Annotated in this window: 55 protein-coding genes and 2 pseudogenes (1 of these 57 running past the window's edge); 32 read left to right on the top strand and 25 right to left on the bottom strand. The window is 62.9% G+C overall.

Annotation, left to right across the window (positions count from 1 at the left end; genetic code table 11):
• Positions 1–62 precede the first annotated feature (62 nt).
• The 4 genes from NKH80_RS13075 (at position 63) to NKH80_RS13060 (ending at position 3,378) form a co-directional block, all read left to right on the top strand.
• Positions 63–1,520 carry an NAD-dependent succinate-semialdehyde dehydrogenase gene (locus NKH80_RS13075; protein ID WP_352991877.1) on the top strand — a complete coding sequence of 486 codons (1,458 nt, stop codon included), beginning with the start codon at positions 63–65 and terminating at the stop codon, positions 1,518–1,520.
• Between the two features lie 80 nt (positions 1,521–1,600).
• Positions 1,601–2,626 carry an aldose epimerase family protein gene (locus NKH80_RS13070; protein ID WP_352505780.1) on the top strand — a complete coding sequence of 342 codons (1,026 nt, stop codon included), beginning with the start codon at positions 1,601–1,603 and terminating at the stop codon, positions 2,624–2,626.
• A gap of 226 nt (positions 2,627–2,852) precedes the next feature.
• Positions 2,853–2,975, top strand: coding sequence for a hypothetical protein (locus tag NKH80_RS13065; protein WP_352505781.1), 123 nt, complete (start codon positions 2,853–2,855; stop codon positions 2,973–2,975).
• Positions 2,976–3,105: 130 nt separating this feature from the next.
• Positions 3,106–3,378 (top strand): colicin immunity domain-containing protein, encoded by a 273-nt coding sequence (locus NKH80_RS13060; RefSeq protein WP_352505782.1) that lies wholly within the window; start codon positions 3,106–3,108, stop codon positions 3,376–3,378.
• A gap of 127 nt (positions 3,379–3,505) precedes the next feature.
• On the opposite strand, the gene NKH80_RS13055 is transcribed toward NKH80_RS13060, so the two are convergent.
• From NKH80_RS13055 to NKH80_RS13035, 5 genes are all read right to left on the bottom strand, one after another.
• The gene (locus NKH80_RS13055; RefSeq protein ID WP_352505783.1) at positions 3,506–4,426 is read right to left on the bottom strand and encodes a phosphorylase family protein; all 921 of its coding nucleotides are present in this window, start codon (positions 4,424–4,426) and stop codon (positions 3,506–3,508) included.
• Between the two features lie 14 nt (positions 4,427–4,440).
• Entirely contained in the window at positions 4,441–5,232 is a 792-nt protein-coding gene (locus NKH80_RS13050; protein ID WP_254818215.1) for an ABC transporter permease, read from the bottom strand.
• Positions 5,225–6,112, bottom strand: a complete 888-nt coding sequence (locus tag NKH80_RS13045; RefSeq protein WP_352991873.1) for an ABC transporter permease — start codon at positions 6,110–6,112, stop codon at positions 5,225–5,227. The genes NKH80_RS13050 and NKH80_RS13045 overlap by 8 nt, the downstream gene beginning before the upstream one ends.
• Positions 6,109–7,146, bottom strand: coding sequence for an ABC transporter ATP-binding protein (locus tag NKH80_RS13040; protein WP_352991871.1), 1,038 nt, complete (start codon positions 7,144–7,146; stop codon positions 6,109–6,111). Before NKH80_RS13040 ends, NKH80_RS13045 begins: the two co-directional genes overlap by 4 nt.
• Before the next feature lie 127 nt (positions 7,147–7,273).
• Positions 7,274–8,314: an ABC transporter substrate-binding protein gene (locus tag NKH80_RS13035; protein ID WP_023676450.1), complete on the bottom strand. Its 1,041-nt coding sequence runs from the start codon at positions 8,312–8,314 to the stop codon at positions 7,274–7,276.
• A 145-nt stretch (positions 8,315–8,459) separates the two neighbouring features.
• Between NKH80_RS13035 and NKH80_RS13030 the strand changes: the two genes are divergently transcribed.
• A complete protein-coding gene (locus NKH80_RS13030; protein WP_352991869.1) occupies positions 8,460–9,509 on the top strand; it encodes a LacI family DNA-binding transcriptional regulator in 1,050 nt (349 codons plus the stop codon).
• A 12-nt stretch (positions 9,510–9,521) separates the two neighbouring features.
• On the opposite strand, the gene NKH80_RS13025 is transcribed toward NKH80_RS13030, so the two are convergent.
• Entirely contained in the window at positions 9,522–10,106 is a 585-nt protein-coding gene (locus NKH80_RS13025) for a TetR/AcrR family transcriptional regulator (protein ID WP_352451959.1), read from the bottom strand.
• Between the two features lie 107 nt (positions 10,107–10,213).
• On the opposite strand from NKH80_RS13025, the gene NKH80_RS13020 reads away from it, so the two are divergent.
• The 3 genes from NKH80_RS13020 (at position 10,214) to NKH80_RS13010 (ending at position 13,070) form a co-directional block, all read left to right on the top strand.
• On the top strand, positions 10,214–11,029 hold the full coding sequence (locus tag NKH80_RS13020; protein ID WP_352451958.1) for an oxidoreductase: 816 nt from the start codon (positions 10,214–10,216) through the stop codon (positions 11,027–11,029).
• Between the two features lie 86 nt (positions 11,030–11,115).
• Entirely contained in the window at positions 11,116–12,063 is a 948-nt protein-coding gene (locus NKH80_RS13015) for an alpha/beta fold hydrolase (RefSeq protein WP_352991867.1), read from the top strand.
• A 5-nt stretch (positions 12,064–12,068) separates the two neighbouring features.
• Positions 12,069–13,070, top strand: coding sequence for an NADP-dependent oxidoreductase (locus NKH80_RS13010; RefSeq protein WP_352991865.1), 1,002 nt, complete (start codon positions 12,069–12,071; stop codon positions 13,068–13,070).
• Here NKH80_RS13010 and NKH80_RS13005 read toward each other — a convergent pair.
• Positions 13,063–13,992, bottom strand: a complete 930-nt coding sequence (locus NKH80_RS13005; protein WP_352505788.1) for a sugar kinase — start codon at positions 13,990–13,992, stop codon at positions 13,063–13,065. The two genes, NKH80_RS13010 and NKH80_RS13005, sit on opposite strands and share 8 nt — an antisense overlap.
• A gap of 157 nt (positions 13,993–14,149) precedes the next feature.
• On the opposite strand from NKH80_RS13005, the gene NKH80_RS13000 reads away from it, so the two are divergent.
• Together NKH80_RS13000 and NKH80_RS12995 are read left to right on the top strand one after the other, a co-directional pair.
• The gene (locus NKH80_RS13000) at positions 14,150–14,596 is read left to right on the top strand and encodes a FixH family protein (protein WP_352451991.1); all 447 of its coding nucleotides are present in this window, start codon (positions 14,150–14,152) and stop codon (positions 14,594–14,596) included.
• A gap of 7 nt (positions 14,597–14,603) precedes the next feature.
• Positions 14,604–15,803 carry a cytochrome-c peroxidase gene (locus NKH80_RS12995; protein ID WP_352991863.1) on the top strand — a complete coding sequence of 400 codons (1,200 nt, stop codon included), beginning with the start codon at positions 14,604–14,606 and terminating at the stop codon, positions 15,801–15,803.
• A 66-nt stretch (positions 15,804–15,869) separates the two neighbouring features.
• On the opposite strand, the gene NKH80_RS12990 is transcribed toward NKH80_RS12995, so the two are convergent.
• Positions 15,870–16,349 (bottom strand): Lrp/AsnC family transcriptional regulator, encoded by a 480-nt coding sequence (locus NKH80_RS12990; protein WP_502900941.1) that lies wholly within the window; start codon positions 16,347–16,349, stop codon positions 15,870–15,872.
• A 136-nt stretch (positions 16,350–16,485) separates the two neighbouring features.
• Here NKH80_RS12990 and putA point away from each other — a divergent pair, with 136 nt between their 5' ends.
• Positions 16,486–20,097, top strand: a complete 3,612-nt coding sequence (gene putA, locus NKH80_RS12985; protein WP_352991858.1) for a bifunctional proline dehydrogenase/L-glutamate gamma-semialdehyde dehydrogenase PutA — start codon at positions 16,486–16,488, stop codon at positions 20,095–20,097.
• 71 nt (positions 20,098–20,168) lie between these two features.
• Here the strand turns inward: putA and NKH80_RS12980 are convergent, their stop codons facing one another.
• From NKH80_RS12980 to NKH80_RS12970, 3 genes are read right to left on the bottom strand one after another with little or no spacing between them, the layout of a single operon-like run.
• The gene (locus NKH80_RS12980) at positions 20,169–21,467 is read right to left on the bottom strand and encodes an energy transducer TonB family protein (protein ID WP_352991856.1); all 1,299 of its coding nucleotides are present in this window, start codon (positions 21,465–21,467) and stop codon (positions 20,169–20,171) included.
• A 36-nt stretch (positions 21,468–21,503) separates the two neighbouring features.
• Positions 21,504–21,935 (bottom strand): hypothetical protein, encoded by a 432-nt coding sequence (locus NKH80_RS12975; RefSeq protein ID WP_352470344.1) that lies wholly within the window; start codon positions 21,933–21,935, stop codon positions 21,504–21,506.
• 5 nt (positions 21,936–21,940) lie between these two features.
• Positions 21,941–24,088 (bottom strand): TonB-dependent hemoglobin/transferrin/lactoferrin family receptor, encoded by a 2,148-nt coding sequence (locus tag NKH80_RS12970; protein WP_352991854.1) that lies wholly within the window; start codon positions 24,086–24,088, stop codon positions 21,941–21,943.
• A 285-nt stretch (positions 24,089–24,373) separates the two neighbouring features.
• Between NKH80_RS12970 and hemP the strand changes: the two genes are divergently transcribed.
• The 5 genes from hemP (at position 24,374) to NKH80_RS12945 (ending at position 28,622) form a co-directional block, all read left to right on the top strand.
• Positions 24,374–24,580, top strand: a complete 207-nt coding sequence (hemP, locus tag NKH80_RS12965; protein WP_254818229.1) for a hemin uptake protein HemP — start codon at positions 24,374–24,376, stop codon at positions 24,578–24,580.
• Positions 24,581–24,589: 9 nt separating this feature from the next.
• Positions 24,590–25,648, top strand: coding sequence for a hemin-degrading factor (locus NKH80_RS12960; RefSeq protein ID WP_352991852.1), 1,059 nt, complete (start codon positions 24,590–24,592; stop codon positions 25,646–25,648).
• A 10-nt stretch (positions 25,649–25,658) separates the two neighbouring features.
• Positions 25,659–26,567 carry a heme/hemin ABC transporter substrate-binding protein gene (locus NKH80_RS12955; protein WP_352991850.1) on the top strand — a complete coding sequence of 303 codons (909 nt, stop codon included), beginning with the start codon at positions 25,659–25,661 and terminating at the stop codon, positions 26,565–26,567.
• Between the two features lie 5 nt (positions 26,568–26,572).
• Positions 26,573–27,676: a FecCD family ABC transporter permease gene (locus NKH80_RS12950; protein WP_352876315.1), complete on the top strand. Its 1,104-nt coding sequence runs from the start codon at positions 26,573–26,575 to the stop codon at positions 27,674–27,676.
• Between the two features lie 157 nt (positions 27,677–27,833).
• Entirely contained in the window at positions 27,834–28,622 is a 789-nt protein-coding gene (locus tag NKH80_RS12945; protein WP_352876317.1) for a heme ABC transporter ATP-binding protein, read from the top strand.
• Positions 28,623–28,635: 13 nt separating this feature from the next.
• On the opposite strand, the gene rirA is transcribed toward NKH80_RS12945, so the two are convergent.
• Entirely contained in the window at positions 28,636–29,097 is a 462-nt protein-coding gene (gene rirA, locus NKH80_RS12940) for an iron-responsive transcriptional regulator RirA (RefSeq protein ID WP_352704616.1), read from the bottom strand.
• A 191-nt stretch (positions 29,098–29,288) separates the two neighbouring features.
• Between rirA and NKH80_RS12935 the strand changes: the two genes are divergently transcribed.
• The 3 genes from NKH80_RS12935 (at position 29,289) to NKH80_RS12925 (ending at position 31,734) form a co-directional block, all read left to right on the top strand.
• Entirely contained in the window at positions 29,289–30,587 is a 1,299-nt protein-coding gene (locus NKH80_RS12935) for a DUF445 domain-containing protein (RefSeq protein ID WP_352991847.1), read from the top strand.
• Positions 30,588–30,669: 82 nt separating this feature from the next.
• Entirely contained in the window at positions 30,670–31,098 is a 429-nt protein-coding gene (locus NKH80_RS12930; protein WP_352991845.1) for a phasin family protein, read from the top strand.
• Positions 31,099–31,236: 138 nt separating this feature from the next.
• Positions 31,237–31,734, top strand: coding sequence for a MaoC family dehydratase (locus tag NKH80_RS12925; protein ID WP_254818237.1), 498 nt, complete (start codon positions 31,237–31,239; stop codon positions 31,732–31,734).
• A gap of 38 nt (positions 31,735–31,772) precedes the next feature.
• Here NKH80_RS12925 and NKH80_RS12920 read toward each other — a convergent pair whose 3' ends face one another.
• Complete coding sequence (locus NKH80_RS12920; RefSeq protein WP_352991844.1) at positions 31,773–33,176, bottom strand: aminotransferase-like domain-containing protein; 1,404 nt, start codon at positions 33,174–33,176, stop codon at positions 31,773–31,775.
• Between the two features lie 104 nt (positions 33,177–33,280).
• Here NKH80_RS12920 and NKH80_RS12915 point away from each other — a divergent pair, with 104 nt between their 5' ends.
• Positions 33,281–34,204: a DMT family transporter gene (locus tag NKH80_RS12915; RefSeq protein ID WP_352991842.1), complete on the top strand. Its 924-nt coding sequence runs from the start codon at positions 33,281–33,283 to the stop codon at positions 34,202–34,204.
• Between the two features lie 180 nt (positions 34,205–34,384).
• Positions 34,385–35,242 (top strand): alpha/beta fold hydrolase, encoded by an 858-nt coding sequence (locus NKH80_RS12910; protein WP_352991840.1) that lies wholly within the window; start codon positions 34,385–34,387, stop codon positions 35,240–35,242.
• On the opposite strand, the gene NKH80_RS12905 is transcribed toward NKH80_RS12910, so the two are convergent.
• Positions 35,211–36,641: an MFS transporter gene (locus tag NKH80_RS12905; protein WP_502900940.1), complete on the bottom strand. Its 1,431-nt coding sequence runs from the start codon at positions 36,639–36,641 to the stop codon at positions 35,211–35,213. The two genes, NKH80_RS12910 and NKH80_RS12905, sit on opposite strands and share 32 nt — an antisense overlap.
• Before the next feature lie 139 nt (positions 36,642–36,780).
• Here NKH80_RS12905 and NKH80_RS12900 point away from each other — a divergent pair, with 139 nt between their 5' ends.
• Complete coding sequence (locus NKH80_RS12900; protein ID WP_352991838.1) at positions 36,781–37,674, top strand: LysR family transcriptional regulator; 894 nt, start codon at positions 36,781–36,783, stop codon at positions 37,672–37,674.
• Between the two features lie 19 nt (positions 37,675–37,693).
• Here the strand turns inward: NKH80_RS12900 and NKH80_RS12895 are convergent, their stop codons facing one another.
• The 3 genes from NKH80_RS12895 to NKH80_RS12885 are packed head-to-tail and all read right to left on the bottom strand — an operon-like array spanning position 37,694 to position 40,133.
• Positions 37,694–38,734, bottom strand: a complete 1,041-nt coding sequence (locus NKH80_RS12895; RefSeq protein ID WP_352991836.1) for a zinc-dependent alcohol dehydrogenase family protein — start codon at positions 38,732–38,734, stop codon at positions 37,694–37,696.
• Positions 38,735–38,767: 33 nt separating this feature from the next.
• On the bottom strand, positions 38,768–39,418 hold the full coding sequence (gene maiA / locus NKH80_RS12890; protein WP_352991834.1) for a maleylacetoacetate isomerase: 651 nt from the start codon (positions 39,416–39,418) through the stop codon (positions 38,768–38,770).
• A gap of 4 nt (positions 39,419–39,422) precedes the next feature.
• The gene (locus NKH80_RS12885) at positions 39,423–40,133 is read right to left on the bottom strand and encodes a fumarylacetoacetate hydrolase family protein (protein WP_352991832.1); all 711 of its coding nucleotides are present in this window, start codon (positions 40,131–40,133) and stop codon (positions 39,423–39,425) included.
• Positions 40,134–40,376: 243 nt separating this feature from the next.
• On the opposite strand from NKH80_RS12885, the gene NKH80_RS12880 reads away from it, so the two are divergent.
• On the top strand, positions 40,377–41,060 hold the full coding sequence (locus NKH80_RS12880) for a response regulator (protein ID WP_254818245.1): 684 nt from the start codon (positions 40,377–40,379) through the stop codon (positions 41,058–41,060).
• A 716-nt stretch (positions 41,061–41,776) separates the two neighbouring features.
• Here NKH80_RS12880 and NKH80_RS12875 read toward each other — a convergent pair.
• Together NKH80_RS12875 and NKH80_RS12870 are read right to left on the bottom strand one after the other, a co-directional pair.
• The gene (locus NKH80_RS12875; RefSeq protein ID WP_254818247.1) at positions 41,777–43,117 is read right to left on the bottom strand and encodes an ATP-binding response regulator; all 1,341 of its coding nucleotides are present in this window, start codon (positions 43,115–43,117) and stop codon (positions 41,777–41,779) included.
• 10 nt (positions 43,118–43,127) lie between these two features.
• Positions 43,128–44,372 (bottom strand): FIST N-terminal domain-containing protein, encoded by a 1,245-nt coding sequence (locus NKH80_RS12870; protein WP_352991830.1) that lies wholly within the window; start codon positions 44,370–44,372, stop codon positions 43,128–43,130.
• Positions 44,373–44,578: 206 nt separating this feature from the next.
• On the opposite strand from NKH80_RS12870, the gene NKH80_RS12865 reads away from it, so the two are divergent.
• Entirely contained in the window at positions 44,579–45,601 is a 1,023-nt protein-coding gene (locus tag NKH80_RS12865) for an acyltransferase family protein (protein WP_254818249.1), read from the top strand.
• Positions 45,602–45,621: 20 nt separating this feature from the next.
• Here NKH80_RS12865 and NKH80_RS12860 read toward each other — a convergent pair whose 3' ends face one another.
• Positions 45,622–46,119 carry a GNAT family N-acetyltransferase gene (locus tag NKH80_RS12860; RefSeq protein WP_352876348.1) on the bottom strand — a complete coding sequence of 166 codons (498 nt, stop codon included), beginning with the start codon at positions 46,117–46,119 and terminating at the stop codon, positions 45,622–45,624.
• 20 nt (positions 46,120–46,139) lie between these two features.
• Positions 46,140–46,904 carry a copper homeostasis protein CutC gene (locus NKH80_RS12855; RefSeq protein ID WP_352704589.1) on the bottom strand — a complete coding sequence of 255 codons (765 nt, stop codon included), beginning with the start codon at positions 46,902–46,904 and terminating at the stop codon, positions 46,140–46,142.
• Between the two features lie 225 nt (positions 46,905–47,129).
• On the opposite strand from NKH80_RS12855, the gene NKH80_RS12850 reads away from it, so the two are divergent.
• Together NKH80_RS12850 and NKH80_RS12845 are read left to right on the top strand one after the other, a co-directional pair.
• Positions 47,130–47,573, top strand: a complete 444-nt coding sequence (locus tag NKH80_RS12850) for an SRPBCC family protein (RefSeq protein WP_352991826.1) — start codon at positions 47,130–47,132, stop codon at positions 47,571–47,573.
• Between the two features lie 51 nt (positions 47,574–47,624).
• A pseudogene (locus NKH80_RS12845) lies at positions 47,625–48,086 on the top strand (carboxymuconolactone decarboxylase family protein).
• Between the two features lie 27 nt (positions 48,087–48,113).
• Here NKH80_RS12845 and NKH80_RS12840 read toward each other — a convergent pair.
• On the bottom strand, positions 48,114–49,016 hold the full coding sequence (locus NKH80_RS12840; protein ID WP_352777463.1) for a LysR family transcriptional regulator: 903 nt from the start codon (positions 49,014–49,016) through the stop codon (positions 48,114–48,116).
• Positions 49,017–49,144: 128 nt separating this feature from the next.
• Here NKH80_RS12840 and NKH80_RS12835 point away from each other — a divergent pair, with 128 nt between their 5' ends.
• The 3 genes from NKH80_RS12835 to NKH80_RS12825 are packed head-to-tail and all read left to right on the top strand — an operon-like array spanning position 49,145 to position 51,240.
• The gene (locus NKH80_RS12835) at positions 49,145–49,648 is read left to right on the top strand and encodes a nuclear transport factor 2 family protein (RefSeq protein ID WP_352777461.1); all 504 of its coding nucleotides are present in this window, start codon (positions 49,145–49,147) and stop codon (positions 49,646–49,648) included.
• A gap of 57 nt (positions 49,649–49,705) precedes the next feature.
• The gene (locus NKH80_RS12830; protein ID WP_352777459.1) at positions 49,706–50,689 is read left to right on the top strand and encodes an alpha/beta hydrolase; all 984 of its coding nucleotides are present in this window, start codon (positions 49,706–49,708) and stop codon (positions 50,687–50,689) included.
• Positions 50,686–51,240, top strand: a complete 555-nt coding sequence (locus NKH80_RS12825; protein ID WP_352505815.1) for a nuclear transport factor 2 family protein — start codon at positions 50,686–50,688, stop codon at positions 51,238–51,240. Before NKH80_RS12830 ends, NKH80_RS12825 begins: the two co-directional genes overlap by 4 nt.
• A 237-nt stretch (positions 51,241–51,477) precedes the next feature.
• Here the strand turns inward: NKH80_RS12825 and NKH80_RS12820 are convergent, their stop codons facing one another.
• Entirely contained in the window at positions 51,478–52,176 is a 699-nt protein-coding gene (locus NKH80_RS12820; RefSeq protein ID WP_352991823.1) for a type 1 glutamine amidotransferase domain-containing protein, read from the bottom strand.
• Positions 52,177–52,344: 168 nt separating this feature from the next.
• Here NKH80_RS12820 and NKH80_RS12815 point away from each other — a divergent pair.
• The 3 genes and pseudogenes from NKH80_RS12815 (at position 52,345) to NKH80_RS12805 (ending at position 54,326) form a co-directional block, all read left to right on the top strand.
• Positions 52,345–53,252: pseudogene (locus NKH80_RS12815) on the top strand (LysR family transcriptional regulator).
• 138 nt (positions 53,253–53,390) lie between these two features.
• A complete protein-coding gene (locus NKH80_RS12810) occupies positions 53,391–53,732 on the top strand; it encodes a nuclear transport factor 2 family protein (RefSeq protein WP_352688217.1) in 342 nt (113 codons plus the stop codon).
• Between the two features lie 147 nt (positions 53,733–53,879).
• Entirely contained in the window at positions 53,880–54,326 is a 447-nt protein-coding gene (locus tag NKH80_RS12805) for a nuclear transport factor 2 family protein (RefSeq protein WP_352505818.1), read from the top strand.
• Positions 54,327–54,381: 55 nt separating this feature from the next.
• On the opposite strand, the gene NKH80_RS12800 is transcribed toward NKH80_RS12805, so the two are convergent.
• Entirely contained in the window at positions 54,382–54,813 is a 432-nt protein-coding gene (locus NKH80_RS12800) for a cupin domain-containing protein (protein ID WP_352688219.1), read from the bottom strand.
• Between the two features lie 70 nt (positions 54,814–54,883).
• Positions 54,884–55,043 carry the end of a helix-turn-helix transcriptional regulator gene (locus NKH80_RS12795; protein ID WP_352991820.1) on the bottom strand. The gene runs 671 nt beyond the window's last position, so only the last 160 of its 831 coding nucleotides appear in the window; its start codon lies beyond the right edge, outside the window; the stop codon is at positions 54,884–54,886.

The raw sequence follows: 55,043 nt of genomic DNA, 5'->3' as shown, positions 1-55,043 counted from the left end.
TCGCGCACGTCCATTCACGAAATCAGCGACCGGCCCGCCAGGTGCCGAACGGAGGCGAGATCATGCTTCAGAAAACCAGCCATTTCATGCGGCAGGCCAATCTCATCAATGGCGAATGGGTGCAGGCCGATTCAGGCCAGACGATCGACGTCAACAATCCTGCCACCGGCCTCAAGATCGGCACAGTGCCGAAGTCGGGCAAGGCCGAGACCCGCCGCGCCATCGAAGCCGCCGACGCTGCTTTCCAGACATGGCGCAAGACCACCGCGCTCGAACGCTCGAAGCTGTTGCGCAAGCTGCACGACGCGATGATGGACAATCAGGACGTGCTGGCCGAACTGCTGACCATCGAGCAGGGCAAGTCGCTGTTCGAATCGAAGGGCGAGATCGGCTCGGCCGCGTCCTACATATTGTGGTTCGCCGAAGAGGGCCGCCGCACCTATGGCGACGTCGTTCCGTCGCCCTGGGCGGACCGCCGTATCCTGGTGACCAAGGAGCCGGTCGGCGTCATCGCCGCCATTACGCCGTGGAATTTCCCATCCTCGATGTTGGCCCGCAAGCTTGGCCCGGCGCTTGCCGCCGGCTGTACCGCCGTGGTCAAGCCCGCGTCGCAGACGCCTTATTCCGGCCTTGCCTGGGGCGCGCTTGCCGAGGAAGTCGGCTTCCCCAAAGGCGTAATCAATATCCTGACCGGCGCCGCCGGTGAGATCGGCGACGAGATCTGTGCCAACCCGCTGGTCAAGAAGATCACCTTCACCGGCTCGACGGAGGTCGGCAAGATCCTGATCCAGAAGTCGTCGGTGACCGTCAAGAAAGTGTCGATGGAGCTCGGCGGCAATGCGCCGTTCATCGTCTTCGACGACGCCGACATCGAGCGGGCCGTCGCCGGCGCCATCACCGCCAAGTACCGCAATTCCGGCCAGACCTGCGTCTGCACCAACCGCTTCCTGGCGCAGGCCGGCATCTATGACCAGTTCGTCGAAAAGCTGGCTGCTGCGAGCAACGGGATGAAGGTCGGTTCCGGCCTCGAGGAGGGTGTCCAGCAGGGACCGCTAATCGATGAGAAGGCGGTGGAGAAGGTCGAGGAGCTGATTGCCGACGCTACTGCCAAAGGCGGCAAGGTCGTCGCCGGCGGCAAGCGCCACGCGCTCGGCGGCTCGTTCTTCCAGCCGACAGTGATCGCCAATGCGACGCCGAAGATGCGCTTCATGAAGGAAGAAATCTTCGGCCCGGTAGCACCGGTATTCAAGTTCGAGACCGAGGAAGAGGCCGTAGCACTCGCCAACGACACCGAGTTCGGCCTGGCCTGCTACTTCTACACCGGCGATCTCGGCCGCGCCTTCCGGGTCATGGAAGGGCTGAAATACGGCATGGTCGGCGTCAATGAAGGGCTCATCACCACCCCTGAAGCGCCGTTCGGCGGCGTCAAGGAATCGGGCCTCGGCAAGGAAGGCGGCCATCAGGGCATCGAGGATTATCTCGACACCAAATATGTCTGCATCGGTGGACTTGGTCTCTAGAAGCCTGATGCGGTAATACCGAAAACGACCCTGGGCCGCTTCGAAAGGCCAGGCTGGCATCGAGCAGCGAACTTGCGAGCATGGCAATGAAGGACGGCGAGGTTTTCGGCACGACGCAGGCGGGCGAGGCCGTCCGCCGCTTCACCATCCGTGGTGGCGGCCTCACCGCCAACATCATCGGGCTGGGTGCGATCATCCAGGATCTGCGTCTGGCCGGGCACGACGCGCCGCTGGTGCTCGGCTATGATCGTTTCGAGCACTATGAGACTGACACCGCCTTCTTCGGCACCGTCGTCGGGCGCTATGCCAACCGTATCCGCGACGGCCGCTTCACGCTTGCCGGCAAACGCTATCAGACCGAGCGCAATTTCCTCGAAAAGCACACGCTGCATGGCGGTTCGCAAGGTTTTTCGCGCCGGGCCTGGGCGGTTTCGCTGCATGGCAGGGATTTTGTCACGCTGACCCTGCACGACCCCGACGGCACGATGGGCTTTCCCGGCGCGCTCGACGTGACCTGCACCTACCGGCTGAAGATCCCCGGCACGCTCAGCGTCGAACTGACCGCCACCTGCGAGGAGCCGACGCTCTGCAACCTCACCCAGCATTCCTATTTCAACCTGGATGACGGCGGCGCCGGCGACATTCTCGACCACCGGCTGATGCTGAATGCCGGCGCTTATCTTCCTGTCGACGCCGATCTGATCCCGACAGGCACGGTCAAGCCGGTCGACGGCACGCCTTTCGACTTTCGCCAGGCGCGGCCGCTGCGCATGGAGACCGAGGGCGAACAGCTCCCCTATGACCAGAATTTCTGCCTCGCCTCGACGCGCGGGCCGCTGAAACAGGCATCATGGGCGCAGGGCGCGAATTCCGGCGTCGAGATGGAGCTCTGGACCACGGAGCCGGGTGTCCAGCTCTATACCGGCCAGTATCTGGCGCCGTCTTCGCCTGGATTGGGTGGGCGTGAATACAAGGCCTTTTCGGGCTTCTGCCTGGAGCCGCAAATCTGGCCGGATGCGCCGAACCGGCCGTATTTCCCGCAAGCCACACTGTGGCCCGGGCAGATCTACCATCACGTGACGGAATACCGGTTCAGGCTGCCTTAGGGTTGGACTGCCGCTGCCGAAGCGTACGACTCGAGCGTCGCGAACATGCCCAACGTAGCGCCTCGGGATGATAGTGTCCTGAAGGTTCTGCAAAAGCTCTGGAGAGAGAACAGCTCTTGGCCTGAGGCAACGGGCTGCCATGGCACGCTGGTGACGTTTCGACCACCGATTCCCGTGGAAGGGGAGTGCCATGACCAGTCGAGAAATAGGCTGAGCAGAGGGCGAGTTGAAAGCGTTGCTGTCGTCGGATGAGGACGGCTTTCGCAAGGTCTTGCAGATTGTGGTGCAGGAGGCTTTGGAGGCCGAGATGACGCAGGCCATCCAGGAACTTACCAAGAGCAATCAGTAACGCACTTCGTCGACCCGCAAACCGGCTTGAATGTCATTCGCGATAGTTCAGGAAATCTCCTGTCTTGATGGAAGCTCAGTCCCAAGCAGTTAGAATATGTCTTGACGACCGGAAAACTGGGAGGCGAACTATGAGCAGCGTATCTGGCGAATACCGTGCGTTGGTTGAAACTTTTCTCGCAGGGGAAATAGATGCTCCTAAGTTGGTAGAAATTTACTTAAAGAAATTTAAGAATGAGACGCGAGCCATCCCAGAGCAGGAGTTTAAGGTGATAGATGAGATCTTTGCTGGCATTGACTCATATACTTCCGATATCAGCTTGATTAGAGAGAATCCTAGATTCTATCTTGACGAAGCGCAACTGAGAGTAAAAGTTGCGGAGGCCCTAGACCGGCTCCCATAGGCTTACCGGCTGCCCGGCGGACACGCCAACGTCATCGCTGAATGCAACGCCATTTTTGCAGAGCTTGACGCACACAACTCTCGAGATCCCTAGTCTGCGGCAGAGCTTCAGCCATCTGGCGGGTATCTCAGAACCGGCTGGAGCGTTCTTTCGGCTGAGGCGACTTCAAGCCCTGACAGGAGCATGCCGGATCAGCAGGAAGTCGCGCGGCGGTCTCCAGCGCGACCCGCGAGGCTGTCATTGAGAGATTGGGCAGCACGTCCTCCTGCAGCAATTTCTGGCGATTGCGATCCATATAGTCGTTGAAGCCCGCCGTCACGAACGCGCAAGGCACGAAACACGCGCCGATCTCGCGCGACAAGGTCGCCTCAGGGGCGATGGAATGGTTGAGTACATCCGCCCCCATGCCCCGATACGCCAAGGCTTCGGCTGGCGTTGTCAGCCGGGGCCCATAACAGTGGGCAGCCACCAACTGCTGTTCGATGCCATAAACGCGGCATTCGGCTGGCCAATGACGGCGGGCCGTTTCGACCAGAACCGCCGCACATCTTGGACACACGATTTGCTTGCCCGAACAGTCAAAGCTCTGGCGGTCAGGCAACAGTGAAAACGGGGTCTGCGTCAGTTCGATGATGTCGGCGGTCACCACCATGTCGCCCGGCTGGATCGCCTTGTTGACGGCGCCAACCGTCGAGCAGGCGAGAACTTGCCGTACACCCGCCCGCATCAATACCCAGAACGCGCGGCGATGACAGGAATGGTCAATATGGTCGCGGGGATTGCCGTGCGAATACATGCACAGAGCGCGCTTTGCTCTCCCGTCGGCAGTAATCGACGCGTCGAACTCGAGCAGCTTCCAGTTGTCGGTACGACCGAAAGGCGTTTCAAAACTCATGTCGCGCCGCAAGGTACGCACACCATCGAATTCGACATCTTCCGGGAAGGCAAGCCCCCAGTTTGCCGACCCGGTGATGATGGCCAACCCTACCTGAGGGATGTCCGTCGAATGATCCGTCAGATCGTCGGCTGCATGGTAATTGGTGGGCATGTTTCCAGTCTCGGTCAGGATTTTTGGCGAAGGGTCACAATCAGGACCACGGCCACGACGATGACGGTCCACAATGTCGAGATCGCCGCAATGGTCGGATCGATCTGATCGCGCAGCGACAGGAACATAAGCTTCGGCATCGTGCTATTGCGACCACTTGCGATGAAGATCGAAATCACAGACTCGTCGAGCGAAGTCAGGAACGCCATCAATGTCGCTGACAGCAAGCTGATCCGAAGTTGCGGAACGATTATTCCGCCAATGGCTCTGGCCCAGTTTGCACCGAGGCTGCGCGCCGCCTGAACCTGGTTCCAGTCAAAGCGGGCGAGAGCGGGTAGCAACACAATGCAGGCGACCGGAACGGCCAGCACCACATGTCCGACCAGCACACCCAACAGCGTTCCGATCAGATGTTGTGCGGCCAACACAAAGAAGAGACCGATCGCAAGCAGGATACCTGGGGTGATCGAGGGGGTCAGCAGGACGCTCTGGATGGCCGCAGCGGTCTTTCCGCCCAGCCGGTTCATTGAAATGCAGGCGAGCAGCGCGAAGGGCACCGCGATCAACGCCGTCAACGTCCCAAGGATCAAACTCGTCCTCAGCGCGGCCATCCACGTTGCCGAGCCGAAGAAGTTCTCGTACCAGCGCAACGAGTAGGCGTGCGGCGGAAACTCGAGGAGATTAGATGCCGAAAAGGAAAGCGGCACCACCACGAGCGTCGGCAGCATCAGAAATGCCATGACAAGAGCGGCAAAGCTCCAGAGCAAAATGCGGGCGAGCCTGTTTTGCGGATAGGCTTCAAGCATGGGAGGCTTCCACGGTGTTCTGGGCCACCAGCCGGCGTGCCGCCAGCAACATCACACCGATCAGCGACATAAGAACGAGGAGCAGAATGCCCAGGACGCTTGCCGACCCCCAGTCCTGAAAGGTCGATAGTGTACGCTCGATCCGGGTAGAGAGCGGATTTACCTTGCCGCCGCCAAGCACCGCCGGCGTGATGAAAAAACCTATGGCGTAGATGAGGACGATGATCGAACCCGAGAAGATGCCGCCCGCCGAAAGCGGCATAATGACTGTGCGGATGACCTGCCTGAGAGTGGCTCCCATGCTCGCAGCCGCGCGAATGAGATTTGGGTCGATATCGCGCATCGCAGCATAAACAGGCAGCAGAAAAAGTGGCAGCATGTAGTGCACCATGCCGATGAGCGTTCCCGTGAAGTTGTAGACCAGCGGCAATGGCTCCGCCGTCAGGCCTGAACCGGTCAAAGCCGCGTTGATCAGGCCGTCGCGCCGCAAGAGCACGAGCCAACCATAGGTACGCACCAGAATAGAGGTCCACAGCGGCAGCATGACGAACGCCATGAGCACGTTGGCCAGCCTTGGTCTGACGCTGGCCAGAGCCAGCGCCAGAGGAGTGCCGAGGAGAATGCAGGCCGCCACCGTACCCAAGGACAGTTCGAGGGTCGTGACGAGCGCCGACCACGTCAGTCCGCTCGAAAGGACCTTCTCGTAGTTGCCGACGGTGTACTCACCCCCGGTGGTCAGGAAGGATTGCCGGATGATCCAAAGGATGGGCAGTATCGCCGCCAGTCCAACGATGAACAGCGCCGGGAGCGAAAGTGAAAGAAAAAACCGCCGCTCGCGCCGCGCATCCGCCGCGAGCGCCGGGTCCCGGACGACGGTCACGCCATCGCTCCCGGTATCGCGTGAACCTTCGCTGCCGGTGCATATGCGGTCATCCGCTGACCGGCGGCAAGCTCGGCGCAGCCGCCGGCCAGCGCTGCCGGAATGCAGACAAGAACCTCTTGCCCGCCGTCAAGCGCCAGCGTCAAAAGCCAGTTCTCGCCGCGGAACGCTTTGGCGCACAGTATTCCTTCGAGAGCCACTCCGTCTCCCCCGACGAGCTTCGCATCAAGATGGAAGCTTTCGGCGCGGATCATCAGAGTTTCGCGTGATGCTTCGGCGCCGTCGATTCTGCGCGCTGAGCCCGGGGCCACAATGTTGGCCTCGCCCATGAACTCCGCGACGAAGCGGGTCGATGGACGATCATAAATCCGCTGCGGCGTATCTATCTGCTGGATGCGGCCAGAATTCATCACCGCAATCCGGTCAGACATAATCAGCGCTTCGCGCTGGTCGTGGGTTACATAGATCGTGGTGATCCGTAGATGATCATGCAGACGCCGGATCTCATACTGCATGGTCTCGCGCAGGTTTTTGTCGAGCGCCGACAGCGGCTCGTCCATCAACATCACGCGCGGTTCGAAGACGATAGCCCGCGCCAATGCCACCCGTTGACGTTGGCCGCCGGATAGTGCGGCAATATTGCGCTCCGCCAGACCATCCAGCTTCACGCGGGCCAAGGTATCAAGCGCCCGCTGACGCGCCTCCGCTCTCGGTACCTTGCGCAGCACCAGCGGATACGCGACGTTCGCCAGGACATTCATGTGGGGAAACAAGGCGTAATTCTGGAATACTATGCCGATGTCTCGTTTGTTGGGCGGCAGGCGGGTGATGTCTCGATCGCCCAAGAAAAGTTTACCGGAATCCGGCCGGACAAAACCGGCCAGAGCCATGAGTAACGTGGTCTTGCCCGATCCCGATGGCCCTAGCAGCGTGAGGAATTCGCCAGCCTGAATGTCGAGCGAAACATCATCCAGTGCGACGTAGGACCCATAAGCCTTGTGCACGCTTTCGATGGTGATCGCGAGCGACTTCATGATGTGCTCCAGCCTTAAAGCGCGTCGCGTTCGACCGGCTTCACGCGACGCGCTTTAGGTTCTTGTTTTCATGCATGTCGTTGTCGCGCGCTGCACATTTTTGCGCGACATGCGTCAGAGCTGAGAGTCAGCGAGCCATCATTTCATCGAAGGCTCTTTGGGCAGCCTCGCCATTCTTGACCCACCATTCTGAATTGGAAAACACCGAAGTGCCAGCATTTTCAGGCGCGGTCGCAAGGGTCTTCAGACGGTCCTCGGGAATAAGGCCACCCTCATATGCCGCAGGATTGACTGGGCCGTAGGCAATGAAATCGGTCAGCTTGGCAACCCGCGCGGGCTGCGTCATCGCTGCGATGAGCTTCATCGCGGCTTCCTTGTTCGGCGCTCCCTTCGGCACCCCAAGACAGTCCGTGCCGATGACCGAACCCTTGAACGTGTAGTCAGCCGCGCCGCCATCTGCTTTCACGGTTTGGGCGCGTCCGTTCCAGGTAATGACCAAATCCGCCTCACCGTCTTTCAGCAACTGCGCGGACTGGGCGCCCGAGGTCCACCACACGGCGACATCTGGTTTGATCGCTTCAAGCCGCTTGATGGCGCGCTCTAGCCCTTCCGGGGTGCTGAGCACGGAATAGACGTCCGCCGGTGCCACGCCATCGGAGAGAAGCGCGATCTCGATCGAGTCTTGCGCATTGGCGCGCAACGCGCGACGGCCAGAAAATTTGGCAACATCCCAGAATTCCGCCCACGTCTTCGGCGGGTTCTCGCCATAGGTCTTGGTGTTCCACGACATGACGGTGCCATAGGAGTCAAACGGATAGCAGTAGTCGGACTTCGCACCCTCCGGCACGGATTTCGGATCGATGATCTTGTAGTCGAGCGGCTCCAGCAGCGATTGTGCGGCCGCCTGGGCACCTTCCGGCGAACCCAGGTGAATGACGTCGGTCGTGACCGCACCCGAGGTGACCTGCATCTTCAAGGCGGCCAGGCCGTCGCTTAGGGTCTCCTCGCGGACATCATAGCCAAGCTCTTTTGCAGCCGGGCCCCACATGGCCTCCTTCATGGCGTTACCATAATCCCCACCTGCGGTCGTGATGGTGACCGTCTGCGCATGAACGGGCAGGGCAGCCGAGATTGCGAATGCTGTTAAGGAAATGCGTAGCCAGGACATAGGTTCTCCTCCCCAACTTTATCAAACATCGCTCAAAAGAGCCATTATTTTGTAATCGTAACGTTACGATTGCATCTCAATGCACTGGAGTCAAGCTGCTTCCTACGGGAGTTCGATTGACCGGGATGTCGAATTCGGTAACGTTATGGCGGTCAGCAAATCAGCCGGCGCTTTCGCAAATGAAGTCGGGCGAACAATGGCCAATCTAAAGCAGATCGCCGCGGAACTTTCGCTCTCGGTGACCACGGTTTCCCGCGCTCTGAAAGATGGACCGGAAGTGCAGCCCTCGACCATAGCCCGCGTCAAGGAGGCGGCTAAGCGGGTCGGCTATTTACCAAATCATCATGGTCGCGCGCTCAAAACCGGTCGAACGCAGACGCTGACGGCCGTACTCCCGATGGAAACACGAGACCATCTGTCCGATCTGTTGAAGCTTCCTTTAATCGAAGGCATGACGCTGGCGGCGCGGCAAGCCGGTTATAGTCTGTCCATCTATTCCACCACTCCCGACGACGATCCCGTTGAGAGTGTGCAGCGGCAGCTTCAGGCGCACAGCGCAGACGGCCTGATCATCACGCGCCTGGTGTCGGCTGATCCGCGCGTCAAGCTGCTGCTGGATAAACGCATGCCGTTCGTTGCGTTTGGAAGAACCGACCTGGATATCGCGTATCCTTATGTCGATGTCGATAATGAACAGATTGCCTACGAGGCGACCCGGCGGCTCATGGATAAGGGCTGTCGACGCATTGCGCTGCAACTTCTCGTTCCGGAGGACCAGACGAGTGCTATGCGTCTTGCCGGGTATGGAAGGGCAATGGCCGAGGCCGGTATTCCGATCGACCAATCGCTGATCGGTCATGGCATGTTCACCATGGAATCGAGCGCAGGCTGGTTCGATCGCTTGCTGGCGTCATCAGATCCGCCAACGGGCTTGGCGTGCGCCAACGAACTGGGCCTTCTGGGAGCGTTGCACGCTCTCGGCAAGCAGGATCTTACACCAGGCCGCGACGTCCACATCGTCACCCGTGACAGCACGCGGCTGGCACGCTTCCTGCCGGCAAAGATCGGAGTTCATTCCGTGGATATGGCGGGTGTTGGACGCAAACTTATCGAAGTCCTGGTTAGCCGGATCATCAATCCGCTTGGGCCGGTGGAGACAGTCTTGGTGCAAGGCAGATTCGAGCCGGCCGAATAATCCGGGCTGCCATCAGGAGGCCACCTCGTCTTGAACCGGCCGGATCAGCGCCTTTGCGGCAGCTGCTCCCGCCGCTAGGATACGATCCGACAATTCCGTTCCTTCCACGGCGCGCGCGAGTTGAAGCGCGCCGATGAGCGTTGCAAACATGCCCAACGCAGCGCCCTCGGGATCGTTCGTCTGCGGCAGAGCTTCAGCTATCTGGCGCACCAGGGATTGAGCGCGCTCGGCATAGAGGGCTCGCGTTTCAGGCGGCTGCCGCGCGATTTCCGGCAACAACGCGGCCGAAGCGCAACCCTTTCCAGGATTGTCCCGGTGCTCGGCCGATAGATACGTCTCTATGGCCATTTCCGGACCGCCGGCGGCCAATGCTTCCTGCACTTCATGCGACTGCGCGTCCAAGGCCGCCGCCACGCTTTCACGGACGAGCTCCGCCTTCGACTGGAAGTGCGGATAGAAGGCGCCGTTCGTCAGCCCGGCGTCGCTCATGATGGTTGCCAGCCCGGACGCCGCGATGCCGTCAGATCGAAAACGTTCGGCGGCGACCTCCATGATCCGGCTGCGTGACGCGTCTTTTCGGCCCTTTTCGTAGCGCATGGTCTTTCTTTCCTGTCCTGCTATTGCATTATGCTCATAATCTGATATTACGAACATAATTCAATTTGTGGAAATAAGCTAGACCTCTCGAACCTGGAACATCAAAAATGAATGGGAATTCTGAAAAAACCGCAATCGTGACCGGAGCCTCCTCCGGCATCGGCCGCGCCAGCGCCGAGGCCTTGGCGCGGGCGGGTTTCACTGTCTTCGGGACAAGTCGCCGCAAGACCAGTAATGGTCCGGGCGGAGTGACCATGCTGGCATGCGACGTGACCGATGATGCGGCCGTCAATGCGCTCGTTGCCACCGTGCTCGCGCAGACCGGCCGGATCGACCTCCTGGTCAACAATGCCGGTGTCGGTCTGCTAGGAGGCGCCGAGGAATCCTCGGTCGCCCAGGTACAAGCCCTGTTCGACGTCAATCTGTTCGGCGTCATGCGAATGACCAATGCGGTGTTGCCGTCGATGCGGCGGCGCGGCGAAGGGCGCATCATCAATATCGGCTCCATTCTGGGACTGGTACCCGCGCCATACTCAGCTCATTACTCGGCGGTCAAGCACGCGCTCGAAGGCTATTCGGAATCGCTCGACCACGAGGTGCGCGCCTTCAACGTCCGCGTTTCCGTCATCGAGCCGGCATTCGTCCGCACCGTCTTCGACCAGAACGGCATCGAGCCGGATTCGCTGTTGAAGGAATACGATCGGGCTCGAGCCGGGCTCAAGGCGCTGCTGGGCGATGTGATGCCCAAAGCCGATCGGCCGGAAGTGGTGGCGGATGTGGTTGTCAAGGCAGCGACCGATGCCCGCCCGCGACGGCGCTATACCGCTGGCAACGCAGCGCGCCAGGTCAGCCTGCTGCGCCGCTTTGCCCCCGCGGGGATTTTCGACAAGAGCCTGCGCAAACAGTTCCGACTGCCGGTCTGAACAACGGCGAGCCAGAGGATTTCACGCACATGCGACTAGCAACTACGACACATTTGGCCAGGCCCTACGAAACGGAGGCGCCAAGCATGACACATAGATCCAATCGGTCGCCGCGTTCACCGGCGTTGTTCCAGGACGCGCCAACGCTCTCGATCGATGTCGGCGGCACAGCCTTTGCTTACAGGGAACTCGGGCCCAGGGCGGGCGTGCCGGTGATCCTGCTCAACCATCTGGCTGCTCAGCTGGACAATTTTGATCCGCGCATCGTCGATGGCCTCGCTGCGACCCGGCGGGTAATTGCCTTCGACAATCGCGGCATCGGTGCTTCGGGTGGCAAAACTCCGTCGACCATTTCCGGCATGGCGCGGGATGCAATCGCCTTTGTCCGGGCGCTGGGGTTCGAAGAAGTCGATCTCTTCGGCTTTTCACTCGGCGGCTTCGTGGCGCAAGAGATTGTGCTGACCGAGCCCAAGCTTGTGCGCAAACTCATCCTGGCTGGCACGGGGCCGGCCGGTGGGCAAGGCATCGACAAGGTGACGCCGCTGACGATCGTGGACATGATCAAGGGCGCGCTGACTTTTCGGGATCCGAAGTACTATCTCTTCTTCACAAGAACGCCGAATGGGCGCCGCGCCGCAAACGCATTTCTGGAACGGCTGAAGGAGCGCCGGAACAACCGGGACAAGGCGATATCGCTGAGCGCGTTCGGCGCGCAACTCAAGGCGATCAAGGCCTACGGACTCCAGGCGCCACAAGACCTGAGCACCATCCGCATTCCCACTTTGGTTGCGAATGGCGACCAGGACAGGATGGTGCCGAGCAGCAATACCTACGATCTCGCCGGGCGTATCCCTGGGGCGCATCTGGTCATCTACCCGGATGCCGGGCATGGCGGGGTATTTCAGAACTACGCCGATTTTGTCCCGAAGGCGCTGTCCTTCCTCGAGGCTGAGGCCTTGCCGCAGGGCGGCCATGCAGCTGAAAACGTTCGGCTTGTTTCGTCCCGAACAGCAACAGACATTCTTAGAAAGTAACTGCCATGAAGGCATTCGTTGTCGATAAGTATAATAAAAAGGGCACCCTGCGGCTGGCCGAAATGCCGGAGCCGGAGCTCCAGGACAGCGATGTCTTGGTCGAGGTCCATGCCGCAGGGGTGAACCTGCTCGATTCCAAGGTCAAAACCGGAGAATTCAAGCTCATCCTGCCCTATCGCCGGCCCTTCATCCTGGGCCACGACGTGGCTGGGAAGGTTATCCGCGTGGGATCGAAAGTCAGCAAGTTCAAAGCCGGCGACGAGGTCTATGCGCGGCCGCGCGACGGCCGGATTGGGACATTCGCCGAATTCATTGCCGTGAATGAGGCCGACGTAGCCTTGAAGCCCGAGAATCTCAGTATGGAAGAGGCGGCGTCGATTCCCCTGGTCGGTCTCACCGCCTGGCAGACGCTAATCGAACGGGCAAACCTGAAGAAGGGGCAGAAGGTCTTCATTCAGGCTGGTTCCGGCGGCGTCGGGACATTTGCTATTCAGTTGGCCAAGCACCTCGGCGCGACCGTTGCGACAACCGCGAGCGCGGCGAGTGCCGATCTGGTCAAAAGTCTCGGCGCCGATGTCGTCGTCGACTACAGGAAAGACGACTTCGAGAAAGTTCTGTCGGGCTACGATGTCGTCTTGAACAGCCAGGACGCCAAGACACTGGAAGAATCCCTGAGCGTGCTGAAACTGGGTGGCAAGCTCATCTCCATCTCCGGTCCACTGGATGCCGAATTTGCCAGGGAAAAGGGACTGAACTTGATGCTGAGGCTGGTGCTGCGCTTCCTGAGTCGCGGAATTCGGGCCAAAGCCAAGCGCCGTGGTGTGCAGTTTTCGTTCCTTTTCATGTGGGCGCAGGGCGATCAGCTGAGCAAAATCACCGCTCTCATCGAAGCCGGCGCGATCCGCCCGGTTGTGGATCGGGTCTTTCCATTCGAAGCGACCAATGACGCCTTGGCCTATGTCGAAACAGGACGCGCCAAGGGCAAGGTCGTCATCAAGGTCAGATAGCAGTTGCCTCGAACGCAGCCTTGAGCGTCTCGAACGGCGCCAGGGCGCCGCGCACCTGCACGACGGCGGCGGCGACGCGATGGGCGCGCAGCACCGCCTCTGCCGGGGCATGGCCGGCAAGGCGGGCGGCGAGGTAGGCGCCGTTGAAGGAGTCGCCGGCGCCGGTGGTGTCGACCGGCGCGGCGACATGCACCGCCGGAACCGATTGCAAGGTTCCGTTTTGCGCGATCAGCGCCGGTTCCTCACCGTTCTTGACGACGACTTCGCCGGCCAGCTTTCGCAGCCGTTCGGCTGTTTTCTGCGGTGTCGTATCACCAAACAGCATCTGCTCGTCGGGAAAGGTCGGGAGCGCGATGTCGGCGACGGCGAGTGCCTCGAGGATCGCGGCCTGCGCGTCCTCGCGCCGGCGCCACAGCCGCGGCCGGTAATTGGGATCGAAGGCAATCAGCGAGCCGGCCGCGCGCGCCGTGGCCACGGCCGTCAGCAGTACCTTGCGTGGAGCCTCGTCGAGGATTGCCAAAGTGATTCCGGAAAAATAGACAAGCGCCTGATTTTCAAGGCTTTTCTGCAAAGCGGCTGGGTCCGAAGCCAACTGCCTTGCGGCCGCATCGGCCCGCCAATAGGTGAAAGAACGTTCGGCGCCGGTCAGCGTGATCGCATAGAGGCCGGGGCGGGCGCCCGCTATCACCGGGCTGGCGCCGATGCCGATGCCGTTCTCGGCCAGGAACTTGATCTGGTCGCGTGAGAACGGGTCGTCGCCGAAGGCCGACACATAGGTCGCCGGCCGCTCGCCGCTCAAGGCATGCAGCGCCCACAAAGTGTTGAACGTGTCGCCGGCAAAGCCCATGCGCCAGTTCGGCCCGGCCTGGCCCGAAAGCTCGAGCATGCACTCGCCGATCGAGGCGATGCCGTTTCCTGCCATGAAGCACTCCTCCATCCTGCAATTGCGGTGCTGTAGCTTTTTGCAGCCGGCAGCGCCATGCTTGGCGACGGCGGATTCTTACACTGGGCGCGATTTCCCACAGGGGCGTGGGACGCGATCTGCCCAGCGAAACGTTATCCGCAGAACAGGAATGGGTTTGGCATCGTTATGGCGTTATCTTCTTGGGGGCCTCGGCCTGGCTGCCTTGCTCGCCGGCGTGCTGGCAATCGTCTATCTGACGGCGCCGCATGCGCCGCAACCAAGCTCGGATGTCGGCCGTTCCAAGACGACGGCGAACAAGCTGTTCGCGGCGACTTTCGAGCCCGAGAAAGGCGTCATCCGGCAGGGCGAACTGGAATCCTGGCTGCTGACGCTCAAAACCGTCGAGGGTGCGCCGGTGGAAGGTGCTGCGATAACGATTTCCGGCGGCATGCCGCAGCACAAGCACGGTCTGCCGACCAGCCCGCAGGCGACCGATTACCTCGGCGCGGGGCGCTATCGCATCGACGGCGTGAAATTCACGATGAGCGGGTGGTGGCAATTGCATTTTGCCATTTCCGCTGCGGCCGGTTCGGACACTGTCGTCTTCAATGTGGTGCTGTGAGCCACTGATGAGCCGGTTTCCCAGTCTTCTCGCGTTGGTGGTGGTGGCCGTGCTTGCCGGCTGCGGCAGACCGGAGTTCTCCGATGCCGAAAAGCAGACCATCGCCTCGCTGGCGCTATCCAGGCTGCCGCCGCTGAAGCCCGACACCACCAATCGCTTCGCCGATGTGCCGGCCGCCGCGGCACTCGGCTCGACGCTGTTCTTCGACACCGGGATGAGTGGCGACGGCACGGTATCGTGCTCGACCTGCCACAAGATCGACCGCCAATTCCAGGACGATCTGCCGCAAGCGGTCGGGGTCGGCCGCACCAATCGTCGTACCATGCCGTTGGCCGGCGTCGCTCATGATCCCTGGTTCTTCTGGGACGGGCGGCGCGACAGCCTGTGGGCGCAGGCGCTGACACCCCTCGAAAATCCGCTGGAGCAGGCCGGCAACCGCGCCGCCTTCGCGCATTACATCAAGGCCCGCTTCGGCGAGCGCTATGAGCGCATCTTCGGCCCGCTGCCGAACCTTTCGGGCGTGCCGGCCAATGCCAGCCCGCTCGGCACCGATGCCGAGAAGGCGGCCTGGAAAGCCATGCCCGCCAGCCAAGCTGAGGAGGTCAACCGCGTCTTTGCCAACATCGGCAAGGCGATCGCCGCCTTCGAGCGCTCGATCGCGCCGCCGCAGACACGCTTCGACCGCTTTGCCATCGACCTGGCTGCGGGGGCCGAGCCGAAAGGCGACGCCGCCTTTTCGCCGGAGGAAATCCTCGGCCTGAAGCTGTTCGTCGGCAAGGCCAATTGCGTGACCTGCCACAATGGCCCGCGTTTTACCGACGGCAGCTTCCACAACACCGGCGTGCCGCCGGTCGCGGGCCTGCCGCCGGATCGCGGCCGCGTCGACGCGGTACGCCAAGTCGAGGCCGATCCGTTCAACTGTTTCGGCGCCTTTCGCGACGGCGATGCCAGCGCCTGCCGCGAACTGCGCTTCATGGTCAAGGCCGGGCCGGAACTCGTTCGTGCGTATAAGACGCCGTCGCTGCGGGGTGCCGCCACCCGGCCGCCCTACATGCATGCCGGGCAGTTTTCCTCGCTCGACGAGGTGGTGGCGCATTATTCCAAGGCACCGGCAAGCGTCGAGGGCACATCCGAGATCCACGCGCTGCAGCTTTCGGACCACGAACGCGCGGCGCTGGTGGCGTTTTTGAAGACACTGGCGGAGTGAGGGTGGCTCAGCGCGCTGTGTAGCGATCCTTCGCTGTCCCGCCAACATTACCGCAACAGCGCTCTCCTACCGATCCTTCACCGTCTCCATCGCGACAAACGTCGAGGTCTGGGCAACGTGCGGCAGGGCGGAGATCCGCTCGCCGAGCACGCGGCGATAGGCGGCGATGTCGGTGGTGCGGACCTTCAGCAGATAGTCGAAGCTCGACGCCATCATGTGGCACTGCTCGATCTCCGGCACCGCCTGCACGGCGCGGTTGAAGGCGTCGAGCGCGGCCGAGCGGGTGTCGGACAGTTTCAACTGGACGAAGGCGACATGACCTTCGCCCATGCGCTCGCGATCGATGATCGCCTGGTATCCCCTGATAAAGCCGTCCTTTTCCAGCCGCTTGACCCGCGCCTGCACCGGCGTCTTCGACAGGCCGACTTTTGCCGCGAGTTCCGACATGGAAAGCCGGCCATTGCTGCCCAGCGCCGACAGGATGTTCCTGTCAATGCGGTCCAATTGGTCTTCTGTCACTGAAATTCTGGTCAAATTGGCGGGCATCAGCCGTCATGATAGATCAATCGACCTGCGCTGTCGATTTCTTTGGACCGACGGCGATCGGGCTTTGTGCTAGCTTTGCGCCATTCGGTCCGGCGACCGCCGGCCCGCTCCCTGATGCTTGCTCTACAGGACCGTCATGCCAGCACTCGATGCCATCCGCCAGCAGATCCGTGCCAATTACCTGCCTGACGAAGACGAGGCTGTGAACCGGCTGGCCGAGGCGACGGGGCTTTCAGGGAAAGACCGAAAGGCGATCTCGGCCCGCGCCGCCGATCTGGTGCGAGCAGTGCGCGGCTCGTCCGATCCGCGGCTGATGGAAGTCTTCCTGTCCGCCTACGGCCTCTCGACCAAGGAGGGCGTGGCGTTGATGTGCCTGGCCGAAGCGCTGTTGCGGGTGCCCGACACCGAGACGATGGACGACCTTATCGCCGACAAGATCGCGCCGCACGACTGGTCGGCCCATGCGGGCGGCTCGAGCTCGATCTTCATCAATGCGTCGACCTGGGCGCTGATGCTGACAGGCCGGGTGCTCGACGAAGGCGAGGGCGGCATCGAAGGCACGCTGCGCGCCATGGTGCGCCGGCTGGGCGAGCCGGTCATCCGCAAGGCGGTCGCGGCTGCCATGCGCGAAATGGGCGAGCAGTTCGTGCTTGGCCGCACGATCGCCGAGGCCGTCAAGCGCGGCCGGCCGATGACACAGAAAGGCTATCTCTATTCCTTCGACATGCTGGGCGAGGCGGCCCGCACCGAGGCCGATGCCTTGCGCTATCTCAAGGCCTATGCCGACGCCATCTCGTCGCTCGATGCCGGCGCCAACGGCCCCGACATCCGCCAGAACCACGGCATCTCGGTCAAGCTTTCGGCGCTGCATCCGCGCTATGAAGTCACGCAGAAGGAAAAGATGCTGCCCGTCATGGCCGAGCGGCTGTTATCGCTGGCGCTGGCGGCGCGCCATTCGCGCATGGGCCTCAACATCGACGCCGAGGAAGCCGACCGCCTCGATTTGTCGCTCGACGTCATCGAACGGGTGCTGGCCGAGCCGGAACTTGCCGGCTGGAACGGTTTTGGCGTCGTCGTCCAGGCCTATGGACCGCGCGCCGCCTTCGTCATCGACTGGCTCTACGAACTGGCGAGGAAATACGACCGCGGCATCATGGTGCGGCTGGTCAAGGGCGCCTATTGGGACACCGAGATCAAGCGGGCGCAGACGCTCGGGCTCGACGGCTATCCGGTCTTTACCCGCAAGGCTAACACCGACGTCTCCTACCTGGCTTGCGCCAAGAAGCTGTTGGCGATGACCGACCGCATCTATCCGCAATTTGCCACCCACAACGCCCACACCGTCGCCGCAATCCTGTCGATGACGACGGACCGCGATACGTTCGAGTTCCAGCGGCTGCATGGCATGGGCGAGGCGCTGCATGAGACGGTGCGGCGGACCGAAGGCACGCGCTGCCGCATCTATGCGCCGGTCGGCGCCCATTCCGATCTGCTCGCCTATCTGGTCCGCCGGCTGCTGGAGAACGGCGCCAATTCCTCCTTTGTCCACCAGCTCACCGACGAGGAGGTCGAGCCCGAGGACATTGCCCGCGACCCGCTGGAAATCGTTGAGAAGCAAGGCCCAGCCGCCAATCCGGCGATCGTGCCGCCGTCGGCGATCTTTGGCCCCGGCCGGCGTAATTCCAAGGGTTTCGATATCACCGACACGCTGACGCTCGCGGCGATCGACAAGGCCAGGGCCGAGTTCGCCGGGCCGGACCGCTGGCACGCCAAGCCGGTCAGCCGCGCCGCCGGCTACGGCAAGCAACGTCCGGTGGTCAATCCGGCAAAACCTTCGGAAGTGGTCGGCACGGTCAGCGAGGCCGGCGCCAAGCAGGTCGAGACCGCCGTGCGCATCGCCGTCGAGGCACAACCGGCGTGGGCAAAACGCCCGGTTGCCGAGCGCGCCGCCATCCTCAACCGGGCGGCCGATCTCTACGAAGCGAACGCCGTCGAGTTCTTTGCACTCGCCGCCCGCGAGGCCGGCAAGTCGCTCGCCGACGGCGTTGCCGAGGTGCGCGAGGCGGTCGATTTCCTGCGCTATTATGCGGCCGAGGCCGCAAATGCCGAGGCGGGCACCGAGGCGCGCGGCGCCATCGCCTGCATCTCGCCGTGGAATTTTCCGCTCGCCATCTTCACCGGGCAGATCGCGGCGGCACTCGTCACCGGTAATTCCGTCATCGCCAAGCCTGCCGAACAGACACCGCTGATAGCTTTCCGTGCTGTCCAGCTGCTGCGCGAGGCCGGCGTGCCGGAGGATGTCATCCAGCTTCTGCCCGGCGACGGCCCCTCGGTCGGCGGCCCGCTGACCGCTGACCCGCGCATTGCCGGCGTCTGCTTCACCGGCTCGACCGAGGTCGCCAAGCTGATCGAAAAGCAACTCGCCGACACCGCCGCGCCCGACGCCATGCTGATCGCCGAGACCGGCGGCCTGAACGCCATGATCGTCGATTCCACTGCGCTGCCCGAACAGGCGGTGCGCGATATCCTGGCCTCCGCCTTCCAGAGTGCCGGCCAGCGCTGCTCGGCATTGCGCATTCTCTACGTGCAGAAGGACGTCGAGAAGAAGATGCTGGAGATGCTGAAAGGCGCGATGGAAGCACTCAGCCTCGGCGACCCCTGGCGGATATCGACCGATGTCGGCCCGGTCATCGACGACGAGGCGCAAGCGTCGATCCGCGACTACTGCACCAAAATGGGCCTGCAGGGCCGGCTGATCGCCAAACTCGAAGCACCGAAGGATGGCCGCTTCGTTGCGCCGCACGTCTTTCGGGTCAAGGGCATCGAGGAGCTGGAGCGCGAGGTGTTCGGGCCGGTGCTGCATGTCGCCACCTTCGATGCCGACGAGATCGATGCGGTGATCGCGGCGATCAACCGCAAGGGCTATGGCCTGACCTTCGGCCTGCACACCCGCATCGAAGGCCGCGCCCAGCATTTCGTTGACGGCATCCATGCCGGCAACATCTACGTCAACCGCAACCAGATCGGCGCCGTCGTCGGGGCGCAGCCGTTCGGCGGCGAGGGGCTTTCCGGCACCGGGCCGAAGGCCGGCGGGCCACATTATCTCCGGCGCTTCCGCAAGGGGCCTGAGGCCGGCACCCATCTTGCCGATGGCCGCAAGGTGACGGCGACCGAGCTCGCCGACAATCTGCCGGACCCGACGTTTAGCGGCTGGTCGACGCGGCCGGACCGCGTAGCCATCCTGAGGAAACATCTGCGCGGCAAGGGCGCCGCGGCCATCGGCGCTGCAGCCGCGATCGATTTCGGCCAGGTCGACCTGCCCGGGCCGACCGGCGAGGCCAACACGCTGTCGCTGTCGCCGCGCGGGCGCGTGCTGTGCCTCGGTCCCGACGCGGATACGCTGCTTGCCCAGACCATCCAGGCGCTGGCCGCCGGCAATGCCGTGCTCGCCGTCGCACCCGGCGCGCCGGCAGCGCTATCAGCGCTGATCGGCAAGGGCCTGCCGCTGGCGGCGATCGACGGCCGGCCGGACCCGGTCGAAGCGCGCTCGCTGCGGGTCGATGTCGTGGCCTTTTCCGGCACGCCCGAGGCCGCGCGCATCGTGCGCAAGGTCATCGCCGAGCGCGCCGGCCCGATCGTGCCGCTGGTCAGCGAAGTCTATTATCCGGCCGCCTATGCGCACGAGCGCGCCGTCTGCGTCGACACCACGGCGGCGGGCGGCAATGCCAGCCTGCTGGCCGCTGCGTAGGTTTTTTCGCCAGGGTTCGCGTATCGCGGGCAGCGGCGGCGCCGACTTTGGTGCCGGCATGGGGATGGTCGCTACCTGATACCGAGCGGCACTTCGAACTGCCAGGCCGAGCGACCGGCTCCATCTGGGATAGGGGGAAACGGAGAAGCCCGGCGGACTGCGTCGAGTGCGGCTTGGTCCAGCGCGGCAACACCCGAACTGCCCGTCAGCCTGGCCGACCGGACGCTGCCATTCGATGCGACGGTAAAGGCGACGGTAGCCGTGCCGGTGGCGCGCGAGCGTGTCGAATTGAACGCCCGCACCAGCTTAGCCCTGATCTTGCCGGGATAGTTGGTGACGGCTGCATTGCCGACGCCTGATTTGCCGCCCCTGCTGGCGGTCAGGATCTTGCCGTCCTTCTTGCCGTCGGCCGCGCCGCGCGCGACATCCGTTTCGTCACGGCCGCCGGAGCCGGTCTTTTTCTTCTTGGAATCGGCTTTGGCAAGTGCCTTGCTCGCTTTCTTGCGCAAGGCCGGCTTTTCGGGCTCGTTTGGTTCGGCCCTCCTGGCCGGCTTTTTCTGTGCGGTTGCCTTTTTCGGCTGCTTGGGCTCCGGCCTTTCCAGCTTCGGTTCTTCCGCCGCGCCGATTGTCTCGGTCGTCTGAACCGTTTCGGCCGGCGCCGGGTCGGCCGGTGCCGGAGCACTCGTCTCGGCAGGCTCGGCCGTTTCGACCGCGCTGACTGGCGGCGGCACGGCATTGTCGTCGGCAGGCACCAGCCTGTCGGTCGCAAGAATGTCGGGCGATGGGCCCTGGCGGGCAGGCTGGACGGGTTGGGCAGGTGCGGGATCGGTGCGATCGGCAGGCGCAGCAGCTTCCGTGGCGGCCTCGCTGACCGGCTCGACCACTTCTGTTCCGGAAGCTTCGGCCGCGCCAGTGACCGGCTGAAGCGTCTCCTCCGCCGCAGTCGCCTGTGCCTCGATCGTTTCCACCGGTTTGGCGTCCAGCATCGTCACCATCGTCACGTTGGCCACGTCCGGGTCGTCTCCGACATCGCCGGCTGCCTGCTGCGGGTCGGCGCCGAGCAGCAATTCGCCTTGCTGGTCGGCACCTTCGATGCTTGGCCGATCGTCCGGCAGCGTGAGAAAGGCCAGCGCCACGGCTACGTGGAATGCGCAAGAGCAGGCGATCGCCACCGTCCAGTTGCGGCGCCGCCGCGTCTGTCGTGCCTGCCGCAATGGCTCCGCAGGCACCGTCGGCAGGTCGCCGTCGGCATCGGCGATGTAACTGTCTTCCGGCCCGTCGCGCAGCGAAACACGCAGCGCCTCGCGCGGGATGGCGAAGTCCGGATCGTCCGGCTCCGGCGGCAGGAAACCGGCTAGTGGCCACGCCACGGCGTTTCGCGCGAATGCGGGTTCCAGTCCCAAAATTCAGACCCCGAAGGCGATGCCGGTCCTGGTCTGCGTCTTCAGCCCGCGCATGCAGGCATTCGGCTCGGCGCCGGCGCATTCCGTGGCGCTGTTGATCAACACGCGGCTGACCTTGCCGCAATCCGTGCCGGCAAGATCGAAACGCGTCACCTTGGTCTTGCCTGCCGGCAGCTCCTTGAAGTCGAGCACGGTCAGCCGGTCGACGACGCCGGCCTCGTTGAACAATGCGATCTCGAATGCCGCCTTGGAAAGGTCGGCGCCGAGATTGTTGGTGACCACGAAGGTCAGGCGGCAGCCCTTGTCGGAAGGCTGCGCGCCGTTGAGCTCGAGGATCAGCGCCGGTGCTTGCTGTTGTGTCCACGCCGGAGCCGCAACAAGCGACATTGCCAGCACCGCGGCGAACAGACGAAGGGATGCTGTGATGCCTGTCATTGTTGTCAGCCTCCAAACCTCATCGTCGCCGCCAGCTTCAGGGTGACGCCGGGCTCGTAGACGACGCTCGTCGTCGATGCGTTCAGCGGGTTGGCGTATTTGACGTCGAACAGATTGTCGGCGCGGAAATCGACCTTGAAATTGTCGGTCGCCTGGTAGCTGGCGAAGGCATTGACCAGCGCATAGTCCTTGGCCACCGCGTTGCCCTGCGGCTTGCCGTTGTATTGCACCTCGCCGCCGATGGTCAGCCTGTCCTCGAGGAAGCGAAAGCCGAGTTGCCCGGTAACCTGGGAGGAGGGGACGGTGACAAGGTCCGCCCGTTCGCCTTCATAGGAGATGGTGTGGCCGTCGGTGACCGACGCCGACAGCCCGGCAAAGCCCCAGGCGGTGTCATAGACGCCCTCCATCTCGAAGCCGTGAATCCTGGCCTTGGCGAAATTCTGGTACTGGAAGCAGATCGGGATGCCCGGACCGAATGGGCAGCCGCTGGTCGGGTCGAACGGCGACAACGTCACGCCGTCGATGTAGTCGTCGACGTTGTTGTTGAAATAGGCCGCCTTCAGCCGCAGCGCGTCATCAGCCTCGATGACACCATTGGTGCTGTAATTGACGCCAAACTCCACCGTCTTGCCGATTTCAGGCTTCAAATTCGGATTGGGGAGAAACGGGAAGCTGACGCCTGACGGATGATTGCCGCTGATCAGCGTCTCCGACAGCGACGGAGAACGGTAGCCTTCCGCATAGGTGCCGTAGAATTGCAGCCCGGAAAGGCCGGCGGTTTCGAAGGGCGAAACGCCCACTGTGATGCGTGGCGACAGCCGGTTGCCAGAGGTTTCGCCGACATCGCTGTCGAGCTTGTAGCTGTCGTAACGCAGCCCGGCGATGACCTCGAGCCAGTACCAGGTGAGCTTGTCCTGAACGTAAGCGCCGGAGACGTTTCTATCGCCCGAAGGCGTGTAGAAACTGTCGCCGCCCGCCGCGCCGCCTGTCTCGACATCGTCGCCGACCCAGTCGCCGCCATAGGTCAGCTCATGCGCGATTCCAACGGTCTCGAATCTCGACGTGTTCCAGATGTCGATGCCGGAAGTGCCGATATCGAAGGTCGATATTGAACCCGCTGGCAGGATGATCGGAAGACCGGTGACCGGATCAAACCGGTTTTGCGCGACAAGGGTCGTCAGATCGAGCTTGGTCTTGTTGTAAGATGCGTTGATGTGGAGATCGAGCCAGCTCCTGTCTTCGTCGGTGATGTTGTAGCGGGCCGTGAAGGTATTCGCCTTCAGGTCGGGGTCGTTCACCGGCGCACTGCCGCTGGTTTCGGTCCATCCGTCGTTCGAGCCGATCCAACCGAGCTTCAGCTCGCTGTTGTCGCTGGGGCGGATGGTCGTCTTGAGCAGCCCGCTCAAGACATCGAAGCCGGTGCCCGCTACAGTGTCGCCGCCGCCATGCTTGTAGTCGTCATAGTCGCGGTAGACGATGTTGCCGAGCACGTCCCAATTCTCGTTGATCCGATAGGCACCGCTGGCGCTGGTGGTCCAGCCTTCGCCGTTGGTTTCGTAGCGCCCGGTCGCTGCTGCCGCCCAGGTCTCGTCGGACTTGAGGAAATCCTGCGCATCTTTGGTGTCGAAAAAGACGACGCCGCCGATCGCCCCGGAGCCATAGGTGTTGGCGACCGGGCCGCGGATCACGTCGACGGATTTGATTAATTCGGGATCGATGTAGAAGGTCGATTGCGTGCCATGATCCGAGCGCTGGAAATTCTGACGGGCGCCGTCGACGATGACTGAGACGCGGCCGAAATCCTGCAGGCCGCGGATGTTGATGCTGGAGCTGACACGCCTTGCGTCGGCCTGGACGGCGACACCCGGCACACCGAACAGCATTTCGTTGGGCGTCGTCGCCATGCGGCGATCAAGCTGTTCCTCGTCGACATGGCTGGCTGAACCAAGCGACTCGATCGCCGTCTCGCCGGTACGGCTGAGGATCAGGATCTTGTCGAGCAGCGTGGTACCCGTCGGAGCCGGCTTTGCCTGTTCGGGCTGTTGTGACGGGTCAGTCCGTTGCTGGCCGGTTGCCGGTTGGGCGGCCTGCTGGGCGCCGGCCGGCGTGGCGAGCAGCGGGATCGCCGCCGCGCCGGCCAGCAACGCGGCCATTTTGCTTGCCGTAGACCCCATTTTTCTTGCCGTCGACCAGTGTGCCAGGCCGCTGCCCGCCGGCCGTCCCCAATTCGCCAACCCCATGCTGCAACTCCAAGAATCCATGTTCGATGCTGGCTGGCTTGGGGCTCGCTGGCATTTTTATCGCGTCCGGCGTCTTAAATGTTGACTCATACTCCGGTATTGCACTGCTAGATAACATGACCATTCGAGTCAAGAATTGAATCGGCATTTCACGCAGGCGCCGAGCCAGATGCCCGGCACAGGAAAGGGATCGAACCAATGAACACGCACAATCCCAGCGACTTTCGCTATCGCGTCCGCCGTTCCGACGAAAATTCCATCCGTTTCGAGCGGGTCCAATCGGCCGTGAGAACGCTGTCCAGCAACACGCTGTTCCAGGGTGAGCACGAGATCGGCATCGAGCATCACGGTGCGCTGTATCGGCTGAAGATCACCCGGCAGGGCAAGCTCATCCTCAACAAGTAGGTGGTAGAAATGGACCAGCGCGTAAAACCCGCCCCGCACGAGATCCGGCGGGCACGGGCAGACAATCCGAAGATGCGCGAGCGTGACCTCGCCGCCCGGCTGAGGATTTCGGAGGCCGAACTGGTCGCCGCGCATTGCGGCGACGGGGTCGTGCGCGTCGAGCCGCGTGTCAACGACCTCTTGACTGGCCTCGAAGCTGTCGGTGAGGTGATGGCGCTGACCCGCAACGAAAGCGCGGTGCACGAGAAGATCGGCGTCTACGACAAGGTCGTCAGCGGCAATCACAATGCCATGGTGCTCAGCGAAAACATCGACCTGCGCATTTTCCCAAAAGTCTGGGCGCACGGCTTTGCCCTGGAAAAGCGCGATGGCGCCGACATCCGCCGCAGCCTGCAGTTCTTCGACACCGCAGGCGAGGCGGTACACAAGGTGCATCTCAGGCCAGCCTCCAACCTCTACGCCTATCAGAAACTGGTGGCCGGGCTGGAATCGCCGAACCAGGAGCCGACGGTGGCGATTTCAGCGGGCACGGCTGACGAGACCGAGACTGCGGACAATTCGGCGGGCGTCGACGATCTGCGCAACCGCTGGAGCCAGTTGACCGACGTGCACCAGTTCTTCGGCATGCTGAAGACACTGAAGATCAGTCGCCGACAGGCGGTGCGCATGGTCGGCCCGGACTACGCCTGGCTGGTCGAGAAGGATGCGGTGAACGCCATGTTCAACCACGCCGCTGCTGGCGCCATGCCGATCATGTGCTTTGTCGGCAATCGCGGCTGCATCCAGATCCATTCCGGCCCCGTCGTCTCGATCAAGCCGATGGGACCATGGCTCAACGTGCTCGACGAGACCTTCCATCTGCACCTGCGGACCGACCACATCGATGAGGTCTGGGCCGTGCGCAAGCCGACCAAGGACGGCCATGTCACGTCGCTCGAAGTCTATGGCGCCGACGGCAAGATGATCATCCAGTTCTTCGGGAAGCGGCACGAAGGCGAAAGCGAGCGCGAAGACTGGCGCTTTCTGGCCGAAAACCTGCCGCGTATCCCAAGCCCGACCGCAGCCTGAGGAAACGACGATGGTTCTTGTCTCCAGGCTGGCATCGGTCTCCAGGCCGGCGCTTGGTCCTGCGGCCGCCGTTTTCTTGGCATTCGCCGCGCTGATGACGGCTCAAGCCGCCGAGGGCATCGCGACTTTCGCCGATCGCTCGAGGATCGTGGCTATTGGTGGCTCGATCACCGAGATCGTCTACGCGCTCGGCGAGCAGGATCGGCTGGTCGCCCGCGATTCGACCAGCCGTTACCCCGACGCGGCGCTCAAGCTGCCTGACGTCGGCTACATGCGCCAGCTGTCGCCGGAAGGCGTCCTGTCGGTCAATCCGTCGGGCATACTGGCGCTGCACGGCAGCGGGCCGAAGGAAGCCGTCGACGTGCTGAAGAAAACGAGCATCCCGTTCATCGAGGTGCCCGAGCGCTATGATAATCAAGGCATTCTCGAAAAGATCCACATCGTCGGCAAGGCGCTCGGCACCGAGGCCAAGGCCGATGCGCTGGCGGCCCAGACAGACGCCAAGCTGAAGGCAGCTGAAAAGCAGACCGCCTCGATCAAGGAGCGCAAGCGCATCCTGTTCGTGCTGTCGATCCAGGGCGGCAGGCTGCTTGCCGCCGGCAGCGACACCGCCGCCGACGGCATCATCAAGCTGTCGGGCGGCATCAACGCCATCGATGGCTTTGCCGGCTACAAGCAATTGTCGGACGAGGCAGTCATCACCGCCAGGCCCGACGTGATCCTGATGATGAACAATGCCGGGCCGGTCACCGCGGATGACGAATTGTTTTCGAACCCTGCCGTCGCTTCGACGCCGGCGGGTGCAGCCCGCACGCTGATCCGCATGGACGGCGGCTACCTGCTCGGCTTCGGTCCACGCACGGCCGACGCCATCCATGATCTCGCCGTCTCGCTCTATGGCAGCCAGGTCGCGGATTGAGCGCGATGGCCGATCATTCGATCGCCGGTGCGGCGGCCATCATGGCGACGGCAGCCGAGGGTGACCGTTCGCGGCGCGCCCGCATCGTTATCGTGCTGCTCTGCGTCGGGCTGGCTATCGCCGTGCTGTTGTCGCTGACCTCCGGCGCATCCGATGCCTCGGCCATCGGCGTCATGCACAACTGGCTGTTCGGCGCGTTGCCCGGCGACGCGGCGTTGAGCGCCCGCGACCGCCTGATCATCCATGACATCCGTCTGCCGCGCATGATTCTGGGCGTGCTGATCGGTGCATCGCTTGCCGTCTCCGGTGCCGTCATGCAGGGGTTGTTCCGCAATCCGCTGGCCGACCCCGGCCTGATCGGCGTTTCGGCTGGATCGAGCCTCGGTGCGGTCGCCGTCATCGTGCTTGGTTCGACCATGCTGGCGCCGTTGACTTCAGCGCTCGGCACGACGGCTTTGCCGCTGGCTGCGTTCTGCGGCGGCCTGGCGACGACATTGCTGCTCTATCGGGTCGCGACACGACAAGGCCGGACCTCGGTCGCCACCATGCTGCTCGCCGGAATCGCGCTGGCGGCGCTTGCCATGGCGCTGACCGGAATCCTGATCTTCATGGCCGACGACCGGCAATTGCGCGACCTGACCTTCTGGCAGCTCGGTTCGCTGGGCGGCGCAACCTGGCAAAAGATCGGCTCGGTCGGGCCGGTCATCGTGCTGGCGCTGGCGGCAATGCCGTTCCTGGCGCGCGGCCTCAACGCGCTGGCGCTTGGCGAGGCCACCGCCGGCCATCTCGGCATCCCGGTGCAGCGGCTGAAATACACCGCCATCATCGGCGTCTCGGCAGCGGTCGGCGCCTCCGTCGCGGTCAGCGGCGGCATCGGCTTCGTCGGTATCGTCGTACCGCATTTGCTGCGTTTGCTGATTGGCCCGGACAACCGCTATCTGCTGCCTGCATCGGCACTGCTTGGTGCGGCGCTGCTGCTTTTGGCCGACGCCGCCGCCCGCACCATCGTCGCCCCGGCCGAATTGCCGATCGGCATCGTCACCGCGGTCGCCGGCGCACCGTTCTTCCTGTGGATACTGCTGCGTAAGCGCGGCGTCATCGACCTGTGAGAGACCGTTTGGAAACTCTACTCTGGCGGCCATCTGATGGCGTTTTTCTGCGCTTCCGGTGCTCACGGACCCAAATGTCCGCTCCGCTCCGGTTCTCGAAACCACCACCATATGACTCGCCAGAGCGAATTTCGAAACAGTCTCTAAGAGGGTTTTTATGATCGAAGCGCGGGATGTCTCGGTGGCGATCGGCGGCAAGCGCATTGTCGCCAACGTCGATTTCGACGCGCCGCCGGGCGAAATAGCGGCCATCGTCGGCCCTAATGGTTCGGGCAAGACGACCTTTCTCAGAGCACTGTCCGGCGATCTTGCTTATTCGGGAGAGGTCGCCATCAACGGCCGCAATCTATCCGCGATGAAGCCGGTCGAGGCGGCGACGGTGCGCGCGGTGCTGCCACAGGCGACGACGCTGTCCTTCCCGTTCACCGTGCGTGAGATCGTCAGGCTAGGCCTGGTCGGCGGGCGCTCCGGCGCGTTGCCCGGCGAGGACCAGCGCCTGCCCGAACGGGCGCTGGCTCGCGTCGACCTCGACGGTTTTGCCGGCCGCTTCTACCAGGAGCTGTCCGGCGGCGAGCAGCAGCGCGTGCAGCTTGCCCGCGTTCTGTGCCAGGTGTGGGCGCCGGTGCTCGACGGCAAGCCGCGCTATTTGTTCCTCGACGAGCCGGTGTCCAGCCTCGACATCAAACACCAGCTGATCATCATGGACATCGCGCGTGATTTCGCCAGGCGCGGTGGCGGCGTGGTCGCCATCCTGCACGACCTCAATTTGACGGCGATGTATGCCGACCGGATTTTCGTCATGCATCGCGGCAGGCTCGCCGCTACAGGTTCGCCGCAACAGGTGCTCAGCGACGAGCTGATCGAAAAGGTCTTCGATTGCCGGCTGAAGGTCGGCGTGTTGCCGGCCGCAAACATGCCGTTCATATTGCCGCAATCGGCGGCTTAGGCAATCAGGAAACTCAGGCGGCCGGCGCCCTTTGCACCAGCATGTCAATGCCGAGCAGGTGCCGCACATTCGGGCGCGCCGCCACCAGATCGGCGATCGTGTAGCGCGACAGCACGGCGAAGAAGGCGTTGAGCGCTTCGCGCAATGCCGAATTCAAGGCGCAGCTGTCGACCAGCGGGCATTCGGCGGCGTCGTTCTCGAAGCACTCGGCCATGGCAAAGCTTTCCTCCGTCACCCGCACGACATCGAACAGGCTGATTGATTCGGCCGCACGGCCGAGCCTGACGCCGCCATTCCGGCCGCGCACCGTTTCGATCAGCCCGTGCTGGACCAGCGGCTGCAGGATCTTGAACAGGAAAAGTTCCGATACCGAATAGGCGGCGGCGATCTCGGGGATGCGGCTCAACCGTTCGGTGTTGGCGGCGCAATACATCAGAATGCGCATGGCGTAGTTTGTCTGACGGGTAAGCCGCATCGTGTCCTCACATAGCAGTGGTTGGCGTCAATATGGCCTATAGTTTGGAACAATTCCAGACTGGCGCTGCATAATAGATGAATTCCGGCGTCAAGTTTGCGTGCACGATTGCGCGCGCTGAAACCAGCGGCGCGCTTTCCGGGGCAGGCGGCACTAGATAAGTTCGCATACACGATCAGGAGCGGCCCATCATGTCTCGACCAGCCCCGGCATTTGCATCTGTCGCGTCCGCCCGGTTCGATGCCGATGCCAAGCTTTCGGCGCTCAGGCGCACCAAGTTCGTTGCCGCCGCAGCACTTGCGTTTTGCGTGCTGGTCTTTGCGGTGGCGAAATCGCTCGAGAGCCGGCATGCGTGGCTGGGCTTCGTCGCCGCTTTCGCCGAGGCGGCGACGATCGGCGGGCTGGCCGACTGGTATGCGGTGGTGGCGCTGTTTCGGCGGCCGCTTGGCCTGCCGATCCCGCATACGGCCATCATCCCGGAAAACCAGAACCGCATCGCCGACAATCTCGGCCGCTTCATCGAGGTCAATTTCCTGGCGCCGGAACCGGTGCGCGAAAAGCTTGCCGAGGTGGACTTTTCGGCGCTGGTCGCGGACTGGCTGGCCGACCCGAACCGCGCCGCCGATTTGTCGCGTTTCGTTGGCCGGCTGGTGCCGCAGACGCTGGTAGCGGTCGAGCAGTCCGGGCTGCGCGGATTCGTCACCAGCCGCATGCTGGAGCAGATCGAGAAGGTACCGCTGGCGCCGCTCGCCGCCGAGCTGCTGTCGGCGCTGACCGACGATCGCCGCCACCAGAAACTGTTCGACGAGTTCACCAAGGTGGTCGGCCGCTTTCTGAGCGACGAGCAGGCGCTGGCGACGATGCGCGAGAAGATCCGCGAGGAACTGCCGTCGCTGTTCAACCTGTTTCGCGCCGACGCCTATCTGTTGAAGAAGATCGTTGCGTCGGCCGGCTCGCTGCTCGATGAGGTGCGGGCCGATCCGCACCACCCGATGCGAGCCGAATTCGACCTTTTCGTCGAAACCTTCGTCGAGCGGTTGAGGACATCCAAACAATATGCCAGGCGCGCCGAAAAGCTGAAGCGCGATTTCCTTGCCCGGCCAGAGCTCAGCGCGCTGGCCGGCGATATGTGGGACAGCCTGCGGCTGTTCATCGAACAGGACGCCAAGGCGCCGAATTCGATGATCCGCGACCATCTCGCCACCATGTTCGTCGAGGTCGGCCGCCATCTTGCCGACGACGCGCAGATCAGGGCCGACATGAACCAGGGCTTCATCGTGGCGCTGGCCTCCTTCGTTGAAAGCCAGAAAAGCGGCGTGTCGAAGTTCATCGCCGACCAGGTCAAGCGCTGGGACCTCGCGCAATTGACAAGGCTTATCGAGATGAACATCGGCAAGGACCTGCAATATATCCGCTTCAACGGCATGATCATCGGTGGCCTTGCCGGACTCGTGCTCTACATCGCCGAGCGGCTGTTTCTCGTCGGCTGACTCGTCCGAATGGACCGCTGAGCTTCGCTGCACTATCTTCGGTGCAGTGGCGGGTTCACGGCAACAGGGGGAGAGAACCAGCATGGCAAAACGACCGGAGTCTGAGTCCTTCATCGACATGTTCGGCAAGTTCGGCCGCGACCTGAAGCTGCCGAATGTCGACGTCGAGGCGATCCTTGCCCACCACGCCAGGAACCTGGAAGCGCTGGAGAAGTCGGCCCGGGCGAGTGCCGCCGGAGCGTCGGCGCTGTTGTCAAGGCAACGCGAGATGCTGCAGGACACGCTGCGCGAAATCACCGACATGGCACAAAACTATCGAGCGCCCGGCAATCCGCAGGAAATGATGCAGAAGCAGGCGGCGTTCGCCAGGAAATCCTTCGAGACCGCGCTGAAGAATGCCGGCGAGATGGCCGAACTGGCGAGGGCGTCCGGTACCGAATCGATCGAAATCCTGCGCAGCCGCATCAAGGAGGCGATGGAGGAGATCCGCGCCGGCCACCACAAGAGGTAAGCTGTTCCCCGGCAGCACGCTTGCCGGCAGCGACGACCGGCGGTTCGCGGCCGAAGATTATGGGCTGGAATCGCACTGGCGAATTGACAGGGGCGGCCGGTCGTGGTCCGGAACAGGCAAGCGATCGGGAAAGCAGGAATGACGCAGATACGGCCGAGGACGCCGCCGACCTTCGAGCAACTCAGGGCGATGGCCGGGCAGGAGTTGGGCGTTTCGGACTGGACGTTGGTCGATCAGCACCGCATCGACCAGTTTGCCGAATGCACTGGCGATCATCAATGGATCCATGTCGATCCCGAACGGGCGAAGCGGCAAAGCCCGTTCCGCACCACGATCGCGCATGGTTATCTGACCCTGTCGATCATCGGCGCGCTGGCGCTCGAGATGGGGATCGTGCCCGAAAACACGCAGGCCGCGTTCAACTACGGTTTCGACAAAGTGCGTTTCGTAGCGCCGGTCAGGGTCGGCTCGCGAATCAGGCTGCGCACCACGCTGTTGTCGATGGAAGACAAAGGTCCGGGGCAGTATTTGATGAAGGCCGCCAATACAGTCGAGATCGAAGGCGAGCAAAAGCCGGCGCTGACCGCCGAGACGCTCGTCATGCTTTATGCACGCCGCAAGCGGGCAGGGGCCTGAGAGCACAGCCTCAGGCCAGCAGGCTTCCGGCAGCGCAATCAACGCGACATCGCCTCTTCAAGCGCCCTGAAAATCCGGTCGTCGCCCGATTGGGCGACGTTGAAGCGCATGTAACGGCTGGCCGAACGGGACAGGCTGAACGCATTGCAGGGCGCAAGCACGACGTTGGCCGACAAAGCGTGACGGGCGACGTCCGCGGCATCTATTCCCTCCGGCAGCCTGCACCATAAAAACATGCCGGCCGGCTGATCTATCCACGGCACGATGCCGATTGCCCTGAGCCGGGTGCCGGTTTCTTCCATGGCGCGCGAGAGCCGCGCGCGCAGCAGATCGACGTGCTTGCGATAGAGGCCGTCCTTCAGCAGCGTCAGCACCAGTTCGGATGCAAGTCGCCCGCTGCCAAAGGATGTGGCAATCTTGAGATCGGTCAAACCTTCCATCCAGTCGCAAGGAGCGGCGATGAAGCCGCAGCGCACCGATGCCGACAGCGTCTTGGAAAAGCTTCCGATATGGATGACCCGGCTAAGGCCGTCGAAGGCCGCCAGCCTGGGCGCGGGCGTGTATTCGAAATCGGCGAAGATATCGTCCTCGATGATCGTCAGCCCCGACTGGTCGGCGAGCTTCAGCACCCGATGGGCAACGACCGGGGACAATATCGCGCCGGTCGGATTATGGAGCGCCGAATTGGTGATGTAGAGGCGCGGCCGGTGCTCGTTCAGCGCCTGCGCGAACAGTTCGATGTCCGGCCCCGAGCGCGTGTAGGGGACACTGATCACCTTGGCCCGATGGGCGCGCAACAGGGCATGGAAGTTGAAATAGCACGGATCGTCGACCAACACCGTGTCACCCGGTTCGAGCAGGAACCGACACAGCAGGTCGATCGCCTGAGTGCCCGATGCCGTCAGCATGATCTGTTCCGGGGACGCTTCGATGCCGTGCTCGGCCATGCGCCGCGCCAGCAGGTGTCGCAACGCCGGCAACCCGAGCGGCGTGCCGTAATCGGTCAGCGCTGCGCCGTCGGCGCGGGCCATCGTCCGCAGCGCGCGACGCAATCCAGCCTCGGGCATCCATGACGCCGGCAACCAGCCGCAACCCGGTTTCAGGACGCCGTCGCCGGCTTCCAGCGATTGGCGCGAGACCCAGAGCGGGTCGACAGCACGGTCAAGCCTGGGGCCGATCTCGGCCAGCGACAGCGGAGCCAGCGGTCCGGCGGCATAGAAGCCCGAGCCTGGCCGCGAGCGGATCATGCCTTCCGCCGCAAGACGTTCATAGGCTTCGACCACGGTGGATTTGGAAACCTGCATGGCCTTGGCGAAAGCCCGGATCGAAGGCAGCCGCATTCCCGGTGTCAGGCTGCGCGAGGCGATCCTGTGCCTGATCATCGCCATGACGCTTTCGACAAGCGTCCGGCTGCCTTCATCTGTTGTCGTCTGCTCGTCCATCCGTACTGCTCGCCCCACCATGACAGTTTTGTCAAACTGTACCTGATTGTCTCTGGCGGAGCCATACGCTCGGCCCGATAGAGGGCGAAATCAGCGGGGCATCTATGGACAAGGCGGCGAGTAGCTGGGCGGCGAGCAGTTGGGCGGCGAGTGGCTGGGCGGCAAGTGGCTGGGCGGCAAGTGGCTGGGTCAACGGGTTCATCGGCGTGCTGATCTTCAGCGGTTCGCTTCCGGCGACGCGCGTGGCGGTGATGGATTTCGATCCGGTGTTCGTAACGGTCGCCCGTGCGGCTTCGGCGGGCATCCTCGGCCTGGCGCTGCTGCTTCTCTTTCGCCAGAAGCGCCCGGAGCGGCGAGATCTGTTCCCGCTGGCGATCGTGGCGCTTGGCGTCGTGGTCGGCTTTCCCCTGCTGACGGCGCTGGCGCTCAAACACATCACGTCGGCTCACTCGATCATTTTCGTCGGCCTGTTGCCGTTGGCGACCGCGATCTTCGGCGTGGTTCGAGGCGGCGATCGCCCGAAGCCGGCGTTCTGGCTGTTCTCGTGCCTCGGCAGCGCCCTTGTCGCCGGTTTCGCAGTCACCCAAGGCCTGTCGGTCTCGCCGCTCGGCGACATCTTGATGCTGGCCGCCATCATCGTGTGTGGATTGGGCTATGCCGAAGGAGCGGCGCTGTCGCGCAAACTCGGTGGTTGGCAGGTGATTTCGTGGGCGCTGGTGCTGTCGCTGCCGGTCATGCTGGCGCTGACGTTCATCACCATGCCGCCGTCGCTCGAAAGTGCCGGCAGGGGCGCATGGATAGGCCTGGCCTATGTTTCGCTGTTCAGCATGCTGATCGGTTTCGTGTTCTGGTATCGCGGCCTGGCGCAAGGCGGCATCGCCGCGGTCGGGCAGTTGCAACTGCTGCAGCCCTTCTTCGGCCTTGGGCTGGCGGCAGCGCTGCTGCATGAGCAGGTCAGTCCCGCCATGATCGCCGTCACCGCCGCCGTCGTGCTTTGCGTCGTCGGTGCCAAGAGATATGCAAAATAGGTGCGCCAGCGCACTCTTGACTCGATACAATCGCGTCCAATTGATACCAAGAGCTGCCGACCTGGCGGAACGACGTCTCGAGGTGCCGAGTCGGCCAGAGTGGCACAAGGCGCGAGGTGGCCTCACGTCGGCGTGGAGGAAAAAGGGACGATTTTGGTGCCTGGGGTCCAGAAGATAGTCTTGTCCTCCGGCGGCGAGGTGGCCGTCCGGACGGCTGGTGACGCTTCCAAGCCCGCGCTCGTGCTGCTGCACGGCTTTCCTAGCTCTTCGCGGACGTTTCGCGACGTGATCGCGCCGCTCTCCGGCAGCGCCTATGTCGTGGCGCCTGACCTGCCGGGCTTCGGCGCGTCCGATCTGCCGCCCGAGCCATCGTTCGACATGCTGGCCGGCGCGATTGAAGAGCTGCTCTCGCGTCTCAACGTTGGCCGCAGGTTTCTTTATCTGCATGATTTCGGAACCCCGGTAGCGCTTCATCTCGCCATGCGCGCGCCGGAACTCGTCGAAGGCCTCGTTATCCAGAATGCCAATGCCCACCGCTCCGGTTTTGGTCCGCAATGGGCAGACACATTGGACTTCTGGGCTGCGCCGAATGCGGCGAATGAGCAGGCCGCCACCGCCCATCTGACCCTCGAGGGAACCCGCGACCAGTATGTCGCCGGCCTGCCCGGCGAGATCGCGGCGCAGATCGATCCAGGTGGTTGGATTGAAGACTGGCAGGTCATGTGCCTGCCGGGACGACTTGATCTGCAGAAGGCGCTCATTGCCGACTACGGCCGATATGTCGACCGGTTCGGGGAGGTGGCTGATTATCTGGCGAAGCATCAGCCCCGAGCTATGCTTCTTTGGGGTCGCCACGATGCCTTCTTCGACATTGCAGAGGTTCAATCCTGGCTTGTGGATCTTCCCCGGATGGAGGCTCACGTCTTCGACGCAGGACATTTCCTCCTGGAGACGCATGCGCTCAAGGCTGCTGAACTGATGCTGGAGTTCGTCGCCGGCGGCTCAGCTAAGCGCGCTGGCCGCGGCGACCAAAAATAGTCGCAAGGATCAGCGCCGCCACTACCAGGGCCGTCGCCACCTGGAAAGTGACCTGCATCCCTCGTGCGGCTGCCGCAGATGCCAATATCCGCTGACCGGTGCCTTCGCTTCCGCCAGCCGATGCGAGGGCAAACACCGCGCCCATCACGGACGCACCGGTGATCAGGCCGAGATTGCGCGAGAGATTGAGAAGGCCGGAGACGACGCCGCGCTGGTCGGATGCCACGCCGGTCATCACGGCTGAATTGTTGGAGGTCTGAAACAGGCTGTAGCCGGTGCAGACGATGATGATCGGCACGATATAGCCGGCAATACCGAATTCCGCCCGCGACAGAGCAAAAGTACCAATAGCGAGATCGAACAGGCCGACGATCATCATCCGGTGCGCCCCGAAACGATCGACCAGGCGTCCGGCCGGCAGCGCCGCCAATGCGGTAACCAGAGGGCCGGTCGACAGAACCAGCCCGACCATGGCTGCGTCCAGCCCAAGCGTGCGCGACAGATAGAACGGCGCGACCACCAGCGTCGCCATCATCACGGTGGCGACGATCAGGCTCATGGCGAGGCTTGCGTTCAGCGCCTGGTCGCGGAACCTCGCAGGTTGAATCAAAGGGTTCTCGGCCCTTGTCTGCGCAATCACGAACAGCAGGCCAGCCACGGCGGCGGCAATCAGCAAGCCGATATTGAGAGAACCAAAACTGCCGCGCCCAAGAGTCATGGCGAGCGCATAGGCAGCCAGCGTCAGCGCGAGCAAAGCCGTGCCTATGCCGTCGAAACCGCGCCGATCTGGCGTCTTTTTTCCGGCCGGCAGGACGCGCCAGGCGAGCGCGAAAGCCAGCGCCCCCAACGGCAGATTGATGAGGAAGATCGCGCGCCAGCCGAGGCCGGCGATCAGCAATCCGCCAAGCGACGGGCCAAGCGTGGTGCCGATCGCCGACATGGCGCCGAGCAGGCCCATGGCGCTGCCGGTTTTTCCCCGGGGAACCGTGTCCGCGACAAAGGCCAGCGTAAGAGCCATCATGACAGCCGCGCCGAGCCCCTGTGCCGCCCGTGCGGCGATCAGCAGCCAGAGCGTCGGGGCAAGCCCGCAAAGCACGGATGCGAAGGTGAACAGGGCAATGCCGCCGAGCAATAGCGGACGGCGGCCGAATATATCGGCGAGCCGCCCGGCGCTGACGACCAAGGTGGTGATGGCGAGCAGATAGGCAAGGACGACCCATTGCACGAGCTGGAACGATGCGTCGAACGCCTGCATCAGCGATGGCAGCCCGACGCTGGCGATGCTGGTGGCGAGTGACGACAGCAGCGTTGAAAGCGACAGGCTTGCCAATGCCCATCGGGTCGAGCGTGCGCTCACCGGGGCAACTTCGTCCCAGGTCTTTTCAGCGGTCGATGCCAAGGTGAACTCCTTTGCCGTCAGCCCCAAATCGGAGCTGTCGGAGGCTATTCCCTCGCATGATGTGGCGGAAGGCGCAGTATTTGCATCTTATTCGTGCATGAAACGCCACATTACGGCTGAGCTGTGCTACGGTCCTTCCATGTCATCGCCCGATCTCAATCTGCTTGTCGCCCTTGATGTGCTGCTGAGCGAAGGCAGCGTCGCGCGCGCCGCCGGGCGGCTGCGCCTCAGTGCCTCGGCGATGAGCCGGACGTTGGCGCGGTTGCGCCAGGCGACAGGCGACCCATTGCTGGTTCGGGCTGGCCGCGGCTTGGTTGCGACGCCGCGCGCGCTCGAATTGCAGCAACAAGTGGGCCGCGTCGTGCAGGATGCGGAAGCGCTGCTGCGCCCGGTCAGGGCCCTCGACCTCTCCGCTCTCGACAAGGTCTTCACGCTGCGCGCCAACGAAAGCTTCGTCGAAGAGTTTGCACCGCGTCTTGTGACTCACATCGAAGCGAAGGCGCCCAGCGTGCGGCTGCGTTTTGCGCCGAAATCCGACAAGAGCGACACGTCGTTGCGCGACGCGGCGATTGATCTCGAAATCGGGGTTGCCAGTGAAACGAGCCCTGAAATGCGCATTCAGGCGCTGTTTCGCGACCGCTTCATCGGTGTGGTGCGAACGGGACATAAACTGAGCGAGGGCCCGGTGAGCCCGGAACGTTATGCGGCCGGTCGCCACATCAGCGTGTCGCGGCGTGGCCGCGAAAAGGGCCCGATCGACGAGGCCTTGAAACTGCTGGGTCTCCAGCGGACGGTTGCGTGCATGGTTTCCAGCTTCTCGGCCACGCTCGCCATGGCGCGCGCCTCCGATCTGATCGCCAGCGTCCCCGAACGGCACACGCTGGGCGCGCGCGCAGGCATGTACAGCTTCCCGTTGCCGGTCGATATCGAGGAGGTCACCATTTCGATGCTCTGGCATCCGCGGCTCGATGTCGATCCGGCGCAGCGCTGGCTGCGAGCCTACGTGCGGGAGGTCTGCGCGTCGTTTCGTTGATCCAGACTCGGGGCGTGATCTAGAATCTGGTCACCACGCCGATGCCGATGCCTTCGAAGCCGCCCATCGCCATCAAAGCGGCCGGCGCTTCCTCGAGGCTGATCTTCTTGCCGACCAGCAGTTCGGGTTTGAGCTTGCCGGTGCGGATCATCTCCATCATCGCCTGGTAGCGAAACGCCTGCATGCCGTGGCTGCCGCGGATTTCGAGCTCGAATGCGATCACCTTGTCCATCGGAATCTGCGGCCTGGCATGGTCGCCAAGCATCAGGCCGACCTGCACGTGGCGCCCGCGGCGGCGCAGGTTCGCGATCGAATTGAACGAGGTACTGGGGTGGCCGAGCGCGTCCATCGACATATGCGCGCCGCCATTGGTGATCTGCTTGACCGCCTTGACCACGTTGGGCGTCTTTGCCACGTTGATCGTCGCCACCGCGCCGATCTTTTTGGCAAAGTCCAGCTTCTCGTCGGTGAGGTCGATGGCGACGACATTGGCGCCCATGGCGCTGGCGATCATGATCGCCGACAGGCCGACGCCGCCGCAGCCATGTACGGCCACCCATTCGCCGGGCGTCACGCGGCCCTGATCGACGATGGCGCGGAACGAGGTGACGAAGCGGCAGCCGAGGCTGGCGGCGGTGGCGAATTCCATCTCGTCGGGCAAGCGTACGAGATTGGTATCGGCATGGTCGATGGCGACATATTCGGCGAACGACCCCCAGGCGGTGAAGCCGGGCTGGAACTGGTGCTCGCAGACCTGGTGGTTGCCCGACGTGCATTCGAAGCAGCGGCCGCACCCGACGGCAAACGGCACGGTGACGCGCTCGCCGCCCCTCCAGCGGGTCACCTGGTTGCCTGCGGAGACCACGACGCCGGCCAGTTCGTGGCCCGGCACATGCGGCAGCCGGATGCCGTCGTCGTGGCCCATCCAGCCATGCCAGTCGCTGCGGCAGAGGCCGGTCGCCTCCACCTTGATGATGACGCCTTCCGGCGAAGGCGTCGGATCCGGCACCGTCTGGATCGTCGGCGCCTCGCCGAACTTTTCGAAAACGACGGCTTTCATCGGCAGTTCCTCACCACTTCATGCAATTGCGGTCTATTCGGCATCGATCTGGTTCTCCGGCGCGGCCTTCTGGAACCCCGGCAGCGCCATGCAGGCGGCATTGATGCGCGAGATCGTCGGGTAGGGCGTCATGTCGACGCCGAAGCGGGCATTGCTGGTGACCTGTGCGACCAGGCAGATATCGGCCAATCCCGGTGTGTCGCCATGGCAGAATGTCTTGGTCTCGGGCGAGGAAGCCAGAATCTTTTCAAGCGGCTGGAAACCTTCGTTCACCCAGTGCCGGAACCAGTTGATGACATCCTGGTCACCAGCGCCGAACAGTGTGCGCAGCGAGGTCAGTACGCGCAGATTGTTCACTGGATGGATGTCGCATGCGATCGTCTGCGCCAGCATCCTGACGCGGGCGCGGCCAGGCGCATCCTTGGGCAGCAGCGGTGGCTCAGGGGTGGTCTCGTCAAGATATTCGATGATCGCCAGCGATTGCGTCAGCAGCGTGCCATCGCTGAGGACCACCGCCGGCACCAGCCCTTGCGGATTGACCGCGAGGTAGGCGGGATCCAGATGCTCGCCGTGGCGCAAATGATGCGGCACGTACTCGTAGGCCAAGCCCTTCATCTCCAGCGCGATCCGCACCCGGTAAGAGGTCGAGGAACGGTAGTAGTTGTGAAGGACGATATCGCTCATTGTGTCACGGGCTCGGTTGGCCGATGGTCAGTTCGATTTCGCCGATGCCGTCGACGCCGCCGGTGATCTTTTCGCCCGGCCCAACGGCGCCGACGCCGGCCGGCGTGCCGGTGAAGATCAGGTCGCCGGGCCTAAGTTCTACCGCCTCGCTGCAAATCGAGACGATGTCGGGAACCGGCCAGATCAGTTCGGCAAGGTCGCCGTCCTGCCTGATCTCGCCGTCGACCGCGAGCCAGATGCGGCCGTTTTCGGGATGACCGGATTGTTGCGCCGGGACCAGCGGGCCGCAGGGCGCTGAACGGTCGAAGGCTTTCGACCAGTCCCACGGTCGTGCCGCCTTTTTCGCCTCGTCCTGAAGGTCGCGGCGGGTCAGGTCGACGCCGACGCCGTAACCCCAGACATGGTCCAGCGCCCGCTGGCGCGGGATGCGAAAGCCGGTCTTGCCGATCGCGACGACCAGCTCGATTTCGTGGTGCAGGTTTCGGGTCAGCGGTGGGTAGGGGACCGTGGTGCCCGAACCGACTACCGCGTCGACCACTGCGTCGCCCGGTTTGGTGAAGAAGAAGGGCGGATCGCGCTCGTCATTGCCGAGCTCGCGGGCATGGGCGGCGTAGTTGCGGCCGACGCAGAAAATGCGGCGCACGGCAAAACGCTCCGGCGAGCCGGCCACGGCCACCGACGGGGTTGCGGGCAGGGGAAGGACGAAGCCGGTCATGCACTGTCTCTGTTCAGTGGATCTGTCGCCGGCACATTCGGCCGATTTGGGCAAACGGGCAAGGCATTGGATGGCGGAAGAGCAGGCCTGCCGCACGGTGCCGCGGAAATCGTCGGTCCATCCTGATTTAGCCAGCCAAGATGGCAATGTACTATTTGGCAATAAGCTGGCCATGGTTGCCGGACTATTCTAGACCAGACCAGACCAGACCAGACCAGACCAGACCGAACCGAAGTGAAGCTAATGACCGCAGTCAACGATCGCGCCCGGTTCCTCATCATCGACGACCATCCGCTGTTTCGCGAGGCCCTGCACAGCGCAGTGCAGATGGCCTATCCGGAGGTCGACACGGTGGAAGCGCGCTCGATTGCCGAGGCGCTCGAGCTTCTGACGGATGCCAAGCCGTTCGACCTCGCACTGCTCGATCTCAGTATGCCCGACGTGCATGGCTTTGACGGGCTGCTGCAGCTCAGGACGCGTTATCCGCGCCTGCCGGTCGTCATCGTCTCCGGCTATGAGGAGCCGAAGATCATTTCCGAGGCGCTGTCCTACGGCGCGGCCGGCTTCATCCCGAAATCGGCACGCAAGAGCGATCTTGCCGCGGCTATCCGCTCGGTGATGGAAGGTGCGATCTATGTTCCCCAGACCTATGAGGGCCGACCGCCCGACGCCGACAGCACCGACCGCGCCGAGATGGTACAGCGCCTGGCCACGCTGACGCCGCAGCAGCTCAAGGTGCTGCAGATGCTGCGCCAGGGCCTGCTCAACAAACAGATCGCCTACGAGCTGCAGGTCGGCGAGACCACGGTCAAGGCGCATGTCTCGGAAATTCTGCGCAAGCTCAACGTCTACAGCCGCACCCAGGCGGTGATCGAGGTCTCGAAGCTGGACAATGCCGAGCTGTTTCGCGATCCGGCGGGGTTCTGAGAGGGCTCGCTAAAAAGCGCACTGTCACTGTAGTCCACCGCACTCGTGTCACCGCAATCGGACTAGACTAACGGCGGCTCTCACGTTCCTGACACCAGCTAAGCAACCCGCGCCTCTCTAGTCAGATCAAATTCACGCGGCGATTGCTCTGCAGCAGTTAGCCGCTTTCCCGCGTCTAGTAAAATGGCGGCCCCGGGTCCCACGTAGAATGCTTTAATTTTACTAAATTGCTTTTTGAATACCCTGTTAAAAATTTTCATCAGCTCCTGAGCAAGCGGCGCGTCGGAGGCTGTTGCCACGCGGCCATTTATGACAACATCTTCACCCCCATCGCCCACCGGGGGACAGCGTCACTGTGTCCGGATTGCTAAGCTGATCTAACAAATATCGGATACCCGAGACTGTTTTTATCGGCCTCACCTCAATCGGAATGTCGCGGCGAGTGACAAGAAATGATTGAGCGCTGGAAGCCGATCCAGTGGCTGATTGCCCAAGACTGGGAATTTGCCTTCCATTGCTAAAAGTTTCAAATTCCATCGTGGGAAACTGACCCATGAGAATGTATTTTATCGGAATTACATGCTCTACAGCTTCCAACACAGGGAGAAGATCATCCTTTAGCGCGAAGAAGTGAACCTGCTTCATATGAATTACCGCCTAGGCACAAGTAATGGCTGGAATACGGTGACCCCGTGTGCTGGGAAGATACGACCAGTTCAAGCCAGCAGATGCGCCAGCAGCGCCCGTAGCTGCGCGGGCTTCAGCGGCTTGCGCATCAGCTCGATGCCGGCGGCGCGGGCGGCGTTGGCGACGGTCTCCGAACCGTCGGCGGTGACGATCAGCGCCGGCACGGCGCGGCCGAGATAATCACGGACCTCGGCGATTGTGGTGGTGCCGAGGTCGCCGCCGTCGAGATGCTGGTCGGCTATGACAATGTCTGGCAACCAGTCGGTATCGCCAAGCATGTCGAGCGCGTCACCGGTCGAGGTGGCGGGGCGCACCAGGCATTGCCAGCGCTCGAGCAGGGAGGTCATCGCCTGCAGCACCTCGATGTCGTTCTCGACCAGCAGCACCCTTGTGCCGAACAGACCGTAGCCGCGCGGCCGCTCCATGTCAACGGTGCCGGCGATTGGATCGGCCGTGTCGCCGATCCCGACCGGAACGTCGATATGGAAAATCGTGCCATGTCCGACCTTCGACGAAAACGTGACGGGATGGCCGAGTGCCGCGGCGATGCGGCGCACGATGGCCAGCCCCAACCCCAGCCCGCCGGCGGCAAGCCCGGCATCCGTCGGGATCACGCCCCGATGGAATTCCTCGAACACCGCCTCGCGCTGGTCGTCGGGGATGCCGCAGCCGGTATCGGCGACGTCGATGCGGATCGTGTCGCCGCGATGCCTGGTGCCGACCAACACGCCGCCCGAGCGGGTATAGCGCAGTGCATTGGACAGGATGTTCTGCAGGATGCGGCGCAGCAAGGTTCGGTCCGAACGAACGAGCGCATCGACCGGCCGGAACTTCAGCGTCAGCCCCTTCATCTCCGCGACCGGCTGAAAATCCGAGCGCAGAGAGGAAAACAGCGTCTCCAGGCTGACATCGGTGATGTCGGGCTGCACGACGCCGGCATCGAGCTTGGAAATGTCGAGCAAGGTGCGGAGCAGGTCCTCCATCGTCTCCAGCGATCGCTCGACCTGGCGGACCAGGTTTCTGCCTTCCTCGCTGGTCTGTACTTCGGCAAGTGCCGAGACCGACAGATGCGCGGCGTTCAGCGGCTGCAGCACGTCATGGCTGGCGGCCGCAAGGAACCTGGTCTTGGACAGGTTCGCCAGCTCGGCGTTTTCCTTGGCTGCATTCAAGTCGATGTTCGACTGCTCCAGCCGGCGCAAGGTCGAATGCAGCTCTTCGGTGCGGCTGCGCACCCGGCTCTCGAGCGAAATGGCGGTCTGGAACAGCGAAAAAGCATTGCCTTGCTGGTCCATGGAGCGCTCGACGCGGCTGATCAGCGCGGCGTTGATCTTCTTCAGCCTTTCCAGGTCGTCGATGTTCCTGAGCGGCATGCCGGATTTCCTACTCCGCCGCTTCGGCCGCATTGCGTTCACCGAAGGCGATGCCGGTGAAGGTCTGGTTCAGATGCATCGAACGGTACTGTTCGCCATAGGTGCCGAAGCCGAGGACGTTGTTGACCTTGTAGAGTTCCGAAATCTCGCGATAGACCTGCCGATTGCGCGCGTCGAGCCGGCGCAGCACGCAGTCGAAACCGAGGATCAGGTCGATGCCGCCAAGCCTTTCACTGACGTCGCTGAGAGCGGCGCGGGTCGCCTCGACCATGTCCTTAGGCTGGGCGACGGCAAGCACGACACCATCGTCGATGGCGCAGAAGAACGACAGCGAGCCGTCCGCGTGCATCTTCTGGATTGAACGGCAGTAAAATTCGCCGCCGACTTTCACCACCACCGGGTGCGAGGCAAAACTCAGTGGCGTCAGCATCTGCGCGACGACGCCGACCGAGGCGGCATATTCCTCGGCGGCAATGGTGGCGTTGAATTCGCGCACGATGCGGTGGTCGGGATCGGATGCCGTCACCACCAGCTTCTCGTCGGTGGGAACGAAATTGTCGGTCTTGAACACGTGGAAAGGAATTTCCGTGGTGATCAGCACGATGATGGCGCTGTCGGAGGTCACTTTGCCGTTCGAGATCAGCCGCGTTGTCTCGAATTTCAAATCATCGCCAGCCGACCCGCCGATCAATGGAATATCGTCGAGCCCCCAATGGATGGCGGAGGTCACCGCTTCTTCGGCATGAGACAGGCCGTCGATCAAGCAGAGCGCGAAAGTGGTGTCGGCTCGCTCGTGCCCGAGGCGCTCGCGTAATGACCGCCTCAGCGCCTCGACTTCGCCGGTAATCCCGTCCATGCCCGATGAGGACAGATTTTCGACCATGGTGCTGGCTGCCGAAAACGATGCGGAGGGAAGCAGCATAGCCAGGATCTGGCCTTCCTCCAGCCCTTTGGGCGTTATCTCACCGGCCGTCGAGCAACCGGCATAGTGGAGCGCCGGCGCGTGGGTCTTCAGCGCTTCCGACAGGGCGACGGCCTCTATGAGTCTCTGCGAGAAAAACAGGAGGGCAAACCCGGCGTCAATGGCCACTGCTTCCGCTGCCACCGCCCGGGCGAACGCATCCGCGTCGGATTCGTCGGTGGTGAGCACCGAGAGGCCGCATGCATAGCGCGTCCGTGACTTGGCCAGCGGCTTCCTCCTCCATTTCCTCCGACGCTTTTTTGTGCGCGTCTGGCGCGCCGGCGTCGAGGTCATTGTTGTCTTGAAGCGGCGCTTTGGCAATGAGCCAACATGATGGATTTGAAGTTTCTACCGTTTGACGGCGTCAGCGCAGCCGCTCACGGACGGAAGGTGTGCGTCCCGTCGGGCGTGTCGTTATCTCGCACTTGCACAAAGTTGTAGTGCACTGCAATATGGCTGAGAATGCGGCCTTGAGCCCGCCTTTCGCAGAGGGGACCGGCATGACGGACATCTCCGCGACGCGTCTTGTCGTGGCCAGGCCTGTCGCCGACACATCGTCAAGGGCGAGGCTTGCCTATCTTGACGGCTGGCGCGGCCTGTCGATCGCGCTGGTGCTGATCGGCCATTTCTTCCCCGTTCCCGGCATCAATCTCGGCGTCCTGGGCGTCGAATTCTTCTTCGTGCTCAGCGGCCGGCTGATGGCCGAGATCCTGTTCGTCGAATACTATCCGCTGAAGAAATTCTTCAAGCGCCGGTTCTCCCGCATCTATCCGGCACTGCTGGTTTTCGTCGTCGTCGCGATGATCGCCTTGTCCGGCACGTTCATCGCCTTCAAGTGGAAGGCGGCGCTGACGGCGCTGACGTTCACCTACAATTACGCCGGAGTTCTCGTTACCCGCGCCGGCTCGCTCGACCATATCTGGTCGCTCTGCGTCGAAGAGCATGCGTATATCATTCTGGCTCTGATCAGCGTCGTCGTCCGTGGACGGTCCCGCGTCATCATGCTGCTCGGCGCATTGTCGCTGCTGGCCATGGCGAACGGCGCCATCTCCTACTGGGTGCTCGCAATAGGCTACGAGGGCACCTATTGGCGCACCGACGTGCACATCGCCTCGATCCTGCTGTCGGCGGTGTTATGCCTGCTCAAGGCCGACGACAGGCTGCCGGCGCTGCTCAAGGGGCCGCACGTTGCCCTGGCGGCCACAGTCGTGGCTGTGCTCCTTTTCATGGCTGCCGTGCCAACCCCCATCCACTATCTGGTCGCGGTGCCGCTGCTGGCGCTCGCCGTCAATTTGCTCGACTTCAGCAGCCGCTACCTGACCGGGGTTCTGTCGTCCCTGCCGATGACGATGCTGGGCCTGTGGTCGTACTCGCTCTATCTGTGGCAGCAGCCCTTTTATCAATTCGTCGACATAAAAGGCAGTTCGCCGTGGCTGATGCTGGCGGCGGCGTTCGCTTGCGCGCTGTGCAGCTACTACATCATCGAAAGGCCGGCCCGCTCCTGGCTGAACCGCAATTGGTAGGGCGAACGGCGCCCGCCGTTTTAGCCGGCGATCCGCCTTGCATAATACCGCACGGCTTTCCTGCCATCGTGGATTACCGCGTCGCCCACTTCCGCAAAGCCGAGTGCGGCATGGAAGGCGTCCGAAGCCGGATTGGGCGGCTCGGCATTGACTTCGCAGGTGACGATCGCCTGGCTGGCGCGTGACGCCTGCTCGAACAGATCCTCATACAGCCGGCGGGCATGGCCGCGCCCGCGCGCTGCGGCGGCGACCACGACGCGATCGACATAGACGAACCGCGGATAGCGCCGGCGAAACCACAGGAAGTTGGGGCTGTCGTAGCTGGCGTCCTGGTCGAAGGTCATGATGAAGGCTTCGAGCGAACCGATACGGCGTGCGTAAAACGCTTCGCCGAGCAGGAAGGAAAGGTGCTCGGGTTCGAGCCACGACAATTCGGCGGCGTGCTCGTTGTTTAGCGCGAGGACGGCCGGCTCATCACGCGGCGAAACCCGCTCGATCGGCAAACGCGTTTCGATCATGTTTTTTCTGTCTTCCGGGATCATGTCCGGACGGCGGCAATGGTCGCCGCCACCCTCGCCTCGTCGGTCACGGTGTTGCGGTATTCGCGGTCGAGATCGGTGCCGCCCATGCCGACCCTTGGGTTGCGGTAACGCATGGCACTCGGCACGTCCTTGAGCGCGGCGAAATGCATTTCGCTCAACCCGGTTTTCCTCCGCACCTTGCCGATGTTCTCTGGGTCAAGCCCGCCGCAGCCGAGGATGATGATGCGGTCGCCAGCCTGCCTGACAAGATCGGCGAGCAGGTCAGCGCCCTCGAGCGCCGTGTCGCGCTGGCCGCTGGTCAGCACGCGGCCGACCTTGCAGCGGATCAGTGTCTCCAGCGCCTCTGTCGGGTCGCGCGTCATGTCGAAGGCGCGGTGGCAGGTGACGTTCAATCGCCCCGCCGCCTGCACCAGTTCGCTCATGCGCTGTTCATCGATCGTGCCGTCGGCATTAAGGCAGCCGATAACGACACCGGCGACGTCGGTGTCGGCAAGCGCGTGGACATCGGCGAGCATCGAACGATATTCGGCTTCGCTATAGAGAAAATCACCGCCGCGCGGCCGCACGATGACGTGGAACGGGATCGTCGCCAGCTCGAGCGCCGTGCGCACCGTGCCGAAGCTCGGTGTGATGCCGCCTTCGATCAGGCTGGCACAGAGCTCGACACGGTCGGCGCCAGCGGCTTGCGCGGCCAGCAGGCCGTCTATGCCTTCGACGCAGATCTCGATCAGCGGCAGGCGAGGGCGTTCGGTCTCGGGCATGGGGGATCCATTCATGATTTCAGCTGGCCAGCGGTAGCATCGGGCATGGTGCGATGAAAGCCGCAACTGTTGGCTCAAGTGCTTGCGATGGCGCCGGCCATTCCGCCGCTTGACACATTCATAACCCCAGAGTTATACGTAAACGATAGCTGGTGGGTTATTGGTTCTCGTAGAGAGCGCGTTGGTGAACAGACGAGCCAAACCGCAAACAACGGGTCCGAAGTTATGACTGGAGCAACTACAGTCGAAACCAAATCCATTGTCGTCGAGCGTCTCATACCGCACGCGGCTGAAAAGATTTGGCGCGCACTGACCGTGCCGCATCTGGTTGCCGAATGGCTGATGAAGAACGACTTCGCGCCGGTGCAAGGCCATCGCTTCACCTTTCACGCGACGCCGGTACCGGGCTGGTCCGGCGTGACGAACTGCGAGGTGCTGAAGATCGAGCCGCCGCGCCTACTCGCCTACAGCTGGGGCGACGGCACCGAATCCGACAGCGGTCTGAAGACCGTCGTGACATGGTCGTTGACGCCCGAAGGTACGGCGACCCGGGTGCGCATGGAGCATTCCGGGTTCCGGGCCGAGGACCAGCGCGGGTACATCGGAATGGGAAGCGGCTGGCCGCGCATTCTCGAGCGGCTTGAGCAGGTGACTGCCTCGCAAAGCTGAAGATCCCTGTGCTCGCCGCAACGCGGCGGCCGGCGAACTGACAGAGCCAGGATGTCGAGACCCGGATGTTCGGCGTCCGGGTTTGCGAAAACACGCCTGAAGGAGGCCATTGTACAAGCACGATTGAAAAACCCGGTGATGCTCATTCCCGGGGGCCCTGCAGGCGCTGCTCGCGCCGGCTGATCTGTCCTATGTGACGCGCAAGCTCGTCCATTTGCGCGCCAGCCAGATCAACGGATGCAACGTCTGTATCGATATGCATGCGCGCGAATTGAAGAAGGCCGGTGAAAAGGACGAGCGCGTCTTCACCGTGTCCGCCTGGCGGGAAACACCTTACTTCACCGACGCCGAGCGCGGCGCGCTGGCGCTGACCGAGGCGGCAACCCGGTTGGCTGACCGGCCGGATCCGGTGCCGAAAAGGCCCTTGCCGCCCTGGTCATCCAGATTGCCCTGATCAACGCATTCAACCGGCTCAACGCAACTACCAGGCAGATGGTCGGCGCCTGGGGCTAAACGGGGCCGGGTTCTCGAAAGGTCACATCAGATACGCAGCTTGTGAGCGTTCGCGCGCACGAAGTCGATGAAGGCCCGCAGCTTCGGCGGTACGAGGCGGCGGCTGGGATAATAGAGGTGGAGCGGCTCGTAAGCGGGACAGAAAGGCTCCAGCACCTTGACCAGCGCGCCTGAGGCAAGAAGCGGCGCGGCGACGCCCTCGACCGCGAAGGCGAGGCCAAGCCCTTGCGCGGCGGCGGTAATGCACAGCGGAAGCGTGTTCGCGACCAGACATGCGTCCGGCGTGAATGCGACTTCGCGTCCCTCCACGATGAATTCCCATGGCGAAATCGCGCGGGTGAGGGCGAATGCGATGCAGCGATGGGCGGCGAGGTCGGCCGGCCGCTTCGGCGTATCGTTGCGCGCCAGATAGTCCGGGCTGCCCACCACGACCATCTGCAGAGGCCCGCCCAGACGCGCGCCGATCATGTCTTTGTCGAGAAGCTCGCCGATGCGCAGACCGGCGTCGAAGCCCTCGGCGGCGATGTCTACGAAGCTGTCGTCGAAAATCAGACTAAGCCGCACTTCGGGATAAGCATCCATGAACGGCCGCATCAGTGGCTCGATCAGCAGCGGGGCGGCGATCCAGGGCAGGCTGAGGCGCAGCGTGCCGGCGGGACGGTCGCGAGCTTCGCGCAGTGCCGCACCAGCCGCCCGGATATCTTCGGCTGCCGGGCGCACGTGGTCGAGGTATTGGGCGCCAGCTTCGGTCAAGCCAACGCTGCGAGTCGTCCGATTGAGCAGCCGCACCCCCAGACGCTCCTCGAGCCCCTTGACCGCCTCGCTCAACGAGGCCGGAGCGACGCCGAGCTCGGCGGCGGCGCGGGTGAAGCTTTTGGCCTCCGCAACTTTTACGAAGGCGACGATGCCGCTGAGCTGGTCGAGGCGCATTGTAAGGATTTTCCAAATAGCCCTGTCGAATTCTACTGGTTTTTCCGGTGAACAAAAGGCGTCATGTTGAGTCCGACGAACGGGCCTCTGTGTTGGGAACGGCTCGAACAGGGAAGGAAACAGGACCGATGACCAGGCTTGCTTCGCTCGCCGCCACCGCTCTTCTGGCGGTGTCTGCCGCCCCGGCGAATGGCGGCCCGCTGGAAGACAGCAACATCCAACTCGTCAAGGACTACTACGCAGCTTATGCGACCGGGAATCCCGAGGCCGTCCGGCCCTTCCTCGCGCCCGACATCGTGTGGCGCATTCCCGGCCATCATCCGCTTGCCGGCGACAAGCACGGGCCGGACGAGGTGGTCGCCTTCTTCCGCGGCCTGGCCGACGGCAAATTCAAGGCCGAGCCGATTTTCTTCCAGGCGCAAGGCGACCTTGTCGTCGATGTCCATCGTGGCTGGTCGAATGTCGGCTCGGGTCCCGAGATCGACCAGCTCTACGCCCTGATGTTCCGCATCAAGGACGGCAAGATCGCCGAGGCACAGAATTTTTTGACCGACATGTACCAGTCGGACGCCTTCTTCTGGGCGCATTACCTGCTGAAGCCACTGCCCGGCCGACTTGCTGGCGAGCGCTGAGACGGCGGTCTTTTTCGCAACGCCGCGGTTCTCACTCCAAGCCAAAGGAGACTTGCAATGCTTAAAACCCTGACACTTGCTGCAGCAACCGCCGTGACGCTCGCCGCGTCCAATGCCGCCGCCGCACCGCGCGTCGAGCGCGTCACATTCTCCTCGCACGGTGAGCAGATCGTCGGCGAGCTCTATCTGCCGGAGGATCTGGACGCGGCAAAACCTCGGCCCGCGCTGGTCGTGACCGGCGCCTGGATGACGGTGAAGGAACAGATGCCGGCCCGCTACGCTCGCGAGATGGCGGATCGCGGGTTCGTCGCCCTGACCTTCGATTTTCGCGGTTGGGGCGAAAGCGGCGGCATACGCCGCCAGTACGAGGATCCTAAGGCCAAGATCGCCGACATAGAAGCGGCGGTCGCCTATCTCGCGACCCGGCCCGAGACCGATCAGGACCGCATCGGCGGCCTCGGCATTTGCGCCAGCTCCGGCTACATGGTCACTGCCGCCGCCGAAGATACCGCGATCAAGTCGGTCGCTCTCGTCGCGCCCTGGTTGCAGGATGCCGAAGTGGTCGAGCAGACCTATGGCGGCAAGGAAGGCGTCGCCAGGCTTGAGGCCGCGAGCGATGCGGCAGAGGCCGCGTATCGCCGCACCGGCAGACAGGCGTTGCTGCCGGCCGCCAGCTTGAGCGACGATCGCGCGATCATGTTCAAGGTGCCTTATTACACCGAACCCGATCGCGGCATGATCCCGGCCTGGCGTAACGAGGCCGATCCGGCCTTCTGGCGCGGCTGGCTGAGGTTCGACGCCATCCAGGCTGCCCCGCGCCTGCACCAGCCCTTTCTGATGGTGCATAGCGAGGCGGCTGCCATTCCGCAGGGTGCGCACAAGTTCTACGCGCGGCTGACCAGTTCCAGGCAGGAGCTGTGGCTCGACAACGTCACCCAATTCGATTTCTACGATCGCGCCGCGCCGGTGAAGGCGGCGAGCGACGCCGTCGCCGCGCACTTCCGCGCGACACTGGGCAGTGCGGGGGAGGCGGGACAATGAGCGTCGTCACCCGCCGGCATATCCTGGCCGCGGCGGTTTCCGCCGCGATGATTTCCGCCGTCTCGGCGTCCGTTTCGAGCGCCTCGGGAGCTGCGCTGATGGTTGAAGACAGGATGGCCATCGCCGAGGCAGTGGCGGGGATCGGGCTGTATGCCGATCTGCGTGATTGGAACCGGGTCAAATCCTATTTCGCGGCCCGCGTCACGACCGACTATACCAGCCTCTTCGGCGGCGCAGCCGCGACCAGCGGCCGAGACGCGCTGATCGCGCAGTGGCAAGGACTGCTTCCAGGCTTCGACGCCACCCAGCACCTCATCACCAACATCATTGTCGAAGGCGCAGGCAATGACGCGGTTGCGCGCAGCCATGTCCGCGCAACCCACTGGATCGGCGGGCGTTTCTGGACGGTCGGCGGCCGCTATCTCCACCGGCTGGTGCGGGGGCCGGAAGGCTGGCGCGTCAAGGCAATCTCCATCCGCCGCTTGTACGAAGAGGGGGATCGCGCCGTTCTGGCCGCTGCGGCCGACCGGGTAAAGGCGGAGGCCAAATGAGTGTTCGGGTTTGCGCATGCCCAGCCACGCGGCGAGGTTGCTCGGAGCATCGGCAACGTGAATATTGATCGAAAATGTCGGGGCAGGCTTGGCGCATGCGGCATTAGTGGCGCCACCGCGGACACGAGACATGACCCTTTCACTGCAAGACGTTTCGGATCGGCTTGAGACTGTAGCGGGTTCTGAAGTTGATCCGCCGACGCGAGCCGTCGGCAGATCACGGTTGTTCCAGACCGCTCAGGCGGTCTTGCTCTTCCTCTGGCTCAAAGCGCCTAGCAGCGCCTCAGCTGCCTCGCTCGATGATGCTGGGTTCTGACCCGTGATAAGCTGGCCATCGACGACTGTGTGGACGCCCGAGTCCTTGACCTTGGAGAAAACCGCGCCGAGGCTGATCAGCTCGTCCTCGACCAAGAACGGCACGACATTCGTGAGACCTACGGTCTCCTCCTCGCTATTGGTGAAGCCGGTGACGTAGCGTCCCTGCACAAACGGCGTGCCGTCGGGACTGGTCACGCGATGCAGAACGCCCGGTGCGTGGCAAACGAGGGCGATCGGCTTGCCGGCCGCGATGAAGGATCCGATCAGCTTGATCGAATTCGGATCTTCGGCCAAATCCCACAACGGGCCGTGGCCGCCGGGGTAGAAGACCGTGTCGAAGTCCTTCTGGTCGACACTGTCCAGGCGCACGGTTTCTGCGAGCTGCGCCTTGGCAACATCGTCAGCACTGAAGCGCCGTGTAAGGTCGGTCTGGAACATAGGCTCGTCGCTTTTCGGATCGAGAGGCGGCTGGCCGCCCTTCGGCGAGGCGAGGGTGATCTCGGCGCCAGCGTCCTTGAAGACGTAGTAGGGGGCTGCCAGTTCCTCGAGCCAGAAGCCGGTCTTCTTGCCGGTGTTACCGAGAGTGTCGTGGGAGGTGAGTACCATCAGGACTTTCATTGTCGGATCCTTTTCTCAGGTGATGCCGCGCCAATGAGGCGTCGTAGTTGGTTGATTTGGAGATCGATCGGCCGCGTCGGCCTGTCGATGCACGGATAATGGCACCTGCCCATGTATTTCAGAAATTTATTTCATTTATTTTATATATTCATGTCAGATTATATCTCGATGAGATACGATCTGAACCTGCTCCCGGTTTTCCTCGCCCTGATGGAAGAGCGGAGCGTGACACGGGCAGCAGCGCGACTGGGCATCACCCAGCCGGCGCTGTCCAATTCGTTGAACCGCCTGCGCGACACCCTCCGGGATCCGCTATTCATCCGGGAAAGGTATGGCATAAAGCCGACGCAATTGGCTGAGGAGATCGCTCCGACGATCGAAGCAGCGCTGGCGCAACTGGACGATCTCATTTGAACCAGCAGGAATTTCAGCCAGCAAAGGCCGAACGGCTGTTCACGCTTGCCCCCAACAGTTACGTGGAGCTTGTGTTGATGCCGGCCCTCGTCGCGAGGACGCGTGAGCTGGCGCCTGGTATCAAGCTCCGCATGACGGCATTTGGCAACGATCTCGCCGAGACCGGCGTCATTTCCGGTACCACGGCCATGGTGATTGGCCGGATCGTCGATCCGCCGGGCAATCTTGTCGTCCAGCATCTTATGGACGATGGGCTCGCCTGCGCGGTGCGCAAGGATCATCCCGACGTTCGAGACCATATTTCCCGAGAACAGTATGAAAGGCTCAAGCACGTGAACGTGCTCCCGCCGGGCCGGCTGCGGGCGGGCCTCTTCCAGGCATTGGAGCAACAAAACCTCAAGCGAGAGATTGCCCTTTCTGTCACGCACTTCCTGGCCGTGCCAGAGATGCTTGCCGTTACGGATTACTGCGCAACGCTGCCGAGACTGATCTGCCGCAGCCTTGAGAGGGATCCGCGCCTGAAGATACTACCGCCGCCCGTCGACCTCGGCACTTTTCCAGTGCAGATGGCTTGGCACATTCGCTACCGCCACGACCCAGCCCACAGGTGGTTGCGTTCGATGATCGGCGAATTGGCAAAAGAAATGGCGTCGGAGACCTAAGACGGCTTTCTTGTATCCGCGTTGATGTCCGCAAAGGCCAAACCGGGCCATTCATCGTGCCGTATGCCGAGCACCAGATCCGGACTTGCCCGAGCTACCAGCAAGCGGCAGCTAGGGTCGCACCATGCCGCCAACTAAGTGCTGTCCGTCACGACCGACTATACCAGCCTCTTCGGCGGCGAAGCCGCGACCAGCGGCCGCGACGCGCTGATCGCGCAGTGGCAGGGTCTGCTTCCGGGTTTCGACGCCACCCAGCACCTTATCAGCAACATCATTGTCGAAGGCGCAGGCAATGACGCGGTTGCACGCAGCCATGTCTGCGCAGCCCACTGGATCACGGGCGGTTCTGGACGGTCGGTGGCAGCTATCTCCACTAGCTGGTGCGGACGCCGGAAGGCTGGCGCGTCAAGGCAATTTCCATCCGCCGTTTGTACGAAGAGGGGGATCGCGCCGTTCTGGCCGCCGCTGCCGACCGGGTAAAGGCGGAGGCCAAATGAGTGTTCGGGTTTGCGCATGCCCAGTCGCGCGGCGAGGTTGCTCGGAGCATCGGCAACGTGAATATTGATCGAAATGTCGGGGCAGGCTTGGCGCATGCGGCATTAGTGCCGCCAACCGCGGAGACAGGACATGACCCTTTCATTGCAAGAGGTTTCGGATCGGCTCGAGATCGAACAGCTGCTTGTTCGCTATTGCTATGCTGTGGACGATCGCGACTGGGACGCCTATCGCAAAATATTCACACTCGATGCCGTGCTTGACGACACTGTAACAGGTGGAATCAGGAGCGGTGTGGATGAGCATGTCGCTTACATGAAAGGCGCCCTTTCGAAGATATTGATCTCGCAGCACGCCATTTCGACAATCCTTCTGGATCTCCGAGGGGATGAGGCCAGCGCGCGCGTGCATTGTTCATGCCCGATGGTGGTCGACCTCGGCGAAGGCAAAAGGCAGGTCTTCTTCCAGGGGCTCTGGTATCGCGACCGCGTCGTACGCACGTCCGAGGGCTGGCGCATAAGTGAACTTGTCGAGGAAGGCTATTGGAATCACAATTTGCCGGAGGGGTTCGCGTTCTGACGTCTGTTACGCGCTGCGCTGGATTCGCCACGGACGCCGTTTTCAGACGTGGTAGCTACTGGCGCAACACGGTGTTCTTGGTGCCTTCTTCGACCTGGTCGATGACCAGCAGCTTGACCGGATCGGCGCCGACATTGATCGCCTGATGCCATTGCCCGATCATCTCGATGATGAAATCACCTGTTTGATAGGTGTTGCTCTTGCCGGTCTCGACGTTGGTGACCTGAAGCGTGCCGGCCTCGACATAGGCATAGCGCGGAAACGGATGCTTGTGGACCGGCAAGGTCGCGCCCGGCGCGATCTGATAGGCCGAGACCAGGACCTGGACGTTCTTCTGGGGCAGCGTGATCGGCTGGCCGGACGCGGTCTCGGTGCGAGAGGCAAGCGGGGTCACGACAACCGGCGTCCCGCTGGCATCCAGCGCCTGGGCGCTGTTTGCAAACAGTGCAGCCGTGAGCAACAGCGTCGGTGCCAAGATTTTTCGCATGATTCCCCCCGAACTGCGTCAGCATTGCGCAGCAAGCTTTGAGGCGCAAGGTTGTCTGTTCAGGAGCGCCTTATCCCGCTCTTCTGAACATGCCCGGCGTCATACCATGCATGGCCCGGAATGTACGGGAAAAATGGCTCTGGTCGGCGAAACCCGCCGTAATAGCTGCGTCGGCGAGGCCAAATCCCTGTTCGATCAGCGCGCTCGCCCGGCGCAATCGCCGGTCGCGG

The organism is Mesorhizobium sp. M0904 (assembly GCF_040319475.1).
Classification (GTDB): domain Bacteria; phylum Pseudomonadota; class Alphaproteobacteria; order Rhizobiales; family Rhizobiaceae; genus Mesorhizobium.
This window is presented reverse-complemented; position numbering and strand designations above follow the sequence as displayed.

What these genes read in the sequence shown, in the direction of transcription:
- NKH80_RS12850 (WP_352991826.1), top strand. Translation starts at nt 47,130, where the DNA reads ATGACTGGAGCAACTACAGTCGAAACCAAATCCATTGTCGTCGAGCGT.
- NKH80_RS13060 (WP_352505782.1), top strand. Translation starts at nt 3,106, where the DNA reads ATGAGCAGCGTATCTGGCGAATACCGTGCGTTGGTTGAAACTTTTCTC.
- NKH80_RS12930 (WP_352991845.1), top strand. Translation starts at nt 30,670, where the DNA reads ATGGCAAAACGACCGGAGTCTGAGTCCTTCATCGACATGTTCGGCAAG.
- NKH80_RS13010 (WP_352991865.1), top strand. Translation starts at nt 12,069, where the DNA reads ATGAAGGCATTCGTTGTCGATAAGTATAATAAAAAGGGCACCCTGCGG.
- NKH80_RS12920 (WP_352991844.1), bottom strand. Translation starts at nt 33,176, where the DNA reads ATGGACGAGCAGACGACAACAGATGAAGGCAGCCGGACGCTTGTCGAA.
- NKH80_RS12825 (WP_352505815.1), top strand. Translation starts at nt 50,686, where the DNA reads ATGAGCGTCGTCACCCGCCGGCATATCCTGGCCGCGGCGGTTTCCGCC.
- NKH80_RS12870 (WP_352991830.1), bottom strand. Translation starts at nt 44,372, where the DNA reads ATGACCTCGACGCCGGCGCGCCAGACGCGCACAAAAAAGCGTCGGAGG.
- maiA (WP_352991834.1), bottom strand. Translation starts at nt 39,418, where the DNA reads ATGAGCGATATCGTCCTTCACAACTACTACCGTTCCTCGACCTCTTAC.
- NKH80_RS12900 (WP_352991838.1), top strand. Translation starts at nt 36,781, where the DNA reads ATGTCATCGCCCGATCTCAATCTGCTTGTCGCCCTTGATGTGCTGCTG.
- NKH80_RS13050 (WP_254818215.1), bottom strand. Translation starts at nt 5,232, where the DNA reads ATGCTTGAAGCCTATCCGCAAAACAGGCTCGCCCGCATTTTGCTCTGG.
- NKH80_RS12865 (WP_254818249.1), top strand. Translation starts at nt 44,579, where the DNA reads ATGACGGACATCTCCGCGACGCGTCTTGTCGTGGCCAGGCCTGTCGCC.
- NKH80_RS13020 (WP_352451958.1), top strand. Translation starts at nt 10,214, where the DNA reads ATGAATGGGAATTCTGAAAAAACCGCAATCGTGACCGGAGCCTCCTCC.
- NKH80_RS12860 (WP_352876348.1), bottom strand. Translation starts at nt 46,119, where the DNA reads ATGATCGAAACGCGTTTGCCGATCGAGCGGGTTTCGCCGCGTGATGAG.
- rirA (WP_352704616.1), bottom strand. Translation starts at nt 29,097, where the DNA reads ATGCGGCTTACCCGTCAGACAAACTACGCCATGCGCATTCTGATGTAT.
- NKH80_RS13070 (WP_352505780.1), top strand. Translation starts at nt 1,601, where the DNA reads ATGGCAATGAAGGACGGCGAGGTTTTCGGCACGACGCAGGCGGGCGAG.
- NKH80_RS12915 (WP_352991842.1), top strand. Translation starts at nt 33,281, where the DNA reads ATGGACAAGGCGGCGAGTAGCTGGGCGGCGAGCAGTTGGGCGGCGAGT.
- NKH80_RS12945 (WP_352876317.1), top strand. Translation starts at nt 27,834, where the DNA reads ATGATCGAAGCGCGGGATGTCTCGGTGGCGATCGGCGGCAAGCGCATT.
- NKH80_RS12970 (WP_352991854.1), bottom strand. Translation starts at nt 24,088, where the DNA reads ATGGCCGCGTTGCTGGCCGGCGCGGCGGCGATCCCGCTGCTCGCCACG.
- NKH80_RS12820 (WP_352991823.1), bottom strand. Translation starts at nt 52,176, where the DNA reads ATGAAAGTCCTGATGGTACTCACCTCCCACGACACTCTCGGTAACACC.
- NKH80_RS12990 (WP_502900941.1), bottom strand. Translation starts at nt 16,349, where the DNA reads ATGCCCGCCAATTTGACCAGAATTTCAGTGACAGAAGACCAATTGGAC.
- NKH80_RS12960 (WP_352991852.1), top strand. Translation starts at nt 24,590, where the DNA reads ATGGACCAGCGCGTAAAACCCGCCCCGCACGAGATCCGGCGGGCACGG.
- NKH80_RS13035 (WP_023676450.1), bottom strand. Translation starts at nt 8,314, where the DNA reads ATGTCCTGGCTACGCATTTCCTTAACAGCATTCGCAATCTCGGCTGCC.
- NKH80_RS12805 (WP_352505818.1), top strand. Translation starts at nt 53,880, where the DNA reads ATGACCCTTTCATTGCAAGAGGTTTCGGATCGGCTCGAGATCGAACAG.
- NKH80_RS12995 (WP_352991863.1), top strand. Translation starts at nt 14,604, where the DNA reads ATGAGCCGGTTTCCCAGTCTTCTCGCGTTGGTGGTGGTGGCCGTGCTT.
- NKH80_RS12925 (WP_254818237.1), top strand. Translation starts at nt 31,237, where the DNA reads ATGACGCAGATACGGCCGAGGACGCCGCCGACCTTCGAGCAACTCAGG.
- NKH80_RS12885 (WP_352991832.1), bottom strand. Translation starts at nt 40,133, where the DNA reads ATGACCGGCTTCGTCCTTCCCCTGCCCGCAACCCCGTCGGTGGCCGTG.
- NKH80_RS12935 (WP_352991847.1), top strand. Translation starts at nt 29,289, where the DNA reads ATGTCTCGACCAGCCCCGGCATTTGCATCTGTCGCGTCCGCCCGGTTC.
- hemP (WP_254818229.1), top strand. Translation starts at nt 24,374, where the DNA reads ATGAACACGCACAATCCCAGCGACTTTCGCTATCGCGTCCGCCGTTCC.
- NKH80_RS12830 (WP_352777459.1), top strand. Translation starts at nt 49,706, where the DNA reads ATGCTTAAAACCCTGACACTTGCTGCAGCAACCGCCGTGACGCTCGCC.
- NKH80_RS13015 (WP_352991867.1), top strand. Translation starts at nt 11,116, where the DNA reads ATGACACATAGATCCAATCGGTCGCCGCGTTCACCGGCGTTGTTCCAG.
- NKH80_RS12875 (WP_254818247.1), bottom strand. Translation starts at nt 43,117, where the DNA reads ATGCCGCTCAGGAACATCGACGACCTGGAAAGGCTGAAGAAGATCAAC.
- NKH80_RS13055 (WP_352505783.1), bottom strand. Translation starts at nt 4,426, where the DNA reads ATGCCCACCAATTACCATGCAGCCGACGATCTGACGGATCATTCGACG.
- putA (WP_352991858.1), top strand. Translation starts at nt 16,486, where the DNA reads ATGCCAGCACTCGATGCCATCCGCCAGCAGATCCGTGCCAATTACCTG.
- NKH80_RS13025 (WP_352451959.1), bottom strand. Translation starts at nt 10,106, where the DNA reads ATGCGCTACGAAAAGGGCCGAAAAGACGCGTCACGCAGCCGGATCATG.
- NKH80_RS12835 (WP_352777461.1), top strand. Translation starts at nt 49,145, where the DNA reads ATGACCAGGCTTGCTTCGCTCGCCGCCACCGCTCTTCTGGCGGTGTCT.
- NKH80_RS13005 (WP_352505788.1), bottom strand. Translation starts at nt 13,992, where the DNA reads ATGGCAGGAAACGGCATCGCCTCGATCGGCGAGTGCATGCTCGAGCTT.
- NKH80_RS12800 (WP_352688219.1), bottom strand. Translation starts at nt 54,813, where the DNA reads ATGCGAAAAATCTTGGCACCGACGCTGTTGCTCACGGCTGCACTGTTT.
- NKH80_RS12840 (WP_352777463.1), bottom strand. Translation starts at nt 49,016, where the DNA reads ATGCGCCTCGACCAGCTCAGCGGCATCGTCGCCTTCGTAAAAGTTGCG.
- NKH80_RS12895 (WP_352991836.1), bottom strand. Translation starts at nt 38,734, where the DNA reads ATGAAAGCCGTCGTTTTCGAAAAGTTCGGCGAGGCGCCGACGATCCAG.
- NKH80_RS12955 (WP_352991850.1), top strand. Translation starts at nt 25,659, where the DNA reads ATGGTTCTTGTCTCCAGGCTGGCATCGGTCTCCAGGCCGGCGCTTGGT.
- NKH80_RS12975 (WP_352470344.1), bottom strand. Translation starts at nt 21,935, where the DNA reads ATGACAGGCATCACAGCATCCCTTCGTCTGTTCGCCGCGGTGCTGGCA.
- NKH80_RS12950 (WP_352876315.1), top strand. Translation starts at nt 26,573, where the DNA reads ATGGCCGATCATTCGATCGCCGGTGCGGCGGCCATCATGGCGACGGCA.
- NKH80_RS12855 (WP_352704589.1), bottom strand. Translation starts at nt 46,904, where the DNA reads ATGCCCGAGACCGAACGCCCTCGCCTGCCGCTGATCGAGATCTGCGTC.
- NKH80_RS12880 (WP_254818245.1), top strand. Translation starts at nt 40,377, where the DNA reads ATGACCGCAGTCAACGATCGCGCCCGGTTCCTCATCATCGACGACCAT.
- NKH80_RS13040 (WP_352991871.1), bottom strand. Translation starts at nt 7,146, where the DNA reads ATGAAGTCGCTCGCGATCACCATCGAAAGCGTGCACAAGGCTTATGGG.
- NKH80_RS13075 (WP_352991877.1), top strand. Translation starts at nt 63, where the DNA reads ATGCTTCAGAAAACCAGCCATTTCATGCGGCAGGCCAATCTCATCAAT.
- NKH80_RS13030 (WP_352991869.1), top strand. Translation starts at nt 8,460, where the DNA reads ATGGCGGTCAGCAAATCAGCCGGCGCTTTCGCAAATGAAGTCGGGCGA.